Origin of the sequence: Bacillus sp. JJ1764, assembly GCF_036962145.1 — a bacterium.
GTDB lineage: Bacteria > Bacillota > Bacilli > Bacillales > Cytobacillaceae > Neobacillus.
Window position 1 is genome coordinate 12181 of sequence record NZ_JBALNY010000129.1, and the last position, 49103, is coordinate 61283.

General features: G+C 39.3%; 52 protein-coding genes and 1 pseudogene. 45 read left to right on the forward strand and 8 right to left on the reverse strand.

Features of this window, described 5'->3' with window-relative positions; all coding sequences use genetic code 11:
• The first annotated feature begins 62 nt into the window (after positions 1 to 62).
• From alaS to V7083_RS17540, 19 genes are all read left to right on the forward strand, one after another.
• The gene (gene alaS / locus V7083_RS17450; protein WP_335480227.1) at positions 63 to 2696 is read left to right on the forward strand and encodes an alanine--tRNA ligase; all 2634 of its coding nucleotides are present in this window, start codon (positions 63 to 65) and stop codon (positions 2694 to 2696) included.
• 57 nt (positions 2697 to 2753) lie between these two features.
• Positions 2754 to 3020 (forward strand): IreB family regulatory phosphoprotein, encoded by a 267-nt coding sequence (locus V7083_RS17455; protein ID WP_335480230.1) that lies wholly within the window; start codon positions 2754 to 2756, stop codon positions 3018 to 3020.
• A gap of 3 nt (positions 3021 to 3023) precedes the next feature.
• On the forward strand, positions 3024 to 3440 hold the full coding sequence (gene ruvX / locus V7083_RS17460; RefSeq protein ID WP_335480233.1) for a Holliday junction resolvase RuvX: 417 nt from the start codon (positions 3024 to 3026) through the stop codon (positions 3438 to 3440).
• Between the two features lie 12 nt (positions 3441 to 3452).
• Positions 3453 to 3764 (forward strand): DUF1292 domain-containing protein, encoded by a 312-nt coding sequence (locus tag V7083_RS17465; RefSeq protein ID WP_335480236.1) that lies wholly within the window; start codon positions 3453 to 3455, stop codon positions 3762 to 3764.
• A 184-nt stretch (positions 3765 to 3948) separates the two neighbouring features.
• Positions 3949 to 5073 carry an endolytic transglycosylase MltG gene (mltG, locus tag V7083_RS17470; protein ID WP_335480238.1) on the forward strand — a complete coding sequence of 375 codons (1125 nt, stop codon included), beginning with the start codon at positions 3949 to 3951 and terminating at the stop codon, positions 5071 to 5073.
• Positions 5074 to 5291: 218 nt separating this feature from the next.
• Positions 5292 to 5945, forward strand: a complete 654-nt coding sequence (locus V7083_RS17475) for an O-methyltransferase (protein ID WP_335480349.1) — start codon at positions 5292 to 5294, stop codon at positions 5943 to 5945.
• Positions 5942 to 6871 carry a peptidase U32 family protein gene (locus V7083_RS17480; protein ID WP_335480241.1) on the forward strand — a complete coding sequence of 310 codons (930 nt, stop codon included), beginning with the start codon at positions 5942 to 5944 and terminating at the stop codon, positions 6869 to 6871. Before V7083_RS17475 ends, V7083_RS17480 begins: the two co-directional genes overlap by 4 nt.
• Positions 6872 to 6890: 19 nt before the next feature.
• Positions 6891 to 8165 (forward strand): peptidase U32 family protein, encoded by a 1275-nt coding sequence (locus V7083_RS17485; RefSeq protein WP_335480244.1) that lies wholly within the window; start codon positions 6891 to 6893, stop codon positions 8163 to 8165.
• A gap of 1 nt (position 8166) precedes the next feature.
• A complete protein-coding gene (gene udk, locus V7083_RS17490; protein WP_335480246.1) occupies positions 8167 to 8802 on the forward strand; it encodes a uridine kinase in 636 nt (211 codons plus the stop codon).
• Positions 8803 to 8970: 168 nt separating this feature from the next.
• Positions 8971 to 9447, forward strand: coding sequence for a transcription elongation factor GreA (gene greA / locus V7083_RS17495; protein ID WP_335480249.1), 477 nt, complete (start codon positions 8971 to 8973; stop codon positions 9445 to 9447).
• Between the two features lie 50 nt (positions 9448 to 9497).
• Positions 9498 to 11258 carry a peptidoglycan D,D-transpeptidase FtsI family protein gene (locus V7083_RS17500; RefSeq protein WP_335480252.1) on the forward strand — a complete coding sequence of 587 codons (1761 nt, stop codon included), beginning with the start codon at positions 9498 to 9500 and terminating at the stop codon, positions 11256 to 11258.
• Positions 11259 to 11334: 76 nt separating this feature from the next.
• On the forward strand, positions 11335 to 12003 hold the full coding sequence (locus tag V7083_RS17505; protein ID WP_335480254.1) for a YrrS family protein: 669 nt from the start codon (positions 11335 to 11337) through the stop codon (positions 12001 to 12003).
• A gap of 224 nt (positions 12004 to 12227) precedes the next feature.
• Positions 12228 to 12935 carry a 5'-methylthioadenosine/S-adenosylhomocysteine nucleosidase gene (mtnN, locus tag V7083_RS17510; RefSeq protein ID WP_335480257.1) on the forward strand — a complete coding sequence of 236 codons (708 nt, stop codon included), beginning with the start codon at positions 12228 to 12230 and terminating at the stop codon, positions 12933 to 12935.
• Between the two features lie 4 nt (positions 12936 to 12939).
• Positions 12940 to 13863 (forward strand): PLP-dependent cysteine synthase family protein, encoded by a 924-nt coding sequence (locus V7083_RS17515; protein WP_335480260.1) that lies wholly within the window; start codon positions 12940 to 12942, stop codon positions 13861 to 13863.
• A 2-nt stretch (positions 13864 to 13865) separates the two neighbouring features.
• On the forward strand, positions 13866 to 15002 hold the full coding sequence (locus tag V7083_RS17520) for a bifunctional cystathionine gamma-lyase/homocysteine desulfhydrase (protein ID WP_335480263.1): 1137 nt from the start codon (positions 13866 to 13868) through the stop codon (positions 15000 to 15002).
• Positions 15003 to 15134: 132 nt separating this feature from the next.
• Positions 15135 to 15395 carry a YrhC family protein gene (locus V7083_RS17525; protein WP_335480266.1) on the forward strand — a complete coding sequence of 87 codons (261 nt, stop codon included), beginning with the start codon at positions 15135 to 15137 and terminating at the stop codon, positions 15393 to 15395.
• 433 nt (positions 15396 to 15828) lie between these two features.
• Positions 15829 to 15969, forward strand: a complete 141-nt coding sequence (locus V7083_RS17530; protein WP_335480269.1) for a YrzI family small protein — start codon at positions 15829 to 15831, stop codon at positions 15967 to 15969.
• A gap of 35 nt (positions 15970 to 16004) precedes the next feature.
• Positions 16005 to 16145, forward strand: a complete 141-nt coding sequence (locus V7083_RS17535; protein WP_335480272.1) for a YrzI family small protein — start codon at positions 16005 to 16007, stop codon at positions 16143 to 16145.
• Positions 16146 to 16177: 32 nt separating this feature from the next.
• Positions 16178 to 16321: a YrzI family small protein gene (locus V7083_RS17540; protein ID WP_335480274.1), complete on the forward strand. Its 144-nt coding sequence runs from the start codon at positions 16178 to 16180 to the stop codon at positions 16319 to 16321.
• Between the two features lie 452 nt (positions 16322 to 16773).
• On the opposite strand, the gene V7083_RS17545 is transcribed toward V7083_RS17540, so the two are convergent.
• Positions 16774 to 18573, reverse strand: coding sequence for a M3 family oligoendopeptidase (locus V7083_RS17545; protein WP_335480277.1), 1800 nt, complete (start codon positions 18571 to 18573; stop codon positions 16774 to 16776).
• Positions 18574 to 18683: 110 nt separating this feature from the next.
• A complete protein-coding gene (locus tag V7083_RS17550) occupies positions 18684 to 18830 on the reverse strand; it encodes a hypothetical protein (RefSeq protein WP_335480280.1) in 147 nt (48 codons plus the stop codon).
• 181 nt (positions 18831 to 19011) lie between these two features.
• On the opposite strand from V7083_RS17550, the gene V7083_RS17555 reads away from it, so the two are divergent.
• Complete coding sequence (locus tag V7083_RS17555) at positions 19012 to 19989, forward strand: F510_1955 family glycosylhydrolase (RefSeq protein WP_335480282.1); 978 nt, start codon at positions 19012 to 19014, stop codon at positions 19987 to 19989.
• 5 nt (positions 19990 to 19994) lie between these two features.
• On the opposite strand, the gene sigK is transcribed toward V7083_RS17555, so the two are convergent.
• Both sigK and pssA read right to left on the reverse strand, forming a co-directional pair.
• Positions 19995 to 20711, reverse strand: coding sequence for an RNA polymerase sporulation sigma factor SigK (sigK, locus tag V7083_RS17560; RefSeq protein WP_335480284.1), 717 nt, complete (start codon positions 20709 to 20711; stop codon positions 19995 to 19997).
• A gap of 402 nt (positions 20712 to 21113) precedes the next feature.
• Positions 21114 to 21653 (reverse strand): CDP-diacylglycerol--serine O-phosphatidyltransferase, encoded by a 540-nt coding sequence (pssA, locus tag V7083_RS17565; RefSeq protein WP_335480286.1) that lies wholly within the window; start codon positions 21651 to 21653, stop codon positions 21114 to 21116.
• Positions 21654 to 21770: 117 nt separating this feature from the next.
• On the opposite strand from pssA, the gene V7083_RS17570 reads away from it, so the two are divergent.
• Positions 21771 to 22556 carry a phosphatidylserine decarboxylase gene (locus V7083_RS17570; protein WP_335480288.1) on the forward strand — a complete coding sequence of 262 codons (786 nt, stop codon included), beginning with the start codon at positions 21771 to 21773 and terminating at the stop codon, positions 22554 to 22556.
• A 66-nt stretch (positions 22557 to 22622) separates the two neighbouring features.
• Here V7083_RS17570 and V7083_RS17575 read toward each other — a convergent pair whose 3' ends face one another.
• Positions 22623 to 22763, reverse strand: coding sequence for a sporulation histidine kinase inhibitor Sda (locus V7083_RS17575; protein WP_335480290.1), 141 nt, complete (start codon positions 22761 to 22763; stop codon positions 22623 to 22625).
• A gap of 365 nt (positions 22764 to 23128) precedes the next feature.
• Between V7083_RS17575 and V7083_RS17580 the strand changes: the two genes are divergently transcribed.
• The 8 genes from V7083_RS17580 (at position 23129) to V7083_RS17615 (ending at position 28230) form a co-directional block, all read left to right on the forward strand.
• On the forward strand, positions 23129 to 23644 hold the full coding sequence (locus tag V7083_RS17580) for a YqeG family HAD IIIA-type phosphatase (RefSeq protein ID WP_335480292.1): 516 nt from the start codon (positions 23129 to 23131) through the stop codon (positions 23642 to 23644).
• Between the two features lie 27 nt (positions 23645 to 23671).
• Positions 23672 to 24754, forward strand: coding sequence for a ribosome biogenesis GTPase YqeH (gene yqeH / locus V7083_RS17585; protein WP_438823740.1), 1083 nt, complete (start codon positions 23672 to 23674; stop codon positions 24752 to 24754).
• Positions 24755 to 24774: 20 nt separating this feature from the next.
• Positions 24775 to 25614 carry a shikimate dehydrogenase gene (aroE, locus tag V7083_RS17590; RefSeq protein ID WP_335480296.1) on the forward strand — a complete coding sequence of 280 codons (840 nt, stop codon included), beginning with the start codon at positions 24775 to 24777 and terminating at the stop codon, positions 25612 to 25614.
• A complete protein-coding gene (gene yhbY / locus V7083_RS17595; protein WP_335480298.1) occupies positions 25608 to 25898 on the forward strand; it encodes a ribosome assembly RNA-binding protein YhbY in 291 nt (96 codons plus the stop codon). Before aroE ends, yhbY begins: the two co-directional genes overlap by 7 nt.
• Before the next feature lie 17 nt (positions 25899 to 25915).
• Positions 25916 to 26485: a nicotinate-nucleotide adenylyltransferase gene (locus V7083_RS17600; RefSeq protein WP_335480300.1), complete on the forward strand. Its 570-nt coding sequence runs from the start codon at positions 25916 to 25918 to the stop codon at positions 26483 to 26485.
• Positions 26475 to 27041 (forward strand): bis(5'-nucleosyl)-tetraphosphatase (symmetrical) YqeK, encoded by a 567-nt coding sequence (gene yqeK, locus V7083_RS17605; protein ID WP_335480302.1) that lies wholly within the window; start codon positions 26475 to 26477, stop codon positions 27039 to 27041. Before V7083_RS17600 ends, yqeK begins: the two co-directional genes overlap by 11 nt.
• A gap of 89 nt (positions 27042 to 27130) precedes the next feature.
• A complete protein-coding gene (gene rsfS, locus V7083_RS17610; protein WP_335480304.1) occupies positions 27131 to 27487 on the forward strand; it encodes a ribosome silencing factor in 357 nt (118 codons plus the stop codon).
• On the forward strand, positions 27484 to 28230 hold the full coding sequence (locus tag V7083_RS17615) for a class I SAM-dependent DNA methyltransferase (protein ID WP_335480306.1): 747 nt from the start codon (positions 27484 to 27486) through the stop codon (positions 28228 to 28230). The genes rsfS and V7083_RS17615 overlap by 4 nt, the downstream gene beginning before the upstream one ends.
• Before the next feature lie 69 nt (positions 28231 to 28299).
• Here V7083_RS17615 and comER read toward each other — a convergent pair whose 3' ends face one another.
• Positions 28300 to 29124 carry a late competence protein ComER gene (gene comER / locus V7083_RS17620; protein ID WP_335480308.1) on the reverse strand — a complete coding sequence of 275 codons (825 nt, stop codon included), beginning with the start codon at positions 29122 to 29124 and terminating at the stop codon, positions 28300 to 28302.
• An 87-nt stretch (positions 29125 to 29211) separates the two neighbouring features.
• On the opposite strand from comER, the gene V7083_RS17625 reads away from it, so the two are divergent.
• The 3 genes and pseudogenes from V7083_RS17625 (at position 29212) to V7083_RS17635 (ending at position 32772) form a co-directional block, all read left to right on the forward strand.
• Positions 29212 to 29853 carry a helix-hairpin-helix domain-containing protein gene (locus V7083_RS17625; RefSeq protein WP_335480310.1) on the forward strand — a complete coding sequence of 214 codons (642 nt, stop codon included), beginning with the start codon at positions 29212 to 29214 and terminating at the stop codon, positions 29851 to 29853.
• 72 nt (positions 29854 to 29925) lie between these two features.
• Positions 29926 to 30372 (forward strand): annotated as a pseudogene (locus V7083_RS17630) (ComE operon protein 2); the annotation flags it as partial.
• A 72-nt stretch (positions 30373 to 30444) separates the two neighbouring features.
• Positions 30445 to 32772: a DNA internalization-related competence protein ComEC/Rec2 gene (locus V7083_RS17635; protein ID WP_335480314.1), complete on the forward strand. Its 2328-nt coding sequence runs from the start codon at positions 30445 to 30447 to the stop codon at positions 32770 to 32772.
• A gap of 73 nt (positions 32773 to 32845) precedes the next feature.
• Here V7083_RS17635 and V7083_RS17640 read toward each other — a convergent pair whose 3' ends face one another.
• On the reverse strand, positions 32846 to 32977 hold the full coding sequence (locus V7083_RS17640) for a YqzM family protein (RefSeq protein WP_335480316.1): 132 nt from the start codon (positions 32975 to 32977) through the stop codon (positions 32846 to 32848).
• Between the two features lie 321 nt (positions 32978 to 33298).
• Here V7083_RS17640 and holA point away from each other — a divergent pair, with 321 nt between their 5' ends.
• Entirely contained in the window at positions 33299 to 34315 is a 1017-nt protein-coding gene (holA, locus tag V7083_RS17645; RefSeq protein ID WP_335480318.1) for a DNA polymerase III subunit delta, read from the forward strand.
• Between the two features lie 80 nt (positions 34316 to 34395).
• Here the strand turns inward: holA and rpsT are convergent, their stop codons facing one another.
• Complete coding sequence (rpsT, locus tag V7083_RS17650; RefSeq protein ID WP_335480320.1) at positions 34396 to 34656, reverse strand: 30S ribosomal protein S20; 261 nt, start codon at positions 34654 to 34656, stop codon at positions 34396 to 34398.
• 209 nt (positions 34657 to 34865) lie between these two features.
• Between rpsT and gpr the strand changes: the two genes are divergently transcribed.
• The 12 genes from gpr (at position 34866) to mtaB (ending at position 48988) form a co-directional block, all read left to right on the forward strand.
• Positions 34866 to 35984: a GPR endopeptidase gene (gene gpr, locus V7083_RS17655; protein WP_335480322.1), complete on the forward strand. Its 1119-nt coding sequence runs from the start codon at positions 34866 to 34868 to the stop codon at positions 35982 to 35984.
• 117 nt (positions 35985 to 36101) lie between these two features.
• Positions 36102 to 37301 (forward strand): stage II sporulation protein P, encoded by a 1200-nt coding sequence (gene spoIIP / locus V7083_RS17660; protein WP_335480324.1) that lies wholly within the window; start codon positions 36102 to 36104, stop codon positions 37299 to 37301.
• Positions 37302 to 37322: 21 nt separating this feature from the next.
• Positions 37323 to 37649, forward strand: a complete 327-nt coding sequence (locus tag V7083_RS17665) for a DUF3679 domain-containing protein (RefSeq protein WP_335480326.1) — start codon at positions 37323 to 37325, stop codon at positions 37647 to 37649.
• A gap of 116 nt (positions 37650 to 37765) precedes the next feature.
• Positions 37766 to 39601 (forward strand): translation elongation factor 4, encoded by a 1836-nt coding sequence (gene lepA / locus V7083_RS17670; protein ID WP_335480328.1) that lies wholly within the window; start codon positions 37766 to 37768, stop codon positions 39599 to 39601.
• Between the two features lie 78 nt (positions 39602 to 39679).
• Positions 39680 to 40825: a radical SAM family heme chaperone HemW gene (gene hemW / locus V7083_RS17675; protein WP_335480330.1), complete on the forward strand. Its 1146-nt coding sequence runs from the start codon at positions 39680 to 39682 to the stop codon at positions 40823 to 40825.
• Positions 40826 to 40931: 106 nt separating this feature from the next.
• The gene (gene hrcA / locus V7083_RS17680) at positions 40932 to 41960 is read left to right on the forward strand and encodes a heat-inducible transcriptional repressor HrcA (protein WP_335480333.1); all 1029 of its coding nucleotides are present in this window, start codon (positions 40932 to 40934) and stop codon (positions 41958 to 41960) included.
• A gap of 108 nt (positions 41961 to 42068) precedes the next feature.
• On the forward strand, positions 42069 to 42659 hold the full coding sequence (gene grpE / locus V7083_RS17685; protein ID WP_335480335.1) for a nucleotide exchange factor GrpE: 591 nt from the start codon (positions 42069 to 42071) through the stop codon (positions 42657 to 42659).
• Between the two features lie 30 nt (positions 42660 to 42689).
• Complete coding sequence (dnaK, locus tag V7083_RS17690) at positions 42690 to 44528, forward strand: molecular chaperone DnaK (RefSeq protein WP_335480337.1); 1839 nt, start codon at positions 42690 to 42692, stop codon at positions 44526 to 44528.
• 125 nt (positions 44529 to 44653) lie between these two features.
• On the forward strand, positions 44654 to 45787 hold the full coding sequence (dnaJ, locus tag V7083_RS17695) for a molecular chaperone DnaJ (protein WP_335480339.1): 1134 nt from the start codon (positions 44654 to 44656) through the stop codon (positions 45785 to 45787).
• Positions 45788 to 45805: 18 nt separating this feature from the next.
• Positions 45806 to 46747: a 50S ribosomal protein L11 methyltransferase gene (prmA, locus tag V7083_RS17700; protein ID WP_335480341.1), complete on the forward strand. Its 942-nt coding sequence runs from the start codon at positions 45806 to 45808 to the stop codon at positions 46745 to 46747.
• 109 nt (positions 46748 to 46856) lie between these two features.
• Complete coding sequence (locus V7083_RS17705) at positions 46857 to 47606, forward strand: 16S rRNA (uracil(1498)-N(3))-methyltransferase (RefSeq protein WP_335480343.1); 750 nt, start codon at positions 46857 to 46859, stop codon at positions 47604 to 47606.
• Positions 47607 to 47614: 8 nt separating this feature from the next.
• Positions 47615 to 48988, forward strand: coding sequence for a tRNA (N(6)-L-threonylcarbamoyladenosine(37)-C(2))-methylthiotransferase MtaB (gene mtaB / locus V7083_RS17710; protein WP_335480345.1), 1374 nt, complete (start codon positions 47615 to 47617; stop codon positions 48986 to 48988).
• The last annotated feature ends 115 nt before the right edge of the window (positions 48989 to 49103 follow it).

A 49103-nucleotide genomic window follows, 5' to 3' on the forward strand; every position in this document is an offset into this window, starting at 1 on the left:
CCTAGAGCGGAAATCAACATACAAATTTAACAGCGCTTAAAAATTATAGGAGGTCTATTATAATGAAACAACTAACAGGCTCACAAATTCGCGCCATGTTTCTAGAATTCTTTAAGGAAAAAGGACATGCTGTTGAACCAAGTGCATCGCTTGTCCCACATGATGATCCATCCTTATTGTGGATTAACAGTGGAGTTGCAACATTAAAAAAGTACTTCGATGGACGTGTCGTTCCGGAAAATCCACGAATTACAAATGCGCAAAAGTCCATTCGGACAAACGATATTGAAAATGTCGGAAAAACCGCACGCCACCATACTTTTTTTGAGATGCTCGGCAATTTTTCCATTGGCGAATATTTCAAAAAAGAGGCAATCGAATGGGCGTGGGAATTCTTAACTGATGAAAAATGGATTGGCTTTGAAAAAGAAAAGCTATCTGTTACCGTTCATCCAGAGGACAACGAAGCTTATGACTTTTGGAATAAGATAATTGGGATTCCAGAAGAACGTATCATTAGACTTGAAGGTAACTTCTGGGATATCGGTGAAGGTCCGAGCGGTCCCAATACAGAGATTTTCTATGATCGTGGCCCAGAATATGGTAATGATCTGAGTGATCCAGAACTGTATCCAGGCGGGGAAAATGAGCGATATTTAGAAGTATGGAACCTAGTGTTTTCCCAATTTAACCATAATCCTGACGGTACATATACGCCGCTTCCAAAGAAAAATATTGATACCGGGATGGGCTTAGAGCGGATGGCTTCCGTTGTTCAAAATGTTCCAACCAACTTCGATACCGATCTATTTATGCCTATTATCCGGGCAACCGAAGAAATTTCCGGAGTGAAATACGGTGCTGACAAGGAAACGGATGTTTCATTCAAAGTGATTGCTGACCACATCCGTACAGTGGCCTTTGCGATTGGGGACGGGGCGCTTCCGTCCAATGAAGGGCGCGGCTATGTATTGCGTCGTTTGCTTCGCCGAGCAGTCCGTTATGCAAAACAAATTAATATTCAGCGCCCGTTTATGTATGAACTGGTCCCTGTTGTTGGGGAGATCATGCATGATTTCTATCCTGAAGTAAAGAATAAAACTGAATTTATCCAGAAGGTTATCAAAACGGAAGAGGAACGCTTCCATGAAACACTTCATGAAGGCTTGGCGATTTTAGCTAGTGTCATTAAAAAGGAAAAAGAAAAAGGTAGCGATACCATAAGCGGTGAAGATATATTCCGTCTTTATGACACATATGGCTTCCCTGTTGAATTAACGGAAGAATATGCAGAAGAAGAAGGTATGAAAGTAGACCACGCAGGCTTTGAGGTGGAAATGGAAGGTCAAAGAGAACGCGCTCGTGCTGCACGTCATGATGAAAATTCCATGCATGTCCAAGGCGGGGCTCTCAGGGACCTTACTGTGGAGAGCCGATTTGTGGGCTATAATGAACTGCATACAGATTCTACCATTTTAGCTATTGTCAAAAATGGTGAACTTGCTGACGAGGCTAAAACAGGTGAAGAGGTTCAAGTCATCCTGAATTCTACTCCATTTTATGCCGAGAGCGGCGGACAAGTTGCCGACCACGGAGTAATCGAAGGCGAAGGTGTTTCTGCTTATGTGAAGGATGTCCAAAAAGCTCCAAATGGACAAAACCTTCATAAAGTTGAAGTAAAATCAGGTATATTGAAAATAAATCAACAGGTAAAAGCAACTGTTGATGACAATAACCGTGCGAAAATTATTAAAAACCACACCGCCACTCACTTGTTGCATCGTGCGTTAAAGGATGTACTTGGAGAGCACGTCAACCAAGCAGGCTCCTTAGTAGAACCTGATCGTTTACGTTTTGACTTCTCTCACTTTGGTCAAATTAAACCGGAAGAGCTTGAGCAAGTTGAAAAAATGGTGAACGAAAAGATTTGGAGCAATATCGAAGTGGATATTAGTTTAAAACCGATTGCAGAGGCTAAATCAATGGGTGCGATGGCTCTCTTCGGCGAAAAATACGGTGATATTGTCCGTGTCGTAAAAGTTGGGGATTACAGTCTAGAGTTGTGTGGCGGTTGCCACGTACCAAATACTTCTGTCATAGGATTATTTAAAATTGTCTCAGAGGGAGGCATAGGTGCCGGAACAAGACGGATTGAAGCTGTTACCGGAGAATCTGCTTACAAGGTTTTAAATGATCAAGTTGGTTTATTAAAAGAAGCTGCTGAGAAGCTGAAAGTTAGTCCTAAAGAAGTGGTAAACCGGATTGAAAACGTGCTGGGTGAAATGAAACAGCTGCAAAGAGAAAATGAGTCACTCGCTGCCAAACTTGGCAATATTGAAGCAGGTAACCTTGTGTCAAAAGCGGTTGAAATTGATGGTGTAACCGTATTGGCTGCAAACGTTCAAGCAGCAGATATAAATAATCTGCGTAATATGGCAGATGACTTAAAGCAAAAATTGGGATCCGCCATTATTGTTTTAGGCAGCGCCAATGATGATAAAGTGAATTTAATCGCTGCTGTAACCAAAGATTTGATTGACAAAGGCTACCATGCAGGCAAGTTGATCAAAGAGGTTGCCGGTCGCTGTGGCGGAGGCGGAGGCGGTCGCCCAGATATGGCCCAAGCAGGCGGAAAAGATCCGGAGAAACTGGATTCTGCTTTGCAATATGTTAGCGAATGGGTAAAATCGGTTTGATAATAGGACAAAGTAGTGTAAAATATTAGTAACTATTACAAGTCGAGGTGCACGAAAATGAGCTCATTTGACAAAACTATGAGATTTAATTTTCCCGAAGAGCCTTTTGAGCATGATGTGAATGATGTGCTTTTTCAGGTATATGAAGCCTTGAAAGAAAAAGGTTATAATCCCATTAATCAAATTGTCGGTTACTTATTATCTGGGGATCCTGCATATATCCCGCGGCATCGAGATGCCCGTAATATTATCCGCAAGCTTGAACGAGATGAGATTATTGAAGAGTTAGTGAAATCGTATCTTAAACAGCGGCGTGAGGGGTAATGAATGCGAATATTGGGTTTAGATGTTGGATCTAAAACAGTTGGTGTCGCCCTAAGTGATGAACTGGGCTGGACAGCACAAGGACTTAAGACTCTTCACATTAATGAGGAGAAGAAACAGTTTGGATTTGAGGAAGTGGGTCAATTAATTCATGAATACCAAGTGAGTAAAGTAGTGATTGGCCTCCCGAAGAATATGAATGGAACCATTGGCCCAAGGGGCGAAGCAAGCAAACAATATGCAGATGAAATTGAACAAAGATTTTCAGTTCCTGCCGTATTGTGGGACGAGCGTCTGACCACCATGGCCGCGGAACGCGTCCTCCTGGAAGCAGATGTAAGTCGAAAAAAACGAAAAAAAGTCATTGATAAAATGGCGGCTGTCATGATCCTTCAAGGATACTTGGACAGTATAAAATAATGAGGTGATAAAATGGCACACGAGCATGAACATATGCATGAAGAAGAAAGCTTTATAACACTAGTAGACGAAGAGGGTAATGAAGAATTATTTGAAATTCTGTTTACTTTTGATTCCGACGAATTTGAAAAATCCTATGTACTTTGTTATCCGGTTGGGGATGTAGAGGAAGATGACGAAGAGGTTGTGGTTCACGCCTATTCTTACATTCCTACAGAGGATGGAGGAATCGGTGAATTAGCACCAGTTCTGACTGATGAAGAATGGGATGTAATTGAAGAAGTATATAACACCTTTACTCAAGATGAGGAAGGCGAAGAATAAGTTTCAAAAGAATCAGCTGAATACAGCTGGTTCTTTTTTTTTGCCAAAATTAAACATAAATTGACATTTTTCTTTTCCTATGTTGAAATAATTACGATGTCTAAAATTTCAGGATGCAATGATTTTATAGAATAATATGTTCATTACATAGGATGTTTTGAAATAAAAGAGAAGGGGGAACTATATGACCACTGATAAAAAGGACATAATTCGCAAAAAAATGCTTGATCGCCAAAATGAAGCAAGAGTTGTTAGAAAAATTGTATTTATGATTTCGCTATTATTTCTCATACTAATCATTTTAATTGGCGGTGGAGGTTACCTATATATCCAATCGGCTTTAAAGCCTGTTGATGCAGACAGCAAGACTCAGAAAAAGGTAGAAATTCCGATCGGGTCTTCCGTGACTGGTATAGGTGAAACGTTAAAGGAGAAAGGCATCATTAAAGACGCAAAAGTATTTAAGTACTATGTTAAATTTAAAAATGAGGGAGGCTTCATGGCTGGTGAATACCAGTTAAGCCCCTCAATGGATGTCCCTGAAATTGTCAGCAGGTTAAAAACGGGAAAGGTTCAAGCTAAACCTAGTCTCAAAATGACCATTCCTGAAGGAAAACAACTAACGGATATTGCCGCCATAATGGCGAATGCTACGAAACAAAATCCGGCAGATATTATGAATAAATTAAATAACAGAGAATTTATCCAAACGATTATGACCAAATATCCGGACATCTTTACTAATGAAATCTTGAATCCTTCTGTCAAATATCCTTTGGAAGGGTACCTGTTCCCGGCAACTTATTCTTTCTTTAAACCAAATCCATCCGTTGATCAAATGGTTTACGCCATGCTCGATAAAACTCGCGAGGTATTAGCCGATTATACCGATGATATGGACAGGAAAAAACAATCGGTCCACCAAATGTTGACAATGGCATCGTTAGTAGAAGAGGAAGCAACTGCCAAAACGGATCGTAAAAAGATTGCTAGCGTCTTTTATAATCGAATAAAAAAAGGAATGCCGCTACAGACAGACCCTACTGTATTATATGCCCAGGGTAGACATAAGGAAAAAGTGGTGTATAAGGATTTAGAAGTTGAATCACCTTATAACACCTATCAAAATACTGGTTTGCCTCCGGGACCAATTTCCAATGCTGGCAAATCATCAATTGAAGCAGTACTTAAACCAGCGGATACAGATTATTTTTATTTCTTGGCAACAGACACAGGTGACATAATTTTTTCAAAAACACTGGAAGAGCATAATCTGGCAAAGGCAAAATATATTTCCAATAAAAAATAATATAGACAAAGAGGGAATCAATAGCATTCCCTCTTAATTTATGTTAAAATAGTTCAAGTGTTTAATAAGGGAACCATAGCGTCACTCACGGTAACTTATGAGCAGTATCTCCAATTCAATGGAGAATTGTGCGTCATTTTCTGTGAACGCTATTTTTTATGTCTAAAGAGCATTTATTTGGCAAGAATGCTTTTAAAGGAAAAAGAGGTGAGGGCAGCTTGTTAAATGAGAAGCTGCATTCTTATATAGAAGGCCTAATAAACGAGCGGGATCCTTTGTTTCTTGAAATGGAGCAATATGCAAACCAGCATAATATTCCGATCATGGAGCTTGCCGGAATTGAAACCATGCTGCAACTGCTCCGAATCCATCGTTCTAAGAAGGTTTTAGAAGTAGGCACAGCAATCGGTTACTCTGCCTTAAGAATGGCTGATGTTCTTCCAAAGGATGGCCAAATCGTAACCCTTGAGCGTGATGAGGAAAGAATGATAGTTGCTAAAGAATTTATCAGTCGCTCGACTCACAATGGCCAAATCAACCTTATTCAAGGTGATGCCTTGGAGCTTGAAGATCAAGTGAAACCCCATGCTCCTTTTGATGCCATTTTTATTGATGCGGCAAAAGGGCAATATAAAAAATTCTTTGAAATCTATTCCAAATATCTTACATCGGACGGATTAATCATCACCGATAACGTTCTATTTAAAGGTTTAGTAGCTGAGCCGGAAATTGAATCCAAGCGTACGCGAAACCTTGTAAAAAAAATTAATGAGTTTAACCGTTGGTTAATGAGTCATCCCGACTATCACTCAGTGATTCTTCCAGTGGGGGATGGGGTCGCGATTAGCAAAAGAAGAGGTGAGCAAAAATGAAGAAACCAGAGCTATTAGTTACACCCATCTCTGTTGACGACATTTTGCCTTTGGCAGAGGCCGGAGCGGACGCATTTGTTATTGGTGAACAGCGATACGGACTGCGCTTGGCAGGTGAATTTAGCAGAGAAGAAGTGAAGCAGGCAATTGAACTGGCACATTCTAAAGGCAAGATCGTATATGTTGCAATGAACGCCATTTTCCATAATGAAAAAATTGAGGAACTTGACGATTATATACGTTTTGTTGCGGATGCAAATGCTGATGGTATTATTTTCGGTGATCCCGCTGTGTTAATGGCAGCCCGAGAAGCGGCTCCAGAAATGAAGTTGCATTGGAGTACCGAAACAACAGGTACAAACTGGTATACCTGTAACTATTGGGGCAGAAAAGGGGCTAAGAGAGCCGTGCTGGCCCGTGAAATTAATATGGATTCCATTGTTGAAGTGAAAGAAAATGCCGAAGTTGAAATTGAAGTTCAGGTTCACGGAATGAGTTGTATGTTTCAATCGAAACGTTCCCTATTAGGCAATTATTTTGAATATCAGGGAAAAGCGATGGAGATTGAAAATCGTAAACAACAAAAAAACATGTTCCTACATGACAAAGAACGAGGGAATAAATATCCTATTTTCGAAGATGAAAATGGTACTCATATCATGAGTCCTAATGATATGTGCATTATTGACGAGCTTCAGGATATGCTTGAGGCTGGTGTTGACTCTTTTAAAATCGATGGCATACTAAAAAGCCCGGAATATATTCTTGAAGTAACAAAGGCCTATCGGAAAGCAATCGATTTATTCTTTGAAGCCCCGGATCTATACGAAGAACAAAAGGACGAACTGCTTGAAAGAATCGAGGAAATTCAGCCCGTAAACCGTTCATTAGATACAGGTTTCTTTTTCAAGGAAACCGTTTATTAAAAAAGGGAGGGGTTCATGTATGAGTATTGTAAAAGATAAAATCTCCGAAATCATTGACGGTAAACGTGTCATAGTGAAGAAGCCCGAACTCCTTGCACCTGCAGGAAATCTTGAAAAATTAAAAATTGCTGTTCAGTATGGTGCCGATGCTGTATTTATTGGCGGTCAAGAATATGGACTTCGTTCCAATGCAGATAATTTTTCACAAGAAGAAATGAAGGAAGGCGTAGAATTTGCGAAGAAATACGGCGCCAAAATCTATGTCACCACGAATATTTATGCCCATAATGAAAATATTTCAGGGTTAGAAGAATACCTTTACGGTCTAAAAGAGGCCGGTGTTGCAGGGATTATTGTTGCTGACCCGCTCATCATCGAGACCTGTCGCCGAATTGCTCCGGAAATTGAAATTCATTTAAGTACGCAACAATCCCTTTCTAACTGGAAAGCCGTTCAATTTTGGAAGGAAGAAGGTCTTGAACGGGTAGTTCTAGCTCGAGAAACCAGTGCTGAGGAAATAAGAGAAATGAAAGAAAAGGTTGATATTGAAATTGAAACCTTTATTCATGGGGCGATGTGTATTGCCTATTCTGGCCGCTGTACGTTAAGCAATCATATGACTGCGAGAGATTCAAACCGCGGTGGTTGCTGTCAATCCTGCCGATGGGACTACGACCTATATCAATTAGAAGGCAGTGACAATCAAGAGGTAGCTTTATTCAATGAGAATGAATCACCATTTGCAATGAGTCCAAAAGATCTAAATCTTATACAGTCCATTCCTAAAATGATTGAGTTGGGGATAGACAGTTTAAAAATTGAAGGCAGGATGAAATCGATTCACTATATTGCTACGGTTGTCAGTGTGTATCGTAAGATCATTGATGCTTATTGTGCGGATCCCGATAACTTTGTCATTAAGAAAGAGTGGCTAGAGGAATTGGACAAATGCGCAAACCGTGAAACAGCTCCAGCATTTTTTGAAGGGGTTCCAGGGTATAAAGAGCAAATGTTTGGTAATCATAGCAAAAAGACAACGTTTGAATTTGTCGGGCTTGTATTGAATTATAATCCGGATACACAAATGGTTACATTGCAGCAGCGTAATCATTTTAAACCGGGGGATGAAGTGGAATTCTTTGGACCAGAAATTCAAAACTTCACTCATGTTATTGATAAAATTTGGGATGAAAAAGGGAATGAACTGGACGCTGCAAGACATCCGCTTCAAATTGTACAATTTAAAATGGAAAAACCGGTTTACCCTAACAACATGATGCGAAAGGAGAACTAACTTGATGCGCAAACCAGTTGTTATTGGTGTTACCGGCGGCTCTGGCTCCGGAAAAACAAGTGTGACAAAAGCCATCTATGAAAGTTTTAAAGGTCATTCTATATTAATTATTGAGCAGGATTATTATTATAAGGACCAAAGTGATTTGCCGTTTGAAGAACGTTTGAAAACAAATTATGATCATCCTCTGGCATTTGATAATGATTTGCTGATTGAACATATTAAGAAGCTATTGCGTTATGAGCCAATCGATAAGCCAGTCTATGATTATACGATCCATACCCGTTCAGAAGAGGTTATTCCAGTTGAACCAAAGGATGTCATTATTCTAGAAGGCATTTTGGTTTTAGAAGATGAGCGCCTCCGCGATTTAATGGATATTAAATTATTTGTGGATACAGACGCTGATTTACGGATTATCCGCCGGTTAACCCGTGATATCCAAGAGCGTGGCCGTACTTTTGATTCGGTTATTGAGCAATATATAAATGTGGTCCGTCCTATGCACAACCAATTTATTGAACCGACAAAGCGTTATGCCGATGTGATTATCCCAGAAGGCGGACAAAACTATGTGGCAATTGATTTAATGGTAACGAAAATACAAACAATTCTTGAACAAAAATCAATTTTATGAAACAATAGCAAAAGATAATCCTGATTCATGTGAGGATGGATAGGTAGTTGCGCGCCCTGACCCATTTAGGACGCGCTACTATGTCTTATGCCTTAATTGGCATAAACTTTACATAATGGACATACACAATTCTATGGGGTTTTGTGAAGACTAGAAGGAGTGAGGATTTTGGCAACTGAAAAAGTATTTCCAATGACACAAGCTGGAAAAGAAAAGCTTGAGCAAGAGCTTGAGTATTTGAAAACGGTTAAACGTAAAGAAGTGGTGGAAAGAATAAAAATCGCCCGTAGCTTCGGTGATTTATCAGAAAACTCTGAGTATGATTCTGCAAAAGAAGAACAAGCCTTTGTTGAAGGTAGAATAACTACCTTAGAAAATATGATTCGTAATGCCAAAATTATTGCGGAAAGTGAAATGGCCAGTGATTCAGTATCACTTGGTAGTTCTGTCACTTTTGTTGAGCTTCCAGATGGCGATGAAGAGACCTATTCTATCGTGGGAAGTGCAGAAGCTGATCCGTTTGAAGGCAAAATTTCAAACGATTCACCAATTGCAAAAAGCCTAATTGGTAAAAAAGTAGGCGATACCGTCTCGGTGCAAACACCTGGCGGAGAAATGACAGTTAAGATCGTAAGTATTAAATAATTGTTTGAAAAAAGCAAACCTCGTCAACACTTTTGACGAGGTGTTTTTTTATGTGGAAAAAACGTGCTATTGCTTGGTTGTTCATTTGTATTTTCGGCTTTATGCTACTTTTAGCAAGATTAATGCAGATTCAATTATTTGAAACGGAAGCCTTTTCCAAGCATAACGTCAATTTACTGGAAGAGAGTGTTAATCAACGAACCCAAGAAATTGTTATTGATAACGGGAGAGGGAATTTCCTTGACCGTAATGGAGAAATGCTTACTTACAAAAAGGAACGAGTCCTTGTCTTATTTCCTTTTTTAAAAAAAATGAATTGGAATGCGGCTAAGGTAGCAGAAATAATGGGGGTCTCCCAAAGCTCCATACAAGCAACATTAGGATCATCGAAGAAGCCATTTGCCTACGGCGAACCTGAACCAATAGAATTGACAGCTTCACAAATGGAGGAAATCAATGCACTCAAAATTCCCGGTGTATTTGCCGTTGAGCAAAAGTTTGAACGGGCAAGTATACCTGCTGAACAGTTAATCGGATTAACAGGAGAAAATCCCAAGGAATTGGCCAAACGTTATCCTGACAAAGAGCTTTCAGAGAAAACACTAATTGGTGTAACCGGGCTCGAAGAAAGCTTTGATGAGTTCCTGTTGCCCGAAGGAAAATCAAAGCTTGTTTACCATGTTGATGGCGGAGGAGCGCCTCTCTTTGGAATCAATGTGAAATATATTGACCCGGCCAACCCGTTTTATCCGGTAAATGTACGAACTACAATTGATAAAACTATACAGGAAAAAGCAGAGGAATTGGTTGAAAAGTATGGAATAAAAAAGGGTGGATTAGTTCTTCTAAATATCGAGGATAACAGTATTGAAGCACTTGTTTCACGTCCTCTGATTAATAAAAATAATCCATATAATGGGATCGGTATGACCAATCAAATAGTAAATCAACAAATCATCGGCTCTGTGTTTAAAACAGTTGTCGCTGCAGCAGCAATTGATCAAAATCTCGACAGCCCGGGGAGAATGTTTGACTGCAGTAAAAAAATTAACGGGAAACCGGAACACAAATACAATTACGGGATGCTTACTTTTTCCGACAGCTTTGCAAGAAGCTGTAATCAAACATTCGGAGAACTGGCTAGAGAACTTCAAAAAATGAATCCACAGATGCTCGAAACTTATGCCGAACGATTATCGTTAACCGGTGCCGTGGGGTGGAATGGTGATATTTATCATACCAGTGACTTTAAACAATTCCCTGATGAGGATAAAGGCAGGGTTTTCCTGTCAGAGGAAGCAAGGAAAGATGCTAATTTTGTTGCCATGTCCGGAATTGGTCAGCACGAAGTCCGTTCTACTCCTTTAGCAGTAGCCAATATGATGGCCACCATTGCCAGAGGTGGGAAAAAGGAAATGGTGCGGGCAGTGTCCAAGATTGAATTTAAAAACGGAACCACAATGGTACCTTTTCCGAAAAAAGAGTTATCAGGCGATTCAATTTCACCGTATACAGCAATGAAACTTCAGAAACTCCTCCGAGAAGTGGTAACAAATCCAAATGGTACAGGAAGATGGTTTAAAGATTTGCCAGATGAAGTAGCTGGTAAGTCAGGCACAGCTGAAACAGGAAAATATCTGGATGGAAAACAACTACATAATAAATGGTTTGCCGGCTATTTTCCATTTCAATCACCGAAATATGCCTTAGTATGTTTCAATCTAGACGTTATAGAGGATGAGGGTGGGGTTAATTCTTTGTTCGCTGATATGGTGAAAATGCTTCATGAAAAGGAAACAGGGAATTTTTAATAGGGAATATTTCTTCAAGTTCACAACATTTCATGTTAGAATATTCACAGCCTAGTTTTTAGGAGGAGAGTTTTACATGAAAAATGAAGCGAATCAAAATTCACGATCAGATTATCGGGCAAAAAGGAAAAAAACAAACTATATTCTAAATGGCTTAATTGTATTAGTTTTAGTGTTAATTATGATTGTTGCATATAATATTTTTGTTTCTGATAATGATCATGCATCATCAACAAATCATGAGACTTCAAAGACTGTGCAAAAGGAAACGACAACTAAAAAAGATTCGAATAAAGTTCCAACCACTACAAAAGAAAAGAATTCTTCTAACGATTCAGAAAAAGTCAAAGATGATCAAGAGGATCAGGATACGACAACAGGAACTGCCGATGATTCACAGGCTGTTAGTACCGATGGAGGTAGTACTGCCAATGTGATTAAAACGATTGAAAACCCGTCCTGGAAGCCAGTTGGTACATCCCAAACAGGTGAACATTCTCCTGTATACGATACAACATCCGCAGATTGGCAGGAAATGATTAGTGCACTATCATATGCAACTGGAATAGACCAAAGCAATATGAGTGTTTATTGGCTAGGAAGGGATAAATCAACATCCAATGCTTCAGTTGGCACTGTGTATTCCAAGGATAAACAGCAAAAATATCGTGTGTTTATTAAATGGGTAGATGGTGAAGGCTGGATGCCAACAAAAGTGGAAGAATTAGCTGAATTAGAAAGATAAGCATGAAGAAGGGCCCTATAAAAGGGTCTTTCTATTTTTTTTGCTTTTTGGCTAGTAAACACATTTAATTTTAATTCATAGTATACATATGGGAATAATTTTTAAAAAAACACAGTTATTTACTTAACATTCTTTCTAAAGATGGTAAAATAGTGTTCGCGGATACGTTACCAAAATCCGAGGTACATTAAACAATGTAGAGACCATTAGAAAGAGGTAAAACTATGAAAATTGCCATTATTGGTGCAATGGAAGAAGAAGTGACATTATTAAGAGACCATATTGAAGGGCAAACACAGGAAACGGTTGCCGGCTGTGAATTCACTTTTGGAACGATGAAAGGCGCGGAGGTTATTTTGCTTCGTTCCGGCATTGGTAAAGTGAATGCCGCAATGTCTACGACCATTTTACTTGAAAAATATAAACCTGATTACGTAATTAATACAGGTTCAGCAGGTGGATTAAACCCTGAATTGAATGTCGGAGATGCAGTTATTTCAACAGAGGTGCGCCATCATGATGTGGATGTAACAGCCTTTGGATATGAATACGGTCAGGTGCCACAGCTTCCTGCTGCGTTTACAGCTGATGAGAAGCTGATTAACATTGCTGAAGAGGCTGCAAATGAATTAAATAGTTTTCAAATTGTCAGAGGATTAATTGTAACAGGAGATTCCTTTATGGAAAATGCTGAGCGAGTTTCATTTATTCAATCAAAATTTACGGACCTGCAGGCTGTTGAAATGGAGGCCGCTGCGGTGGCGCAGGTGGCTCATCGTTTTGGTGTTCCATTTGTCATAATTCGTTCATTATCAGATATTGCCGGTAAGCAATCGGAAATCTCCTTTGATCAGTTTATTGATAAAGCGGCAACAAATTCTGCCACGTTGGTCATGAAAATGGTGGCAGCTTTAAAAAGCTCACAGGAGTGAAAACATGAAGGTTTATAAAAACGTCCATGAATTAATTGGGCATACACCAATAGTTGAAATCACACAATTTTCTTTGCCTGATGGTGTTCGCATGTTTGCGAAACTTGAATTCATGAACCCTGGAGGAAGTGTAAAGGACAGGTTGGGAATGGAGCTGCTCCAGGATGCTTTTTCCGGTGGAAAGCTTCGTGAAGGTGGGACGATCATTGAGCCGACGGCAGGAAACACGGGGATTGGGGTGGCGCTGGCTGCCATTAATAAAGGTCTGAAAGTAATTTTTTGTGTACCAGAAAAGTTCAGTACAGAAAAACAGGCGATTATGAAAGCTTTAGGAGCCACGATTATCAATACCCCAACAGAAAAGGGAATGAAGGGAGCCATTGCGAAAGCGGAGGAACTCCTTCAGGAAATTCCTGGCTCTTTTTGTCCGCAGCAGTTTGCTAATCCAGCTAATCCCGCAACTTATTATAAAACTCTTGGTCCGGAGCTTTGGGAGCAACTTGAGGGAAGGATCGATATCTTCGTTGCCGGAGCTGGTTCCGGGGGAACCTTTATGGGTACGGCACGATACTTAAAGGAAAAAGATTTCAAAATAAAGACTGTGATTGTGGAGCCGCAGGGCTCGATATTGAATGGCGGGGAGCCAGGTCCGCATAAAACAGAAGGGATTGGGATGGAATTTTTGCCGACTTTTATGGATACGTCTTACTTTGATGCGATTCATAGCATCACAGATGAGGCAGCCTTTCAGCTTGTCAAAGAATTAGCGGCTAAAGAGGGGCTTCTAGTAGGCAGTTCTTCTGGTGCCGCTTTTCATGCAGCATTATTGGAGGCAGAAAAGGCAAGTCCTGGTACGAATATTGTTGTGATTTTCCCTGATGGCAGCGAGCGCTATTTAAGCAAGAAGATTTTTGAAGGAGGAATTTAGCTTTGAAACGAAAAACAAGATTAATCCATGGTGGTATCAGCGAGGACCCAGCAACAGGTGCAGTTTCCTTTCCTATATATCAAGTTAGTACGTATAGGCAGGAAGGAGTCGGAGGGCATAGAGGCTTTGAATATTCCAGAACCGGAAACCCAACGAGACATGCGCTAGAAGAGCTCATTAAAGACATTGAAGGCGGAACAGCAGGGTTTGCCTTCGGTTCAGGGATGGCAGCTATAACAGCGGTTATTATGCTGTTTAATAGCGGGGATCATGTTGTCTTAACAGATGATGTCTATGGAGGAACCTTCCGCGTTGTAACCAAGGTACTAAACCGAATGGGCATTGAATCAACGTTCGTGGATACAAGCGATTTGGAAAATATTAAACAGGCAATTAGGCCAAATACGAAAGCTATTTATATAGAAACACCAACGAATCCCCTATTAAAAGTAACTGATATTGCAGCAGCATCTAAATTGGCAAAAGAGCATGGATTATTAACAATTGTTGATAATACATTTTCAACCCCATATTGGCAAAATCCGTTAGAGCTGGGCACAGACATTGTGTTGCACAGTGCAACCAAATATATTGGCGGTCACAGTGACGTGGTTGCAGGCTTGGTTGTCGTAAATAGTGACCAGTTGGCTAAAGATTTGCATTTTGTACAGAATTCCACCGGTGGTGTGTTGGGTCCTCAGGATTCCTGGCTGCTAATTAGAGGAATCAAAACTTTGGGTGTTCGTATGGAAGAAACAGAAGCTAATACAAAAGCAATTGTTGAATTTTTGCAACATCATCCAAAAGTGAAAAAGGTCTATTATCCTGGGCTGGAAACACACCCGGGACATGATATAGCTAAAAAACAGGCACGCGGCTTTGGCGGAATGATTTCTTTCGACGTTGGCAGCGGAGAAAACGCTGACCAACTCCTTAGCAAAGTTAAATACTTTACTTTGGCTGAAAGTCTTGGAGCAGTTGAGAGCCTTATCTCTGTTCCTGCCAGAATGACTCATGCATCTATTCCGGTAGAACGGAGAGCAGAACTCGGAATTACTGACGGCCTTGTCCGTATCTCAGTTGGAATTGAAGATGTTGAAGACCTGATAGAAGACCTAACGGAAGCACTTGGATTATAGCAGTAAAGGTGACAGGCACCATGTGATTTTTTCACTTGGTGCCTGTCACCTTTTTACTAATATTTACATAAAGAATGATAAACAGTTCTGTGGTACAGTAGGGTTGTAGTTTAAGAGAAGCAGGTGATGAGGATGAAACAAAAGGTGAAGTCACTTTATGAACGTATGGTGGATTTTAAACGATTCGGCATAGTACTGTTAGTATTCGGGATCTTCTTTTATTTTGGATTGATTATACCATCTGATGCTAAGACGGAAATGGACAGGGATGTGTTGATGATTGGTTCAACGTCTTTTATGGCGGCGTCCATTTTATTTTTCACACTTTCCAAGCAGAGCTACTTAAAACTACTAAAATCAGAAGAAGGCCAAGATTATTTATCGAAAAAATAAGCGTTCTCCTTTTTTCATAGGGAGCGCTTTTTTTGTGGGCTTTTAATCTAATTTAAAAGAAATTCCATAAAGTGGTTTACAAATACTGTATGAGTGGATATAATTGCCGTAGTAAGTAAAAAATTCCAAAAGGAGGTCGAAGAAGATGATGTTATTGAATACTAACCCATACGCAAGTGCTACAACTTTATATGTGAATATCATGCATTCGACCAGATTGGAATGGATTGCTTAATTTTTATTAAGTGCTTATACATATCCATGCCGCAGGGAGAATGACGCCTTGCGGTATTTTTGTGCCTAAAAAAGACCGGCCGCAAGGAAGTGACTTCTTGCGGCCTTTTTGTGCCCTTTTTAAGAGCAATCAGGATATGGTTGGCATAAATTAGAAATTGTTGTGAGACAACAACAATCTTTTAGGAGGTGGGAACCCATGACTCTGAATATTTTATTTTTCAGTATTACCATTAAAAAACAAGCAGTTAACCTGGATGATGCCATTCATCAAGAAATGGTTGAAAAGCTTTATGAAGAACACAAGGATCGTCAAATGACTATGCGTCAATTTGTCTAATCTTAAAGGTGACTAAAAAGAGGAAGTGAATAATCATGACACTAAATATTTTATTTTTCAGAATTACCATTAAAAAACGAACTGTTGACCTAAACGAAGCCATTCGTCTGGAAATGGTCGATAAGCTTTATGAAGAACATAAGGATCGTCAAATGACTGTTCGTCCATTTATCTAATTTTAAGGGGAATAAAAAGGAAGTGAGACAACATGACCCTAAATATTTTGTTTTTAACCATTACGATCGCAAGACGGCAAAAAAGCCTTGAAGAGGCTTTGCACCAAGAGATGGTAGAAAAGCTATATGAAGAAAACAAAGATCGTCAATATTCAACACTCTACCGTTATATGTAATAACAAAATGATTTTTAATTGAGAAAAGAAAGGTGGTTTTACTTATGTTTTATAAATTAAAAGGCCGAGGAGACAGCATTTGGGGTATGAAAGATACCACCTAGCGGAAATACGAACGTAGGAGGTAAAAGAATGCCGTTGCATTGTTTATTATTGTCACTTATTTTCAAAAGTTTGAAAAAGAAATAATATAATATCCTAAATGAATTTATTGCAAAGAGTTACCATGTTTCGTTAACAAATTGTTCATATATCCCTAAGATTGATACTGTGAAAATATGATAAATTAAAAGTAAATAATCCAGCATCTTCAAAAGGGGTGGAGAACATGTTATTAATGGTAATGGCATTAGTAATTACTGGGGCGATTGGTTTAGTTATTACAGCGGAATTAAGTGCGGAAGAATAAGAAAAAGCATCGGTCGTACAAATGGCCGATGCTTTTTGGTGTTTTATTTATTTTCAGTCAAATGTAGGAATTCATTAATATCCTCTATACAAATGTGAACAGCTTTCTCCCAGAAATCCTTTTCCGTTAAATCAACCTGAAGATGCTTCTTTGCGAGACTTTCCACTGTCATAGACCCAGTATCCTTCAAGAGGGCAATGTACTTTTCTTCATAGCCTTTCCCCTCTTCTAATGCCTGCGCGTAAATTCCTAGTGAGAATAAATATCCAAAGGTATATGGGAAGTTATAAAACGGAACGTCTGTTATAAAAAAGTGCAATTTAGATGCCCAGAATAACGGATGGTATTCTTCCAAGGCATGACAATATGCTTCTTTTTGGGCCCCAAGCATGATTTCATTTAATCGATCAGTGGAAACCGTTCCATGCTTTCTTTCCTCATAAAAACGTGTTTCAAAAATAAATCGTGCATGGATATTCATTAACAGTGCAACTGTACGTTGAATTTTATCATCCAACAGGGCTAATTTTTCTTCTTCGTTCTTGGCATTTTTTACGGAAGCATCGGCTACAATCATTTCGGCAAATGTTGAGGCCGTTTCAGCGACATTCATTGCATAATTACAATTAAGGTAAGGCAGCTCTCTCATCGCATAGGAATGAAAGCCATGACCAAGTTCGTGCGCTAATGTCGATACATTTGACGGGGTGCCGGAATAAGTCATGAATATGCGAGATTGTTTGCTTTCAGGTAAATACGTACAAAAACCACCGGGTGCTTTTCCAGGGCGGTCTTCTGCTTCAATCCATTGCTCTTCAAAGGCTTGTTTCGCGAATGCAGCCATTTTATCACCGAAATGAGCGAAATTCCGCTCAATGAAGTCAGCACCTTCTTGATAGGAGACCTTTGAATCATTATTGCCATACGGCGCCTCCAAATCAAACCAGCTGAGTTTTTCAATTCCTAATAGTTTAGCTTTTCTCTCAAGGTATTGAACGAGCTTCTGCTTGTTTTCAGTAATAACGGTCCACATTGTTTCAAGTGTTTTCTTTTCCATGCGGTTTATGCTGAGTGGTTCCTTTAAGACATCTTCCCAGCCTCTTTTTTCGTATACGCTTAACCGAAATCCTGAAAGATGGTTTAAGGTTTTTGCTAAGAATTCAGCTTGATCTCCCCATGCCTCTTCCCAATTTTTAAAAACCGTTGCACGCACTCGGCGGTCGGTGGAGGAAAACTTGTTATGGGCTTGACCGACTGATAATAATTTCTTGTCCCCGTCTTCTTTAACCGCTACTTTAATTTGGCTGACAATGAGGTCATACAACTGTCCCCAGCTATGGTACCCATCCACTTCCAAGGCGTTGATTAAAGCCTCTTCTTCTTTAGAGAGCTTTTCTTTCGCTTGTTCTCGACTTTCCGTTAACACAAACGCAAGCTCGTTTAAAGCTTCTGTATCGACGATTTTGTGCCAAACCTCTTCATCAATTGAAGTCAGCAAAATATCCAGTGAACCCAGCGCGGCTTGGAAGCTAGCATTAAGGCTAGTTATTTTTGAATCAAGAGAATAAGCTTGTTTATCCCCTGTATTTTGGGCAAGTAAACAGTCAATAAAGGATCGAGCTTGTTCCAATTTCTGGGCAGAATTCTCTATATCAGTGATCAATTTCTGTAAATAGTTGACGTCTTCAAGCGAATTGGCCGGTCGCCAGCTGTTGACGTTTGCTTCGAATTTCTTAATCAACTCTTCTGTTTGCCGTAAATGTTCTTGAAATTCAGCCGAACGGCTTCCCCCAGGAAAAAATACGTCCAGATTCCACACCTCTGAATAGGTATTAGTTGTCATGTATGTACCCCCTTTAATCTTTACCATTTCATTATATGTTTCCTCTTTCGAAATATCTATTTTTAGAGCCACAAAAATAGCTTATGCAGAGTGCACAAGCTTACGTCTTTTTAATAAAAGCTGGTATACCACCACCAGGCGCCAAAAATAAGTAAAAGGATAAATAAAACGATTAGAACTGCAAACCATACACCGCCGTTTCTGCCGGGATATGCAGAGTAAGGAGCAGGATAACCGTACGCATAACCATAAGGCATGTATAAATCCTCCTTTCTCATATTATTATTATTCTATGTCATCATCAACCTAACGTATTAGGCTATTGCGGAGCATATAAACTTTATCATTTGACAATCGAAAGGATTCTACGGTATAAGTGGATGGAAACGATCGCAATCACCATATTTTAAGTTTAATATGTAATTCCAGGGGGAAATCATGTTGAAGGCCCAAAGAAAAGTTATGTTCATATTTATTACTCTACTGGTTATTTTGGCCGTAGGCTGTTCAAATACGGAGTCAACACCTAAAAACACCGGGAAAAAGACAGTAGATGTACAAGGAAAATTCGCCATTGCAAATGCGCAATCCTTTAATATTAGCCGTTTTTATGGGATTGGCTATCCGGGCAATGACAGCGCACTTTATGTAGCTACCAATAAAGGGCTAAAAATGTATAAAGATCACAGTTGGTTAGAAACCACGGTAAACAATCATAGATATTTTGGATTTCAGGCTATTAAGGACGGATTCATAGCCAGTGGGCAGCCACAAAAGGGGACTGATTTGAAGGACCCGCTTGGTATAATTGAAAGTAAAAACCAGGGACAATCGTTAGAAAAATTAGCTCTCTATGGAAAAATTAATTTTGTATTTATGGCTGCGAGCTACGAAGGTAACGGGATTTATGTCATCAGTGACCAGTCGGATAATGGTTTACGTCCCGGGGTTAATTATTCGCTAGATAAGGGGAAAACGTGGAACCAATGTGAGTTAAATGGCTTTAGTGCTGATTCAATGGGGATGCTTGCGGTTCATCCTGAAAAAGCGAATGTAATAGCTATGGCTACACGGTCAGGAATCTATTATTCGACCGATAACGGCCATACAATGAAATTAATAACCGATCCAAATATGGTCACAGCCCTAACCTTTACAGGTGATACTATTCTTTTTTCAAGCGTGGAAAATAACAAAATTATGCTGAAGTTGATGAATCCCGCAACTGGCAAACAAGCTGAATTAAACTTTCCATCCCTAGATTATGAAAATCCGATTACCTATTTAGCAGTTAATCCCCAAAACCATAATCAAATCGCATTTACTACTTATAAAAATGATCTTTATGCGTCAAATGACGGCGGAATTAATTGGGAAATGTTAATAAAAGGTGGTAAAAAAGAAGAGCCGAAATAATCGGCTCAATTCTTCTTTTTCCGTTCCTTTTCAGCTCGATAAAATTCGTGAAACATTTTCATTAATGCCCGTTTTTCTATTCGTGATACATAGCTTCGAGAGATTCCGAGTTCTTTGGCAATTTCACGCTGTGTTTTTTCTTTTTGCAAATCCAGCCCAAATCGCCCAACAATGACCTCTTTTTCCCGATCATCGAGCACCTCAATGTATTTTCTGATTTTCTCCAATTCCATATTTAACTGGATCGTGTCAATGACATCTTCTGATTCTGATTTTAATACATCAATCAAAGATATCTCATTTCCCTCTTTATCTTGCCCGATGGGATCATGCAAGGAAACATCCTTTTTTGTTTTTTTAAGAGCTCGTAAATGCATAAGTATTTCGTTTTCAATACACCGAGCGGCATATGTGGCTAGTTTGGTTCCTTTTCCTTCTGAGTAACTTTCAATCGCCTTGATCAACCCAATGGTTCCAATTGAGATTAAATCCTCGGAATCCTCGCCGGTATTTTCAAACTTTTTGACAATATGCGCGACAAGTCTTAGATTATGCTCAATTAACAAATTGCGTGCATGTGAATCCCCCTCTGCCATTAAGCGCAGGTATTTCCTTTCATCTGCAGCGGATAGGGGTTGCGGGAAAGCATTGTTTTTTACATAGGATACCAGAAATAAAAATTCCTTTACTAAATATCCAAGAGCTGTCAAGATTCCAGACATCCATATCCACCCCCGTTATTGGACTTTAGCCTATTACTAATTCCTATGAAGAAAACAGGAAATTGTGTCTGTCCAGAAATTTTTATTTCAAATTAGTGCTAAGATATTAGAAAAGCGGAAGCGCCCTGGTCAGCGGTGTATGGCCTCCTTGAAAAAGCTAACGCTTTTCCTTAGTGCGATGCAATGCTCCCGAAGCATTCCTTGTGGAGTCTCTCCACTGAGATAAAGGAAACACGAAGAGCTGGAGGTGATTCGATGTTGACTTATCGTAGGGCGGAGAGCGAAGGACACTAGCCGCTAGGGCGCTGGAGCTAGACAATTCTCAAAGCCAGACCTTTTATACCTTCAAAGTGAAAAGACTTGCCCGCCCTGAGGCTTAAGCAAGTCTTGTAAGATGTAAGATCACACTTTTTTTAGTTTAAAGGTACTGACCATAAGGAAGGATAATATGATCATAATAAATAAAAATAACTCGGGTGGAGCATAGGGGATCGTCAAAAAGCTCAATGTCGCGATGACTCCTGCAGCAGTAATCGGTAAGCCGGTAAAGTACCCATTGCTTTCTGTAATATTAAATCGTGCCAGTCTAAAGGCACCGCAGCCAATATAGAAAACAGTGAAAAATGAACCCGGTCCGCCAAATTCATGTAAAATACCTTGATATAGTAATAGTGCAGGTGCAACCCCGAATGATATAATATCACTCATGGAGTCTAATTGTTTCCCTAGTTCTGATTCAATATTAAATTTACGGGCAATCATTCCATCAAAACGATCAGCTAATGCTGCAACAAAAATAAGGAGTAAACTTAATCGTAAATTGCCATGAAGTCCAAAGATAATCGCAAAACCACCTAATGCTAAATTGGCCAAAGTAATGACATTGGCTGTTTGCGACTTTAACTTCTTTATAGTCTGATCAAGCACATCAAGCAAAAACATTCTCCACACCACTCCTTTCAAACTGGAAGGAAATCTCATTTTATTTTATAATATTTAATTTTAAGGGTTTTATGTCTATTCGTAAAGAGTATTTTTACACTATTTGGGGGTCATCTAATGTTACAACCTTTTTACCGACTGTTAATTGAACTGACAAATGGGAAATGGACATCTGTTATTTTAAAAAAGTTTTCCCGTTCATCAGTGAGTCGATTTATGGTGCCAATTTTCGCTAGAGCTTACCATATTAATCAGACTGAAATGCTTCAACCATTACATGAATTTCCGACACTGCATGATCTGTTTATTCGAAAATTAAAAAGCGATGCGAGAAATATTGATTCGGATGCTAATTCCGTCGTCAGTCCAGTCGATGCGGTTATTGAAGACGTCGGACCGATAACAGAAACAAGTGATATACTTGTAAAGGGGAAAATCTACTCCATTGATGAGATGCTAGGAGATCGAGAGGTATTACAGAAATATTTGAATGGTACATATATGATTTTATATTTAAGTCCAAGTCATTACCATCGTATCCATAGCCCGGTGGATGGTACGGTTATAAATCAATGGACTTTGGGGAAAAAGTCATACCCCGTCAATAAGTGGGGCTTAAAATATGGGATTCGAACACTCGCTAAAAATTATCGAGTTATTACTGAGGTAAAAACTTCATTTGGGCATGTTACCATTGTAAAGGTCGGGGCGATGTTCGTGAACTCAATTGAAACAACTCATGAAGGGTCTGAATTGGAAAAAGGGAAGGAAATGGCTTATTTTAGTTTTGGTTCCACAGTCGTTCTACTATTTGAGAAAGATTCATTTGAGCTCGATTCACAAATTAATACCCCGACGGAAATCAAAGTAGGAGAAAGATTAGGAATCCTAAGAAAAAGTTAAACGGCGCATGGGCAGCGCCGATTTCTTTTTAACAAAAAGAAAAGCCCATCTTGGGCAATAATATGATTAGGAAGACTTTTTGATATTAATGGATAAGGAACGGCGGCGAATTTCCGATTCAATAAGATGAATAAATTCAGGACACAACTTTAGTTCCCTGGCTTTAAAATAAGATTCAATCAATAATTCATCTGACAGTTTACGCATGTCAGATCCACCTCCGATTTGAATAAAAATAGTTCTGTGATTAATAGTTCTGACATAAAATGGTATGTTCAGTTGGTGTACCCTAAATCTACCAAATTTATTCCTGAAGGACAATGACCTTATATATCCACAAGAACAAGTGGATAACTTGTGAGTACATTGTTTATAAAGAATGAAAAGGTACTTGATTCCTTGGGTATAATGTTAATAACTTTATCCACAATTGCTGAAAAGGTTGGGTTTTGTCGAAAAATATTTTTTTCTACAATAAAAAAAAGCCATATTTCCCTTTTCTTTTGAATCAATGATAAAAATTAGTTATGATGGTACATGAATGATTTCGAAGTTAATGAGGTGCTGACTCAGTGTTAAAACAATTCTTGCCTAATGAACATGTTAAGAACATTTTTGAGATAAAACCTGATCAATTAAAGGCGCGCGGGGTAAAAGGTATTATCACCGATTTAGATAATACTCTTGTGGAATGGGATCGACCAAGCGCAACGCCCCGTTTAATTGAATGGTTTGAGGAAATGAAAAAAAATAATATACTGATTACGATTGTTTCTAATAATAATGAAGAAAGAGTTAAGGCATTCGCTGATCCCCTTCAAATTCCATTTATTTTTAGAGCAAAAAAGCCAATGATTCCAGCCTTTAATAAGGCATTGTCACAAATGGAGCTAAACAAAGACGAAGCAGTGGTCATTGGTGATCAGTTGCTAACAGATGTGCTTGGAGGAAATCGTGGCGGTTTTCATACAATTTTAGTGGTACCAGTCGCACAAACAGATGGCTTGGCTACCAAATTTAACCGTTTTGTGGAACGGCGCATCTTAAATTGGTTCCGCAAAAAAGGGATGCTGCAATGGGAGGATTAAAGTTTGAGTGAACATCAATATGTATGTATGGGCTGCGGTGTAAAAGTTCAGTCCGAAGACCCTGAACAACTGGGCTACGCACCGGCATCTGCCTTGGAGAAAGAAGCAATTATTTGCCAAAGATGCTTTCGATTAAAGCATTATAATGAAGTTCAGGACGTAAATTTGACAGACGATGATTTTTTAAAGATTTTGAATGAAATTGGCAGTCAAGATGCCTTAATTGTTATGATTGTTGATATCTTTGATTTTAATGGAAGTTGGCTGCCAGGATTACATCGCTTTGTTGGTAAAAATAAAGTCCTGCTTGTCGGTAACAAAGTGGATTTGCTACCGAAGTCTGTAAAACATCATAAATTGGTTAATTGGATGAAGCAGGAAGCAAAAGAACTTGGGTTAAGACCTGAAGGAGTATTTCTGGTAAGTGCCGGAAAAGGGTGGTCGATTCAAGAAACAGCAGCAGCGATTGACGAACACAGAGATGGTAAAGACGTTTATATCGTAGGATGCACCAATGTCGGGAAATCAACATTTATTAACCGTATTATCAAAGAAGTCACCGGGGAAGGAGATGTGATAACCACCTCGCATTTTCCGGGAACAACACTGGATATTATAAAAATCCCACTTGATGATGGAAAAGCTCTCACTGATACACCGGGAATCATTAATCATCATCAAATGGCACACTTTGTTGATAAAAATGAATTGAAATTGATTACGCCTAAAAAGGAAATTAAACCAAAGGTGTTTCAATTAAATGAAGGACAAACCCTATTTTTTGGCGGGTTGGCACGTTTTGACTTTGTTAGCGGCGGAAGGAACTCATTTGTTTGTTATGTTTCTAATGACTTGAACATTCACCGAACCAAAACTGAAAATGCAGATGAACTTTATGAAAAGCATGTTGGGGAAATGCTGACTCCTCCAGGGAAGGAACATTTAAAAACATTTCCCGAGTTAGTAAAACATGAATTTACTATAAAGGAAGCCAAAACAGATGTTGTATTTTCCGGGCTTGGCTGGGTGACTGTTAATGAACCCGGAGTGAAAGTGAATGCGTTTGTTCCGAAAGGTGTTCAAGCGCTAATCCGCAAATCGCTTATATAAAAAGTTAGGTGAGGAGAAAAGTGAAAAAATTATATGCCGTTATAGGAGATCCAATTGGACATTCCATGTCACCGGTTATGCATAATGATTTATTTTCCTACTATCAAATCGATGCCCATTATATGCCATTCCTAGTTAAAGCTGAACAGCTTGAGGATGCTGTAAGAGGGCTAAAAGCAATTGGTATTGGCGGATTTAACGTGACGGTTCCACATAAAAGCGGTATTATTCCTTTCCTAGACGGTGTTGACGAATTAGCAGCCGATATTGGGGCAGTTAACACAGTGGTTAATGAGGATGGCAAATTGATAGGCTATAATACCGACGGGCCGGGATTTTTACAAGGGTTAATGAATGAGCTTCCTTCTATTGAAGGAAAAAACATTCTTGTGATAGGTGCCGGAGGGGCCGCAAGAGCGATCTATTTTACCCTCGCCAAGGAACGTGCTGTCGAGATTGATATTGCCAATAGGACAGTAAGCAAGGCAGAAAGCCTAATTGATGATTGTCCTTATCAATCATCATCCATTGCTCTCTCCCTCGAAGATGCTGGAAAAAACATGGAGAAATACGACTTAATTGTCCAAACAACCATGATTGGTATGGCGCCTAAAACGATGGAGTGCCCACTCGATCTTTCTGTGATTAAACATCAAGCATTGGTTTGTGATATCATTTATAATCCACTGCAGACGAAGTTTTTACAAGAAGCGGAGCATAAGGGAGCACGTATACAAAATGGGATTGAAATGTTCGTATATCAGGGTGCTTTAGCATTTGAAAAATGGACTGGCATCTTTCCTGATGTAAAAAGAATGAGAAATATGGTGTTAAAACAACTAGGAGGCAGTACATGTTAACAGGTAAACAAAAAAGATTTTTACGTTCAAAGGCTCACCATCTGGATCCAATTTTTCAAGTGGGAAAAGGTGGAGTAAATGAAAATATGGTGAAACAAATTACTGATGCACTTGAAGCAAGAGAGCTGTTAAAAGTGAGTGTGTTGCAGAACTGTGATGAGGATAAGACAGTAGTTGCGGAGCAATTGGCCGATGGTTCAAATGCTGAATTAGTGCAAATTATTGGGAATACGATTGTGTTATATAGGGAGTCAGTAGAACATAAACAAATTATTCTGCCGTAATGATTTGGAGGTCTGGCATGAGGAAGATTGGAATTTTAGGTGGAACGTTTGACCCACCACACAATGGACATTTATTGATTGCCAATGAAGTTTTGGGCTCACTCCATCTTGATGAAATCTGGTTCATGCCAAACCAGGAGCCTCCACATAAAAAAAAATCGGGTTTTGTTAGTAATGAACACCGCTTGAAGATGCTTGAGCTGGCCACGCAAACTCATCCAGATTTCAAGATTCAATCGATTGAACTTGAGAGGGAAGGTCCGTCCTATACTTTTGATACAATGAGTTTGCTTTCCACTAAATATCCGGACTACCAGTTTTTCTTTATTATAGGTGCTGACATGATTGAGTACCTCCCGAAATGGTATAAAGTAGAGGATTTGGTAAAGTTGGTTCAATTCGTTGGCGTAAAACGACCAGCGTATAATCACCATTCAGACTATCCCGTTCTATACGTTGATGTGCCAGCAATGGATGTATCTTCAAGCATGATCAGAGAACGGCTTGAAAATGGGAAAACGGTTCGTTATCTGTTACCTGATGCGGTTATTCAATATATTGAGGAGAAACAGTTATATGGAACGTGAAGAAGCCTTAAAACTTGTAAAAGTTCAATTAACGGAGCACCGGTATCAACATACATTGGGGGTAATGGAAACGGCAATTAGCCTTGCCAACCAATATGGTGCCGATGTAAAAAAAGCAGAACTGGCAGCCATTTTTCATGATTACGCGAAATTCCGCCCAAAAGAGGAAATGAGAGAGATTATAGTGTCACAAGGATATCCGCAGGATTTACTTGAATATAATGCTGAGCTGTGGCATGCCCCTGTAGGAGCTTATCTTACAAAAATAGAAGCCGGGCTTACGGATCGTGAAATACTTGATGCTATTCGATATCATACCTCGGGTAGACCGGGAATGACCTTACTCGAAAAGATTGTATATTTGGCGGACTATATTGAACCCGGCCGGCATTTTCCAGGTGTTGATGAAGTGAGGGAAATGGCCCAAAATAATCTAGACCAAGCCTTAATAAAGGCAGTCCAAAACACGATTTTTTTCTTAATGAAAAAAAATCAAACGGTCTATCCGGAAACGTTTTTTACTTATAACGATTTAGTTAAAGGGTCAATTGGTTAAGGAATGATGTGAATTTTCATCTGTTGATGGGAGTGCTAATTAACAGCCACGTTTAAAAGAGTTACTTCAAAAATGGAAGGATTGATTAAATGGATAATCAACAATTATTGAAACTTACTGTAAAAGCGGCAGATGATAAGAGAGCGGAAGAGATTATCGCTCTTGATATGAAAGGGATCTCTTTAATTGCTGATTACTTTGTTATTTGTCACGGAAATTCGGATAAACAAGTACAGGCGATTGCACGAGAAATCAGAGAAAAAGCAATGGAAAAGGGATATGATGTCAAAAGAATGGAAGGCTTTGATGAAGCAAGATGGGTCCTCATTGATCTTGGGGATGTTGTAGCACATGTATTCCATCGTGATGAAAGAAGCTACTACAATTTGGAACGTTTATGGGGCGACGCTCCAAAAATGGATATTCTCAGTGAGTTGAATTCATGAGCTACGAACATTTTGCCTATTTGTATGATGAATTAATGAGGGATGCACCCTATGATGATTGGGTACAGTATGTAAAAAGCAAAATGTTAAAATACGGAATCAAAGGAAACCGGATGCTGGATTTAGCCTGCGGAACCGGAGAACTTTCCGTTCGTTTTGCAAAAGAAGGCTTCCAAGTAACCGGAATTGATTTATCCGAAGATATGCTCGCTGTTGCACAAATGAAAGCGGCAGAAGCTGGTCTGCAAATCCCTTTTTATCAGCAAAATATGGCGGCTTTAGAGGGTGTTGGGAACACTGACATCATTGGTATTTTTTGTGATTCTTTAAACTACCTTGAAACGGAAGAGGAGATTAAATCCACCTTAGACCATGCACACCGAGCATTAAATGATGGTGGCCTATTGATTTTTGATGTCCATTCCATCTATAAAGTTTCAGAAGTGTTTGTTAATCAAACTTTTGCTATAAATGAAGATGAAATTTCCTATATTTGGAATAGTTTCCCGGGTGAAGGCTCGAATAGTGTGGAACATGAGCTCAGCTTTTTTGTTTTAGATGAAAAAAGCGGTAAATATGATCGTTATGACGAACTCCATTTCCAACGAACCTATCCTGTAGAGCATTATTCCTCTTGGTTGGCTGAGTCCGGTTTTAAACTTCTTGAAATCAATGCAGATTTTGAAGAACAACCACCGCAAAATAATTCGGAGCGTGTCTTTTTTGTTGCCATGAAAAATTAAAGCCATCTTTTTTTGAAAAAGATGGCTTAATTTGAATAGAAAAGCAGGAATTTACATGATGTTCACGAATTATAGTTTAGAGAATACGATTTCCACCTTTTCTAACTCCTCTTTAAACTTTCCATGAGTTGCTTGAAATAAATGTTCAAACACCTCACCTAACTCGTTTTCCAATACCTTAATACCTTCTCCGGTAATCCCGCCTTTTACACAGACCTTTTCTTGCAACGATTGCAAGGTATAATGCTCTTGTTTGATTAATTCCCCAAGTCCGATAATCATTTCACTTGCTAGTAATCTTGCCACTTTCTCCTCGATCTCTGTTTCTTTCACTGCGGCATTTATAAAAGCTTGAAGTAGATAACTAAAAAAAGCAGGCCCACAGCTTACAATATCGGATGCAACTCTGGTGATGTTCTCGTTAATGGGAACCGGCTCTGATATTTTCATCATTAATTTTTCAACTTCTATCCTCCAATAATCGCTGCAAAGGTCACCGTACGTTACCAATGATACGCCTGAAAGAGCACGGTTTGTAATGCTTGGGATAATCCGGACAACGGAGCAGGATACCTTACTCTCAATTTGATTGGTACTGATTGGACTTGTAATAGAAATCAAACATTTGTCCTCTGTTAGATGCGGGTTTATTTCATCAATTACTTTAAATACCTCCAACGGCTTTACACAAATAAAAATTAAATCGGATTGTGCTGCAACTTCAACTGCATTCGCCCCAACACTGATATTTTTATATTTATCTCTAAGCAAGATTGCTTTGGCTCTCGTCCTGTTTGCTATGATCATAGAAGAAGGGGATACGGCCTCACTGTCCAAAAAAGCCTCTACTAATATCCTCCCCATATTACCGGTGCCGATAATACCAATATCCATTAATACGACCCTCCTTCGTTTCCGTGTTTCTTTTATAACCTTATGAAATCGATTCATAAAATATGACTTTGAAAGGATGGTTCATCCATGAAGAACTGGCTAATTGAGCATAAACTTTATGCAGTTATGGCTTTATTTTTTGTATTAGGGGGCGGTTCTTATCTTTATTATCAACATGAAAGTCAAACTCAGTCCATATCCACCCAAGACCTTATTTTGGAGGAAAAGAATCAGCATCAATTAGATGATAAGCAAAGCGAGAAACAAAGCGTAGAAGATAAAGTGATGATGGTCGATATAAAGGGGCAGATTAAAGAGCCAGGAGTATATCGGGCAAATATTGGGGAGAGGGTCATTGATATTATTACCCGAGCAGGCGGGATCACCGAAACGGCTGATGAAAGCCAAGTGAATTTTGCTGAGCATGTTGAGGATGAAATGGTCATTTATATTCCTCAAAAGGGAGAAGAGGGTGATTTTGCACCTGGTTCAACATCCGGGACAAACGCGGTTGGCACTTCTGGGCAAAATCAAGCAAAAATAAATCTAAATAAAGCGACCGAGACAGAACTGCAAAATCTTCCCGGAATCGGACCGGCAAAAGCAGCTGCCATTATTGAATACCGTGAATCTAATGGACCATATAAAGCAGTCGAAGATTTAAAAAATATTAGTGGAATTGGCGATAAAACATTTGAAAAATTAAAAGATCTAATTGTAGTTCGATAAATTCAATTATTGACCAAATGGACAAGCGCTATTACACTTAAACAAACAAGATTTTTGCAGGGAGTGGAGAATGTGAATCGTATTTCTTGGGATCAATATTTCATGGCGCAAAGTCATTTGCTAGCCTTAAGAAGTACTTGTACCCGTTTAACTGTCGGTGCAACCATTGTCAGGGATAAGCGGATTATTGCAGGAGGGTATAATGGGTCGATTGCAGGAGGAGATCATTGTATTGATAAAGGTTGTTATGTAATTGATCATCATTGCGTACGGACGATTCACGCTGAAATGAACGCCTTACTGCAATGTGCAAAATTTGGTGTTCCAACTGATGGTGCAGAAATTTATGTTACCCATTTTCCGTGTCTTCAATGCTGTAAGTCGCTTATCCAAGCGGGTATTAAAACGGTTTATTATGCTACTGATTACAAAAATCACCCATATGCTGTTGAGTTATTTGAACAAGCAAATGTAAAGGTTGAAAAAGTAGAATTGTCCAACCCTGTGATTGATTTTAGAAAAGTAATGCAATAAAACCATAAACGCCGGTTTATAGAGGCCGGCGTCAAATTAATGATTTGGAGAAAAATCATGAATGGAAAATATCTGTATTTAGCTATTTCTGCATTATTAGGGTTGCTAAGTACACTCGTACAATTCTGCCCCTTTTTTCTCTGCTTTCTGCTCTATTGGTTATGGCTATTGAAATGGAAACAATTTAATAAGCCACAGCTCCTCCTCATCTTATTAGTTGCAGTGATTTTTTCTATAACTGGAGAATATGCAACAGCAAAAAATCAAACTCATATTCCGGAATCCACCACATCATTCCTTGTCCAATTTATCCAAGACCCTAAAATTGACGGTGACCTTCTGCAAATCCAAGCAGAAGAACAACGCTACAATGAAAAAATCCTCATTCGCTACCAAATCAATTCGGAAACAGAAAAACACACTTTAAAATCCTCCTCATTCTATAGAGGAATCTGTTCTGTGTCAGGCACTATTAGTAAGCCTCGGATCGTTAAAAATCCAAATGGCTTTAATTATCGAGGGTACTTGGCTTCAAAAGGGGTGTTTTGGATTGTCGAGAGCCCCAAAAATCCATTTTCACATTGTACTGTGGTTGGGACTGACCCTGTGAAGAAAATCAAAGAACTTCGTTATGAGGGGATACGATTCCTTGAGACAAGTTTACCTCCTGAGGTGGCCTCATTGTCAGCTGCATTAATTTTTGGAGACAGAAGTCTGTTTGGCGCGGAATTACAGAGTGATTATCAAAAAACGGGAATTGTCCATCTGTTGGCGATATCAGGTTTGCATGTTTCCTTATTGGTTGGTATGTTTTTTTATTTGGGGATCCGGATAGGGTTAACAAGGGAGTTCATGGTGCATTTTTTATTATTTTTGTTGCCGGTTTACGTCATTATAACAGGTGGATCTCCCTCAGTAATTCGCGCAGTATTAATGATATTTCTTGTACTTGCGGCAACAAAATGGAAAATTAGGCTAAAATTTTTAGCGATTGATGCCATCAGCATTGCTTTTCTTATTTACATCTTTGTCGACCCATATATAATCTTTGATGTTGGTTTCCAGCTTTCTTTCTCCGTCAGTTTTAGCATCATTTTATCCTCGCAGTACCTCCTAAGAGCATATCAGAATTATCTTGCTCAAATGATTGTTACATCGATTATTGCTCAACTCGCAGCACTTCCGTTTTTACTTTACCATTATTTTGAAATTTCGTTTATGGGCATTGCGGCAAATTTGTTGTATATCCCGTTATTCTCCTTTCTTTATCTTCCGGGTCTTTATTTCTTATTTTTTGTACAAATTCTTTTCGGAAAACCTCCAGATCTTCTGATTCACATATTTTCGAATTTAATCAATATGTCAAATAAATTCATTAGTCATTTGGCAAATTTCTCGTTTACATCCGTTATCCCCGGAAGACCTAATCCCATCCTTTTGTTCTGTTATTTCTTCACGATCCTCCTTATTTTTTATATATGGGAATGTAGCAAAATTCGAAAGAGAATATTATTTCTTTTTACTTTATCAATTACCCTACTCTCCTTTCAATATTTCTGGAATTGGATACAACCAGTAGGGCAGGTGACAATGATCGATGTTGGACAAGGGGACAGCATCCTTATTCAGTTGCCTCATCGGCAGGGTACTTATTTAATCGATACTGGAGGAACCATTCAATTTAATGAAGAAGCATGGCGGAAGCGAACAAAGCCATTTGAGGTAGGCAGGGATGTTGTTGTACCGTATTTAAAAGGACAAGGAATTACTACAATTGATAAATTAATTTTGTCACATGGGGATATGGATCATATGGGTGGAGCATTTGCAGTTTTGGAGGAAATCAAGGTAAAGGAAATCCTGCTTCCTGATGTATCAGAGCCATCAGAATCAGAAATTAATGTAATGAGACTCGCTGCCGAGAAAAATATTCCGGTGGTGAAAGTATATGAAGGAATGCATTGGAATAAGAAAGGTACTCAATACTATGTTCTTTCACCTGAACAGAAGTTTACTGGTGAACGAAACAGAGGTTCAATAGCCATTTTAGCAAAAATAGGTGGTCTAAGTTGGTTTTTTGGAGGTGACTTGGATCAAGAAGGAGAAGAACGTATCATCACAAAGTATCCAAAGTTAACAATAGATGTTCTTAAAGTGGGGCATCATGGCAGTAAAACATCCAGCAGTGGTACTTTTATTGATAGAGTAAAACCGAAAGTGGCCTTCATCTCAGTCGGAGAGAGAAACCGTTTTGGACATCCTAACCAAGAGGTGCTGGATCGATTAAACAAAAGGAATACTAAGATTTTTCGCACAGATCAACAAGGGGCTATAGCCTATCGGTTTTATCAAGAAAAAGGAACCTTTTTACCCTTCCTTCCATAGTATAAAGCATCAGCAAGTAAAAAAGAGACTGCACTCTTAGCAGCCTCTTCCTTTTCTCATATGTAACCACTCATTAACCGATGAGTTTAATGACTGTAGCAATAATAAACATTGTGGCAAAAAAACCGAATGAAACACCAAATCCTACCCCAGAATCAATCGCATCATTACGCTTGTTTTGCGGATTTTTTTCGAATTCGTTCACAGTCCACCCCTCCTATTTCACCATTTAGTATAAGCGATAAATCAGAAAAAATCCAGATGCTTTTCCTGTTCTGACAAGTGTTGTCAAAATAGTTTGACGAACAAACGGCTACAATAAGCTTACAAAGTTGACTCCGCCTGAATATTAGATCCTGGGGCTAATATGATGGGCGTTCATTATAGATCGGGAATTGGTAATCCACGAAGATGCCAATTCCCTTTTACATGTTGCTGGGGGATTGTCCTTCTGGATTTTCCACTTGTCAAATAGTCCAAGCTTCATTACGATAGTATATAGTGAAATTTAGGGGAGCGCTGGATTATGGTATTAGAAAGTTGGCGGAAAATCAAGCAGGGGGAGATAGCTCCCATTTATTTATTATATGGGACTGAATCCTTTTTAATAAATGAAACAAAACAATTATTGTTAGGGAAGATTTTAACGGAAGAGGAAAGAGACTTTAATTTTTCAGTCTATGACTTGGAGGAAACTCCCGTTGAGATTGCTGTTGAGGATGCCGAAACATTTCCTTTCCTAGGGAAAAAAAAGGTTATTTTTTTACAAAATCCTGTATTTTTAACGGCGGAAAAAACAAGAGAAAAGGTTGACCATAATCTCTCGAGACTGGAAGCATATATAAAGGAACCAGCTCCATACACTGTTTTAGTGATTTCTGCTCCTTATGAAAAGCTCGATGAACGTAAGAAAATAACAAAAGAGCTGAAAAGAAATGCAGAGATCATTGAAGCGAAAAAAATGAATGAACATGAATTAAAGAACTGGATTGGCAGTAGGGCTAAAATTTACGGAATTGAGATAGATCATGAGGCAATTGAACAATTGCTGGCACTTGCTGGAACAAATATGTTTATGTTATCAAGCGAAATCGAAAAGCTTTCTCTTTACGCAGCAGACACAAAAGTTATAAATGTGAATTTAGTGGAAAAATTGGTGGCAAGATCTTTGGAGCAAAATATCTTCACATTGGTTGAAAAAGTCGTGCAGAGAAAGCTTGACGAGGCACTAAGAATTTATTTCGATTTACTAAAACAAAACGAAGAGCCGATCAAAATTCTTGCTCTACTATCAAGCCAGTTCAGGTTAATTTATCAAGTAAAGGAGCTCTCTAGAAGAGGATATGGTCAGCAGCAAATAGCAGGCTATTTGAAAACCCATCCGTTTCGGGTAAAGCTTGCTCTCGGACAGGCTTCAGGATTTACAGATGAAGAATTAACCAAGCTAATAGATGGGCTTGCTGAAGCCGATTATCAAATGAAAACAGGTGGAATGAACAAATCATTGTTAATTGAAATGCTGTTATTTAAACTAAAATCATAACAGAATAAAATAAAAAACGATTCCTGATGGGAATCGTTTTTTTATTAATGTTCAACCATCCATGCTGAAACATTTTTTAATTAAAGAGCGTTAATCTTCTTCATTAGACGGGACTTTTTGCGCGCAGCAGCGTTCTTGTGGATAAGACCTTTTGCAGCAGCTTTGTCCAAATTACTTGCAGCAGTTACTAAAGCTTCTTTAGCAGCAGCAGTGTCGTTTACTGTAACAGCAGCTTCTACTTTCTTTACAGAAGTACGCATTGCTGATTTAGCCATTGTATTTTGTGCATTACGAGCTTCGCTAGTTTTAACACGCTTAATAGCAGATTTAATGTTAGGCATTACTTTCACCTCCTACAAAGAATCGAGACTATATGAACTCGACTTAACATTCCAATTACATTTTAATTGCAACAAGAGATATTTTATCAAACGACAAGCTATATTGCAATACAGAATTAAGGATATTCATCTGCATGTTTTACTGGAAAGGGGGAAAAATAGGAAATAGTTTCTATTTAAGAGAGAGAATTTTGATAGGAGTGAATATATTGGGCGGATCCATTGATTTAAGCAAATACTCGGTTAGAACAGATTTAGCGATAGAAGCAAGAGAAATGGTGCTCGCACAGCAATCAGTAGAACAAGAAGAAAATCTTTCGCAAATAGAAGGTGTCATCATCAAAGAAAAAAATGTAGATGACATAAATATATCATTGGTGGAAGTTACGAAGCAAGGTGAAGAGACGCTTGGCAAAAAGGCAGGACGTTACTTAACGCTTGAAGTCCAGGGGATCCGAGAACAGAACACGGAGGTTCAACAAAAGGTTCAAGAAATATTCGCCAAGGAATTTGCTCGCTTTATTGAAGGCTCAGGAATTAAAAAGACAGATTCATGTCTTGTCGTGGGGTTAGGAAATTGGAATGTGACTCCAGATGCACTTGGCCCAATGGTATGTGAAAATCTTTTGGTCACTCGTCACCTTTTTCAACTCCAGCCGGAAAATGTAGAGGAAGGATACCGGCCTGTCAGTGCCCTAGCACCTGGTGTCATGGGACTAACAGGAATTGAAACAAGTGATATCATTTTCGGAGTCGTGGAAAAAACAAAGCCGGACTTCGTCGTCGCGATCGATGCACTGGCATCACGTTCTATTGAACGGGTAAATTCTACCATTCAGATCTCTGATACCGGGATCCATCCAGGTTCAGGAGTAGGAAATAAACGCAAGGAATTAAGTAAGGAAACGCTAGGGGTTCCAGTTTTTGCTATCGGTGTTCCGACCGTCGTAGATGCTGTATCCATTACTAGTGACACAATTGATTTTATTCTAAAGCATTTCGGAAAAGAAATGCGTGAAGGAAATCGTCCGTCAAGAGCTCTAGCACCGGCTGGTATGACTTTCGGAGAACGCCGTAAGCTTACCGATGAGGACTTACCAGAAGAAAAACACCGCAAAACCTTTCTTGGAATCGTTGGCACACTCCCTGATGATGAAAAAAGAAAATTGATTCAGGAGGTATTGTCACCGCTGGGGCATAATCTGATGGTAACCCCCAAAGAAGTCGATGTATTTATCGAAGATATGGCCAATCTAATCGCCAACGGCTTAAATGCATCCTTTCACAGTTCCGTCGATCAAGACAACACAGGTTTTTATACAAGGTAAAAAATGGGGGGGATCAGGGTTTCGACATGATTCCCTCTTAAAAAATCAAAATATGTGGTTCTACCTATTCTAGTAATTTCATATGAATTACTAGAAACAAAATTGAGAGGTGGAACCATGAGAGACAAATCAACTGGTACCTTTATATTACTTAAAGGAACCAGCGTACTTAAAGTTGCAGCATCCCTACTATTGTTTATGGCATTTATTTTCTCTATCAGCGGCATCTTAACCTCGCTGAAACCTCAATACAGACTATCATCGTCCTCAGTCAATCAGGCAGCCACCAATATAAACGGGGAACTTCTCTATCAATTAATGGGCTGGGAAAACCATCAATTTTTAACAGTGAAGCATAATTTTGAAGTACCTACCCTTACTAACTTAGTATTTAAACTGTCTAGTAATATAAATTTGGATGATCCGCGCAGTCTTCTCGGCAGAGAACTACCAGGCTTTTTTCAATTTGATGGAAAAATTCTTGTAGCGGGGGAAGGAACGAATTATACAAATATGCCGATTGAGTCATCTCCACCGGTTGAAATCATGAAAGCAGAACAGGAAGCGGCTTTACAAAATGTAGATTCGATTGAAGAACCATCAAATGGAAATTCTTCCTCACCACCGGGACAAACAACAGGAAATCGAAAAGTGGTTTATCTTTATTTTACGCACAACCGCGAATCCTATTTACCATATCTGAAAGGCGTTACTGATTCAGATAATGCCTACCATTCACAAATCAATGTGACAAAGGTCGGTGAACACTTAAAATCAAGTCTTGAAATTAGAGGAATTGGAACGTTTGTAGACAAAACAGATATAAATGCTAATTTAAATAAAAAGGGATGGAAATTCTGGCGATCTTATGACGAATCTAGAACCGTTGTACAAGCGGCAATGGCTTCAAACCGCGATTTGCACTATTTTATCGATATACATCGGGATTCTCAGCGTAAGGACAAAACAACCGTTTCAATTAATGGCAAATCATATGCAAAACTAGCGTTTATAATTGGCGGAAAAAATCCAAACTATGAAAAGAATGCTAAATTTGCTACCGAACTCCATAACCTGTTAGAGAAAAAATATAAAGGCCTTAGCAGAGGGATTATTATTAAAAATGAACCTGGATCAAATAGCATATACAACCAAAACCTTTCTGACAATGCCATCCTGATCGAATTTGGCGGTGTAGATAACAACTTTGATGAATTAAATCGCTCCGCAGATGCACTTGCCGATGTGTTTAGTGAATATTTCTGGCAGGCGGAGAAGGTCAATCAGCACAGCAATCAGCCAACGGATAAACAATAGAAGTGAAGGGGGCGTTTCCAAATGAAAATGTTTATGGTTAAAAGCATTCTGGTCGTAGCGCTCATGTTTATCTCTGTATTAACTGGTATGGAACTCGCCAACAATGGAATTCATAAAATGAAAGGGTACAATGATCCGAATCTAGGAAATGCAGTTTCCATAAATGAAAAAGATAAAGATTTTAGTGCCACCTTTTTAGGTAATAATATCTCTAGTCATGACTTATCCGCCAAAAAGAAACGGCTGGAGGAACTCAATGCTTTCAATTTCTTTTCATCCATGGGAAAAAAAATGTCGGAAGGTTTGACAAATGCATCGGGAAAACTAATTGAAAAAATAGCTGAATAAATGGAACCAGCGTGCCTCAAGGGGGGCGCGCTTCCACTTTTCTAATTGAATCTTATTTTTCCTACTGATATAATCAAAAATAGTGTACAGGCGCGAGAGAAGTAGGAGTGAACGACATGAATAAAGAAAAAAGACTCGAAAGACAATCTAAAATAAGAAATTTCTCGATTATTGCGCATATTGACCACGGGAAATCCACGCTGGCAGATCGCATATTAGAAAAAACAAACGCCCTTTCCTCTCGGGAAATGAAGGACCAGCTATTAGATTCAATGGATCTTGAACGTGAACGCGGTATTACCATTAAGCTGAATGCAGTTCAATTAAAATATAAAGCCAAAGATGGAGAAGAATATATCTTCCATTTAATTGATACTCCAGGACACGTCGATTTCACGTATGAAGTTTCCCGGAGCCTTGCTGCTTGTGAAGGAGCTATACTGGTAGTAGACGCTGCGCAAGGAATTGAGGCACAGACATTGGCGAATGTCTATTTGGCTTTGGATAATGACCTGGAGATTTTACCTGTCATCAATAAAATTGACTTACCAAGTGCAGATCCAGAACGCGTGCGCAATGAAATCGAGGATGTCATTGGCTTAGATGCCACAGAAGCAGTTCTTGCTTCTGCAAAAGCAGGTATCGGGATTGAAGAAATCTTGGAACAAATCGTTGAAAAAGTACCAGCACCGCCCGGAGATCCTGAGGCTCCATTAAAGGCCTTAATCTTTGATTCACTCTATGATGCCTATCGGGGTGTGGTCGCCTATATTCGTGTAGTAGAAGGCACGGTAAAAGTCGGTGACAAAATCAAAATGATGGCTACTGGAGCAGAATTTGAAGTCAATGAGGTTGGTGTTTTCACACCAAAAGCGGTGCTTCGCGACGAGTTATCTGTAGGTGATGTAGGATTTTTAACAGCTTCCATTAAAAATGTCGGAGATACCCGTGTAGGGGATACCATCACCAATGCAAAAAATGGTGCAACCGAGCCGCTTCCTGGTTATCGAAAGTTAAATCCAATGGTTTACTGCGGCTTGTATCCGATTGATACGGCGAAGTTTAATGATCTGAGAGAAGCACTCGAAAAGCTTCAGTTAAATGATTCCGCTCTGCAATTTGAGCCGGAAACGTCTCAAGCTTTAGGTTTTGGCTTCCGTTGCGGTTTCTTAGGACTTCTCCATATGGAAATTATCCAGGAAAGAATTGAACGGGAATTTAAAATTGATTTGATTACCACTGCACCAAGCGTTATTTATCATGTACACATGACAGACGGTGCACAAATCAAGGTTGATAACCCATCCAATATGCCGGATCCACAGAAAATTGATCGGGTTGAAGAGCCATATGTAAAAGCCACCATGATGTCACCGAATGATTATGTTGGAGCTATCATGGAGCTTTGTCAGCTAAAACGGGGCATTTTTATTGATATGCAATATCTGGATGAAAATCGAGTCAGCATTATCTATGAAATACCACTGGCAGAAATTGTTTACGATTTCTTTGATCAATTGAAGTCAAGCACCAGAGGCTATGCATCATTTGATTACGAACTAATTGGTTATAAACCATCCAAACTGGTTAAAATGGATATATTATTAAATGGTGAAACAGTCGACGCCCTCAGTTTTATTGTCCATAAAGATTTTGCTTATGAACGTGGTAAGGTCATTGTTGAAAAACTGAAGGAACTAATTCCAAGGCAGCAATTCGAAGTACCTGTACAGGCTGCTATTGGAACAAAGATTGTGGCTCGTTCATCGATTAAAGCCATGCGGAAAAACGTATTGGCAAAATGTTACGGCGGAGATATTTCTCGTAAACGTAAGCTTCTTGAAAAACAAAAAGAAGGGAAAAAGCGGATGAAACAGGTCGGTTCTGTTGAGGTTCCGCAAGAAGCGTTTATGGCCGTCTTAAAAATGGATGATAGCAATTCAAAAAAATAATATCTGACAAGGAGGTAAGGACAAACCTTTTAAGGTGGTGCCTGCCTCCTTTTGTTAATAAGACAGTAGGTGTGGAACATGATTAAATCAGCATATCTTCATATCCCCTTTTGTGAACAGATCTGCCATTATTGTGATTTTAACAAAGTCTTTTTAAAAGGGCAGCCGGTAGAGGAGTATCTTAAGACTTTGGAAAGGGAGATGCAGTTAACCTTACGTAAGTACCCGACAAATCACCTAGACACCATCTTTGTAGGTGGAGGGACACCGACGTCCTTAAATGAACAGCAGTTAGAACAGTTATGTGATAGTATCCTCCGGAACTTGCCTAGATCAGAATCGTTAGAATTTACCTTTGAAGTCAATCCAGGTGATTTGTCTGCCCAGAAGTTACAAATATTAAAGGAAGCGGGCGTAAATCGCATTAGTCTTGGTGTGCAAACGTTTAATGATGAATTGCTGCAAAAAATCGGCCGAATTCATCGTGCCAAAGATGTTTATCAAACGATTGAAAAAGCAAAACAAGTCGGTTTTGAGAATATTAGTATAGATCTCATTTTCAGTCTTCCGACACAAACTTCCCAGGATTTTAAAGATTCTTTAACAGCTGCGTTTTCACTAGATCTACCGCATTATTCTGCTTATTCTCTAATCATTGAACCGAAGACCGTTTTTTATAATTTAATGAAAAAAGGGAAGTTGCTAACCCCAGGAGAAGATACTGAAGCACAAATGTATGAAATGTTGATGGAGGAAATGGAAAAGCACGGATACCACCAATATGAAATCAGTAATTTTTCAAAGAAAGGCTATGAAAGTAAACATAATCTAACCTATTGGAATAACGAAAATTATTTTGGGTTCGGTGCGGGGGCTCATAGTTATCTTGGAGAGGTAAGGCGGTCAAATATTGGTCCGATAAAAAAATATATGGATACCCTATTAAATAGTCAATTACCTGTATTTGAGACTCATAAGGTTTCGACTGGCGAACAAATGGAGGAAGAGATGTTTTTGGGCTTACGGAAGGCGAAGGGGGTTTCCATTCAACGTTTTATGGAGAAATTTGACCGGGATCCTCGAGTACTTTTTAAAAAAGAATTGGCAGACTTAGTCGAAAAACAGTGGATAAAAATGACCGAAGATGAGATTTATTTAACCAAAAAGGGCCGTTTATTAGGGAATGAGGTCTTCCAATCATTTCTAGGTGTAGTCTTGAATTGAACGCCTGTTATTGCGTTCTTTTTGATTGACACCATTGCCCCTTTTTGATAATTTATTAATATAATTAGCACTCGTCATTAATGAGTGCTAACAGAGGTGATGTATGTTGTTAACAGATCGTCAATTGTTAATCCTTCAGGTTATTGTTGATGACTTTATTCGATCTGCACAACCTGTCGGCTCTAGGAGTTTGTCGAAAAAAGATGAAATTTCGTTTAGTTCTGCGACAATTCGAAATGAAATGGCTGACCTTGAAGAAATGGGTTTTATCGAAAAACCTCACACTTCTTCAGGTAGGGTTCCATCTGAAAAAGGGTATCGATACTATGTCGACCATTTGCTTACGCCTCAGGCTTTAACAAAGCAAGATGTAAACGTAATTCAATCCATTTTTGCAGAGCGAATTTTTGAATTCGAAAATATCATTCAAAAATCTGCAAGGATTCTATCAGAGTTAACGAACTATACATCCATTGTTCTCGGTCCGGCAACAAGTGTCAATAAGCTGAAAAAAATTCAAATCATCCCTTTAAACCAAGAAACGGCAGTTGCCATCTTTGTAACCGATACTGGTCATGTAGAAAATAAAACCTTTTCCCTGCCTTCCTCTGTTCATGCAGGTGATTTTGAAAAGACAGTAAATATTTTAAATGAGCGATTGACCGGAGTGCCGTTAGAGGACTTAAATGATAAGATTTACAAAGAAGTGGCAATGATGTTAAGGCAGCATATTCATAATTATGATTTGATGATGCTTACCCTTGGGCAGCTTTTAAAAATGCCGGTATCTGAAAAGCTTTTCTTTGGTGGTAAAACAAATATGTTAAGTCTCCCGGAATTTCACGATATAACCAAGGTTCGCAACTTATTGAACATCATGGACCAGGAAGAATGGATTGCGAATTTGAGAAAACACTCAAAAGGAATTCATGTGAAAATCGGCAGTGAAAATCAAAATAGCGCAATGGAAGAATGCAGCCTGATCACAGCCACGTACTCGGCTGGAGAGGAAAAGCTTGGAACTATTGCTATCCTTGGTCCTACAAGAATGGAATATTCACGGGTGATCGGTTTACTTCGTATTCTCAGTCATGATCTAACAACAGTTTTAACCAAATTGTATCAAAATAAATAGCACTGGTAATATTGAGTAAGGGTGAAATCATCAATATTTCACCCCTATTACCATGGATGTGTTATTGATTTAAAATATACGAATAACCCTTTAAGGGAGGTGAGCAAGTTGACAAAAGAAACGAATAATATGGTAAATGAACAAATGGAAGAGAAGCAAAACCTTCAAGAAGAGAATACAACTGCCGAAGGTGCCGTGGAAACGGAAGAGAACCAGCCAGAAGTGGAAGTCAATCCTTTGGAAGAAAAGCTTCAAGAAATTAAATTATTAAAAGAACAGCTGGAAGCGGCTGATAATAGATACTTACGCCTACAGGCTGATTTTGATAACTTTCGCCGTCGTACTCGCTTGGAGCAAGAAGCAAGTGAAAAATATCGCGCGCAGAAACTCGCAACCGATTTACTTCCGGCACTAGATAACTTTGAAAGAGCCATGCAAATGGAAGCAGAAAATGAACAAACGAAGTCATTACTTCAAGGCATGGAAATGGTTTATCGCAGTTTAGTAGATGCTCTAAAAAAAGAAGGCGTCGAACCAATTGAAGCCGTTGGTAAAGAATTTGATCCACATCAGCATCATGCCGTGATGCAGGGAGAAGATTCCAACTTTGGCTCCAATGTTGTGATAGATGAATTCCAAAAAGGCTACCTATTAAAAGATCGAGTGATCCGACCTTCAATGGTGAAAGTGAATTTGTAGGTCTACATAAATTAAAGGAGGAACATGGTAATGAGTAAAATTATCGGTATTGACCTCGGTACAACAAACTCCTGTGTGGCTGTACTTGAGGGTGGAGAACCTAAAGTAATTCCAAATCCGGAAGGAAACCGCACAACTCCATCTGTTGTTGCATTCAAAAATGGGGAACGCCAAGTTGGGGAAGTTGCTAAACGCCAGGCGATTACAAATCCAAATACAATTATGTCCATTAAACGTCATATGGGGACAACATATAAAGAAGAAATTGAGGGTAAACAATATACTCCGCAAGAAATTTCAGCTATCATTCTTCAATATTTGAAGTCATATGCAGAAGATTATCTCGGAGAGCCTGTAACCAAAGCGGTTATTACAGTACCAGCATATTTTAATGATGCTGAGCGTCAAGCGACTAAAGATGCAGGGAAGATTGCCGGTCTTGAAGTGGAGCGTATTATCAACGAGCCAACAGCAGCAGCCCTTGCTTATGGTCTAGATAAGACAGATCAAGATCAAACGATTTTAGTTTATGACCTTGGCGGCGGTACGTTCGATGTGTCCATCCTTGAATTAGGCGATGGTGTATTCGAAGTAAAAGCTACTGCAGGTGACAACCGACTTGGCGGTGACGATTTTGACCAAGTAATCATTGATTACCTCGTTGATCAATTTAAGAAAGAAAACGGTATTGACCTGTCACAAGATAAAATGGCATTACAGCGTCTCAAAGATGCAGCTGAAAAGGCGAAAAAAGATTTATCAGGTGTAACAACAACTCAAATTTCCTTGCCGTTTATCACTGCAGGAGCTGCAGGTCCGTTGCACCTTGAAGTTTCTATGACAAGAGCAAAATTCGATGAATTAACGGCACATCTTGTAGAGCGTACAATGGGACCAACTCGTCAAGCATTAAGTGATGCTGGCTTAACAGCTGCTGATATCGATAAAATCATTCTTGTTGGTGGTTCAACGCGTATCCCAGCTGTACAAGAAGCGATAAAAAAAGCAACAGGTAAAGAGCCACATCGCGGCGTTAACCCTGATGAAGTCGTGGCAATGGGAGCAGCCATCCAGGGCGGTGTTATCACTGGAGATGTAAAGGATGTTGTTTTACTTGACGTTACTCCATTATCACTTGGAATTGAAACAATGGGTGGCGTATTTACAAAGTTAATTGATCGGAATACAACAATCCCAACATCAAAATCGCAAGTATTTTCTACAGCAGCCGATAATCAAACTGCAGTTGACATTCACGTTCTTCAAGGAGAGCGTCCAATGGCAGCCAATAACAAAACATTAGGTCGTTTCCAATTAGCGGATATTCCTCCGGCTCCACGTGGTATTCCGCAAATTGAGGTTACATTTGATATCGATAAAAACGGAATCGTAAATGTTCGTGCAAAAGACCTTGGGACAAATAAAGAACAACAAATTACAATTAAATCTTCAACGGGTCTATCAGATGAAGAAATTCAAAAAATGGTTCGCGAAGCAGAAATGAATGCGGATGCTGATAAGCAGAAGAAAGACGAAGCAGAATTGCGTAATGAAGCAGACCAGCTTGTTTTCACTACTGAAAAAACATTAAAAGATCTAGAAGGCAAAGTAGACGCTGCTGAAGTGGCAAAGGCAAATGATGCCAAAGATGCTTTAAAACAAGCAATTGAGAAAAACGATTTAGCTGAAATGCGTGAGAAAAAGGATGCTCTCCAGCAGATTGTTCAAGATTTATCCGTAAAGCTTTATGAACAAGCTGCTCAACAGGCACAAGCACAAGAGGGAGCTCAACAAGACGGAGCAACCTCAGCAGGCAAAAATGACAATGTCGTTGATGCTGATTTTGAAGAGGTTAAAGACGAGAAATAAAAAGCGACACCCTAATTGTCATGAAAAAGTCAAAGTCAGTCACGGGGCTTTGGCTTTTTTATTGCAATTGCCTTAATTAAGGTGTTACAATAACCTTTATGTGAATGAATTCGGGAGTGGTAATCATGAGTAAACGAGATTACTATGAGGTGCTGGGGGTAAGCAAGGGCGCCTCAAAAGATGAAATAAAGAAAGCTTATCGAAAGTTATCGAAACAATATCATCCTGATATAAATAAAGAGGCGGATGCAGCTGAGAAGTTTAAAGAAATTGCTGAAGCCTATGAAGTTTTAAGTGATGATCAAAAAAGGGCGCAATACGATCAATTTGGGCATACCGATCCGAACCAGGGCTTTGGTGGCTTCGGTGGCGGTGATTTTGGTGGCGGCTTCGGCGGCTTTGAAGACATTTTCAATACGTTTTTTGGTGGTGGGGGTTCACGGAGAAGAGACCCTAATGCCCCGAGACAAGGGGCAGATCTTCAATATACAATGACTATTTCATTTGAAGAGGCTGCTTTTGGAAAAGAAACGGATATTGAAATTCCGCGTGAAGAAACGTGCGAAACGTGTCATGGATCAGGTGCAAAACCAGGAACAAATCCAGAAACATGTAAGCATTGTAATGGATCAGGTCAAGTAAGTGTAGAACAGAATACTCCATTTGGCCGTATTGTGAATCGAAGAACCTGCCAACACTGTAACGGAACAGGGAAAGAAATTAAGCAAAAATGTTCAACCTGTGGCGGTATGGGTAAAGTAAAAAAACGCAGAAAAATACATGTCAAAATTCCTGCAGGTATTGATGATGGTCAACAGCTCCGACTAGCTGGTCAGGGTGAAGCAGGTGTTAATGGCGGTCCTGCTGGAGATCTTTATGTAGTCTTCCATGTTCGTCAGCATGAATTCTTCGAACGAGATGGTGATGACATTTACTGTGAAATGCCGATTACCTTTGTTCAAGCAACACTGGGGGATGAAATTGAAGTTCCAACGATTCATGGTAAGGTTAAACTTAAAGTCCCTGCCGGAACTCAAACAGGTACTAAATTCCGCCTCCGTGGCAAGGGTGTACCAAACGTCCGTGGTTATGGAGTAGGGGATCAACATATTTTGGTGCGTATTATTACTCCTACAAAACTGAATGATAAACAGAAACAGTTGCTCCGTGAATTTGCTGAAGCTAGTGGTTCAGCTCCGCTCGGAGATCATGAAGAAAGCTTTTTCTCTAAAGTAAAACGAGCATTTAAAGGCGAATAAGGATTGGAGTTGGCAGATATGAAATGGTCTGAAATAAGTATCCACACAACCAATGAAGCGATCGAACCGATTTCTAATATTTTGCACGAGGCTGGTGCGAGCGGCGTAGTCATTGAAGACCCATTTGAGTTAACAAAGGAAAGACAAGATCAATTCGGAGAAATCTACCAACTCAATCCAGATGATTATCCGGAAGAGGGTGTCATCGTAAAAGCCTATTTGCCGGTGAATAGTTTTTTAGGCGAAACGGTTGAGGCGATTAAAGAATCTATCAATAACCTGATTATTTTTGATATTGATTTGGGTTTGAATAAAGTTACCATTAGTGAAGTGAATGAAGAAGAATGGGCAACCGCCTGGAAAAAGTACTATAACCCGGTTAAGATATCTGAGCGATTCACGATTGTCCCGACTTGGGAAATTTATCATCCAGTCAGTACGGATGAATTAATTATTGAATTGGATCCCGGCATGGCCTTTGGAACTGGAACACATCCGACAACGGTAATGTGTATTCAGGCATTGGAACGGTCGGTAAAACCAGGTGACCGCGTGATTGATGTCGGAACTGGTTCCGGGGTTTTGAGTATCGCTGCAGCAATGCTTGAAGCTGAAGATGTGAGGGCTTATGATCTTGATGAAGTAGCTGTTACGCAGGCAAAGCTAAACATAAAGCTAAATAAAGTCAACAATCTTGTCACTGTATCGCAAAACAACCTGCTTGATGGAGTGGAAGAAAACTCTTCAGATGTGATTGTTGCGAATATTTTAGCTGAGGTCATTTTGAGATTTACTGATTCAGCTGCAAGTGTCTTAAAGCCTGGTGGTTTATTTATTACCTCAGGAATCATTCAGCCAAAGAAAGATCAGGTAAAAGAAGCTTTAATCGATGCCGGTTTTGAAATCATTGAAACGATCTTAATGGAAGATTGGGTTGCAATGATTGCAAAGAAGAAATAAATTGCTGAAAAGGGGTGTTTAATCCCCTTTTTTTACGTTAATTAACTTTTAAATTGTTAGCTGATTTAGTAAAATAAAGAGTAAAATGTTTTTAGAGAGGGTGCGTCGTGTGCAACGCTACTTTGTTAATCAACGAACAAATGAGGATCAATTTTTGATAAGCGGGGATGACAGGCATCATATTTTCAAGGTAATGCGCATGCAAATGGGTGATCAGATTATTTGTGTTGATCCGGACGGCAAGCAGGCTGTATGCAGGCTTGCAGAAATTACCGATAAAAGAGTCGTTGCAGACGTTGTACAATGGAAGGAAGAGAATTCTGAGCTCCCAATAAAGATTACTATCGCAAGCGGTCTGCCAAAAGGAGACAAGCTTGAATGGATTATTCAAAAAGGAACGGAGCTTGGGGCACATAAGTTTATTCCATTTTCGGCTGCACGATCAGTTGTGAAATGGGATGAAAAAAAAGCAGCAAAGAAAATAGAAAGATGGCAAAAGATTGCCAAAGAAGCTGCTGAACAGTCTCATCGTAATAGGATTCCAGAAGTTTCTGATCAAATGAGTTTTAAGGAATTGCTTATTCATAGCAAGAATTATGATTATAGATTAGTTGCCTTCGAAGATGAAAGCCGAAATGGTGAGGTTTCAGTCTTCTCAAGCATCCTAAGGAAAATGCAAAAAGCTGAATCCCTTCTGATTGTATTTGGCCCTGAAGGCGGGTTAGCAAGTGAAGAGGTACAGCTTTTAAAAGATCATGATTTCCATCCGTGCGGCTTAGGGCCGCGTATTTTAAGAACGGAAACGGCGCCTTTATATGCTTTAGCGGCGGTTTCCTATCATTTTGAATTACTGAGGTGAAAACACAAATGCCAACAGTTGCATTTCATACACTTGGATGCAAAGTTAACCATTATGAAACAGAAGCCATTTGGCAATTGTTTAAACAAGAAGGTTATGACCGGGTTGATTTTGAATCAATTTCAGATGTATATGTCGTAAATACCTGTACCGTTACAAATACAGGTGATAAAAAAAGTCGCCAAGTCATTAGACGGGCTGTAAGAAAAAATCCTGATGCAGTGATCTGTGTAACAGGATGTTATGCCCAGACTTCACCGGCTGAAATTATGGCCATTCCTGGCGTTGATATTGTTGTAGGTACACAGGATCGGGTTAAGATGCTTGATTATATTAACCAATACAAAGCAGAACGTCAGCCAATTAATGGTGTAGGCAATATTATGAAAAACCGTGTTTATGAAGAACTTGATGTACCAGCGTTTACAGATAGAACGCGTGCATCTCTTAAAATCCAAGAGGGATGCAACAATTTCTGTACTTTCTGTATTATTCCTTGGGCTCGTGGCTTAATGAGATCACGTGATCCACAGGAAGTTATTCGTCAGGCACAACAACTTGTAGAAGCCGGTTATAAGGAGATTGTATTAACGGGAATTCATACAGGTGGCTATGGCGAGGATATGAAAGACTATAATCTAGCCATGTTGCTTCGTGATTTGGAAGCAGAGGTAAAAGGATTAGAACGACTGCGGATTTCTTCGATCGAAGCAAGCCAAATTACCGATGAAGTCATCGAAGTAATCAAGCAATCCAATATTGTTGTCCGTCATTTGCATATTCCCATCCAATCTGGTTCAAATACGGTATTAAAGCGGATGCGCCGCAAATACACGATGGAATTTTTTGCAGAGAGATTGGACCGCTTGAAAGAAGTGCTTCCTGGTCTAGCGGTAACGTCTGACGTCATTGTTGGCTTCCCTGGTGAGACAGAAGAGGAATTCATGGAGACTTATAATTTTATAAAAGATCATAAATTCTCTGAGTTGCATGTGTTCCCATATTCTAAGCGGACAGGTACTCCTGCAGCAAGGATGGAAGACCAGATCGATGAAGAAATTAAAAACGATAGAGTCCACCGCTTAATTACTCTTTCAGATCAATTAGCGAAGGAATACGCTTCCCAATTCGAAGGTGAAGTCCTAGATGTCATCCCGGAAGAGGAATATAAAGAAGGAGAGACTTCTGGCCTTTATATGGGGTATACCGACAATTACCTACGAGTCGTTGTCCCAGCTACCGAAGATATGATCGGAAAAATTGTGAAAGTGAAAATTACAAAAGCCGGCTATCCATACAACGAAGGACAATTTGTCCGAGTTGTGGAGGATACGGCACTCCTAAAAGATGAAGTATTTACAAAAGAAGAAGCAGCTATGTAAAAAAAGGACCAGTTTGGTCCTTTTTTTGATTAGGGTAAAGGGGATTCAATATGATGAAAGACAATTGAGTTAAATACCCTGCTCCAAGTGTCCTTCATGCAGGTGATGAAAACCA

Excerpts from the sequence above, each read along its gene's own strand:
- V7083_RS17555 (WP_335480282.1), top strand. The coding sequence starts at position 19,012 with ATGTTGAAGGCCCAAAGAAAAGTTATGTTCATATTTATTACTCTACTG.
- mltG (WP_335480238.1), top strand. The coding sequence starts at position 3,949 with ATGACCACTGATAAAAAGGACATAATTCGCAAAAAAATGCTTGATCGC.
- V7083_RS17575 (WP_335480290.1), bottom strand. The coding sequence starts at position 22,763 with ATGCGTAAACTGTCAGATGAATTATTGATTGAATCTTATTTTAAAGCC.
- V7083_RS17485 (WP_335480244.1), top strand. The coding sequence starts at position 6,891 with ATGAGTATTGTAAAAGATAAAATCTCCGAAATCATTGACGGTAAACGT.
- V7083_RS17525 (WP_335480266.1), top strand. The coding sequence starts at position 15,135 with ATGAAACAAAAGGTGAAGTCACTTTATGAACGTATGGTGGATTTTAAA.
- hemW (WP_335480330.1), top strand. The coding sequence starts at position 39,680 with ATGATTAAATCAGCATATCTTCATATCCCCTTTTGTGAACAGATCTGC.
- V7083_RS17550 (WP_335480280.1), bottom strand. The coding sequence starts at position 18,830 with ATGCCTTATGGTTATGCGTACGGTTATCCTGCTCCTTACTCTGCATAT.
- V7083_RS17505 (WP_335480254.1), top strand. The coding sequence starts at position 11,335 with ATGAAAAATGAAGCGAATCAAAATTCACGATCAGATTATCGGGCAAAA.
- V7083_RS17465 (WP_335480236.1), top strand. The coding sequence starts at position 3,453 with ATGGCACACGAGCATGAACATATGCATGAAGAAGAAAGCTTTATAACA.
- mtaB (WP_335480345.1), top strand. The coding sequence starts at position 47,615 with ATGCCAACAGTTGCATTTCATACACTTGGATGCAAAGTTAACCATTAT.
- yhbY (WP_335480298.1), top strand. The coding sequence starts at position 25,608 with ATGTTAACAGGTAAACAAAAAAGATTTTTACGTTCAAAGGCTCACCAT.
- yqeH (WP_438823740.1), top strand. The coding sequence starts at position 23,672 with ATGGGCTGCGGTGTAAAAGTTCAGTCCGAAGACCCTGAACAACTGGGC.
- V7083_RS17530 (WP_335480269.1), top strand. The coding sequence starts at position 15,829 with ATGACTCTGAATATTTTATTTTTCAGTATTACCATTAAAAAACAAGCA.
- V7083_RS17545 (WP_335480277.1), bottom strand. The coding sequence starts at position 18,573 with ATGACAACTAATACCTATTCAGAGGTGTGGAATCTGGACGTATTTTTT.
- lepA (WP_335480328.1), top strand. The coding sequence starts at position 37,766 with ATGAATAAAGAAAAAAGACTCGAAAGACAATCTAAAATAAGAAATTTC.
- holA (WP_335480318.1), top strand. The coding sequence starts at position 33,299 with ATGGTATTAGAAAGTTGGCGGAAAATCAAGCAGGGGGAGATAGCTCCC.
- V7083_RS17515 (WP_335480260.1), top strand. The coding sequence starts at position 12,940 with ATGAAGGTTTATAAAAACGTCCATGAATTAATTGGGCATACACCAATA.
- spoIIP (WP_335480324.1), top strand. The coding sequence starts at position 36,102 with ATGAGAGACAAATCAACTGGTACCTTTATATTACTTAAAGGAACCAGC.
- V7083_RS17615 (WP_335480306.1), top strand. The coding sequence starts at position 27,484 with ATGAGCTACGAACATTTTGCCTATTTGTATGATGAATTAATGAGGGAT.
- V7083_RS17625 (WP_335480310.1), top strand. The coding sequence starts at position 29,212 with ATGAAGAACTGGCTAATTGAGCATAAACTTTATGCAGTTATGGCTTTA.
- V7083_RS17500 (WP_335480252.1), top strand. The coding sequence starts at position 9,498 with ATGTGGAAAAAACGTGCTATTGCTTGGTTGTTCATTTGTATTTTCGGC.
- dnaK (WP_335480337.1), top strand. The coding sequence starts at position 42,690 with ATGAGTAAAATTATCGGTATTGACCTCGGTACAACAAACTCCTGTGTG.
- alaS (WP_335480227.1), top strand. The coding sequence starts at position 63 with ATGAAACAACTAACAGGCTCACAAATTCGCGCCATGTTTCTAGAATTC.
- ruvX (WP_335480233.1), top strand. The coding sequence starts at position 3,024 with ATGCGAATATTGGGTTTAGATGTTGGATCTAAAACAGTTGGTGTCGCC.
- mtnN (WP_335480257.1), top strand. The coding sequence starts at position 12,228 with ATGAAAATTGCCATTATTGGTGCAATGGAAGAAGAAGTGACATTATTA.
- prmA (WP_335480341.1), top strand. The coding sequence starts at position 45,806 with ATGAAATGGTCTGAAATAAGTATCCACACAACCAATGAAGCGATCGAA.
- comER (WP_335480308.1), bottom strand. The coding sequence starts at position 29,124 with ATGGATATTGGTATTATCGGCACCGGTAATATGGGGAGGATATTAGTA.
- V7083_RS17535 (WP_335480272.1), top strand. The coding sequence starts at position 16,005 with ATGACACTAAATATTTTATTTTTCAGAATTACCATTAAAAAACGAACT.
- V7083_RS17480 (WP_335480241.1), top strand. The coding sequence starts at position 5,942 with ATGAAGAAACCAGAGCTATTAGTTACACCCATCTCTGTTGACGACATT.
- rsfS (WP_335480304.1), top strand. The coding sequence starts at position 27,131 with ATGGATAATCAACAATTATTGAAACTTACTGTAAAAGCGGCAGATGAT.
- sigK (WP_335480284.1), bottom strand. The coding sequence starts at position 20,711 with ATGTCTGGAATCTTGACAGCTCTTGGATATTTAGTAAAGGAATTTTTA.
- V7083_RS17540 (WP_335480274.1), top strand. The coding sequence starts at position 16,178 with ATGACCCTAAATATTTTGTTTTTAACCATTACGATCGCAAGACGGCAA.
- V7083_RS17635 (WP_335480314.1), top strand. The coding sequence starts at position 30,445 with ATGAATGGAAAATATCTGTATTTAGCTATTTCTGCATTATTAGGGTTG.
- V7083_RS17665 (WP_335480326.1), top strand. The coding sequence starts at position 37,323 with ATGAAAATGTTTATGGTTAAAAGCATTCTGGTCGTAGCGCTCATGTTT.
- V7083_RS17600 (WP_335480300.1), top strand. The coding sequence starts at position 25,916 with ATGAGGAAGATTGGAATTTTAGGTGGAACGTTTGACCCACCACACAAT.
- pssA (WP_335480286.1), bottom strand. The coding sequence starts at position 21,653 with ATGTTTTTGCTTGATGTGCTTGATCAGACTATAAAGAAGTTAAAGTCG.
- V7083_RS17570 (WP_335480288.1), top strand. The coding sequence starts at position 21,771 with ATGTTACAACCTTTTTACCGACTGTTAATTGAACTGACAAATGGGAAA.
- yqeK (WP_335480302.1), top strand. The coding sequence starts at position 26,475 with ATGGAACGTGAAGAAGCCTTAAAACTTGTAAAAGTTCAATTAACGGAG.
- dnaJ (WP_335480339.1), top strand. The coding sequence starts at position 44,654 with ATGAGTAAACGAGATTACTATGAGGTGCTGGGGGTAAGCAAGGGCGCC.
- V7083_RS17455 (WP_335480230.1), top strand. The coding sequence starts at position 2,754 with ATGAGCTCATTTGACAAAACTATGAGATTTAATTTTCCCGAAGAGCCT.
- rpsT (WP_335480320.1), bottom strand. The coding sequence starts at position 34,656 with ATGCCTAACATTAAATCTGCTATTAAGCGTGTTAAAACTAGCGAAGCT.